Origin of the sequence: Pseudomonas sp. RGM 3321 (assembly GCF_022836805.1) — a bacterium.
In the GTDB taxonomy this organism is placed as follows: domain Bacteria; phylum Pseudomonadota; class Gammaproteobacteria; order Pseudomonadales; family Pseudomonadaceae; genus Aquipseudomonas.
Genome location: NZ_JALHBH010000111.1, coordinates 1 through 57,671 on the forward strand (window position 1 = coordinate 1; position 57,671 = coordinate 57,671).

At 59.3% G+C, this 57,671-nt stretch carries 45 protein-coding genes and 1 pseudogene (1 of these 46 running past the window's edge); 25 read left to right on the top strand and 21 right to left on the bottom strand.

Going from position 1 to position 57,671, the window contains the following annotated elements:
* Nucleotides 1-613: 613 nt before the first annotated feature.
* The 4 genes from mdoH to pip form a co-directional block, all read right to left on the bottom strand.
* The gene (gene mdoH, locus RGM3321_RS14830; protein ID WP_244393684.1) at nucleotides 614-3,196 is read right to left on the bottom strand and encodes a glucans biosynthesis glucosyltransferase MdoH; all 2,583 of its coding nucleotides are present in this window, start codon (nucleotides 3,194-3,196) and stop codon (nucleotides 614-616) included.
* Nucleotides 3,189-5,087, bottom strand: coding sequence for a glucan biosynthesis protein G (locus tag RGM3321_RS14835; protein ID WP_244393685.1), 1,899 nt, complete (start codon nucleotides 5,085-5,087; stop codon nucleotides 3,189-3,191). The genes mdoH and RGM3321_RS14835 overlap by 8 nt, the downstream gene beginning before the upstream one ends.
* Before the next feature lie 265 nt (nucleotides 5,088-5,352).
* Nucleotides 5,353-5,790, bottom strand: a complete 438-nt coding sequence (dtd, locus tag RGM3321_RS14840) for a D-aminoacyl-tRNA deacylase (protein ID WP_244393686.1) — start codon at nucleotides 5,788-5,790, stop codon at nucleotides 5,353-5,355.
* A gap of 39 nt (nucleotides 5,791-5,829) precedes the next feature.
* Nucleotides 5,830-6,801: a prolyl aminopeptidase gene (gene pip, locus RGM3321_RS14845; RefSeq protein ID WP_244393687.1), complete on the bottom strand. Its 972-nt coding sequence runs from the start codon at nucleotides 6,799-6,801 to the stop codon at nucleotides 5,830-5,832.
* 280 nt (nucleotides 6,802-7,081) lie between these two features.
* Between pip and RGM3321_RS14850 the strand changes: the two genes are divergently transcribed.
* From RGM3321_RS14850 to RGM3321_RS14875, 6 genes are all read left to right on the top strand, one after another.
* A complete protein-coding gene (locus tag RGM3321_RS14850) occupies nucleotides 7,082-9,532 on the top strand; it encodes a glycogen/starch/alpha-glucan phosphorylase (protein ID WP_122258860.1) in 2,451 nt (816 codons plus the stop codon).
* Between the two features lie 277 nt (nucleotides 9,533-9,809).
* Nucleotides 9,810-12,623: a DUF2339 domain-containing protein gene (locus RGM3321_RS14855; RefSeq protein WP_244393688.1), complete on the top strand. Its 2,814-nt coding sequence runs from the start codon at nucleotides 9,810-9,812 to the stop codon at nucleotides 12,621-12,623.
* 26 nt (nucleotides 12,624-12,649) lie between these two features.
* Complete coding sequence (locus tag RGM3321_RS14860) at nucleotides 12,650-13,999, top strand: DUF3999 domain-containing protein (protein WP_244393799.1); 1,350 nt, start codon at nucleotides 12,650-12,652, stop codon at nucleotides 13,997-13,999.
* A 134-nt stretch (nucleotides 14,000-14,133) separates the two neighbouring features.
* Nucleotides 14,134-15,144 carry a class 1 fructose-bisphosphatase gene (locus tag RGM3321_RS14865; protein WP_002551617.1) on the top strand — a complete coding sequence of 337 codons (1,011 nt, stop codon included), beginning with the start codon at nucleotides 14,134-14,136 and terminating at the stop codon, nucleotides 15,142-15,144.
* Nucleotides 15,145-15,383: 239 nt separating this feature from the next.
* Nucleotides 15,384-15,638, top strand: coding sequence for an outer membrane protein assembly factor BamE (gene bamE, locus RGM3321_RS14870; RefSeq protein WP_244393689.1), 255 nt, complete (start codon nucleotides 15,384-15,386; stop codon nucleotides 15,636-15,638).
* Between the two features lie 3 nt (nucleotides 15,639-15,641).
* Nucleotides 15,642-16,220, top strand: a complete 579-nt coding sequence (locus tag RGM3321_RS14875) for a lipocalin family protein (RefSeq protein ID WP_244393690.1) — start codon at nucleotides 15,642-15,644, stop codon at nucleotides 16,218-16,220.
* A gap of 180 nt (nucleotides 16,221-16,400) precedes the next feature.
* Here RGM3321_RS14875 and RGM3321_RS14880 read toward each other — a convergent pair whose 3' ends face one another.
* Nucleotides 16,401-17,765, bottom strand: coding sequence for a formimidoylglutamate deiminase (locus RGM3321_RS14880; protein WP_244393691.1), 1,365 nt, complete (start codon nucleotides 17,763-17,765; stop codon nucleotides 16,401-16,403).
* A 202-nt stretch (nucleotides 17,766-17,967) separates the two neighbouring features.
* Between RGM3321_RS14880 and hutC the strand changes: the two genes are divergently transcribed.
* From hutC to RGM3321_RS14910, 6 genes are all read left to right on the top strand, one after another.
* Nucleotides 17,968-18,678 (top strand): histidine utilization repressor, encoded by a 711-nt coding sequence (gene hutC, locus RGM3321_RS14885; RefSeq protein WP_244393800.1) that lies wholly within the window; start codon nucleotides 17,968-17,970, stop codon nucleotides 18,676-18,678.
* Nucleotides 18,675-19,271 carry a HutD family protein gene (locus tag RGM3321_RS14890; protein WP_244393692.1) on the top strand — a complete coding sequence of 199 codons (597 nt, stop codon included), beginning with the start codon at nucleotides 18,675-18,677 and terminating at the stop codon, nucleotides 19,269-19,271. Before hutC ends, RGM3321_RS14890 begins: the two co-directional genes overlap by 4 nt.
* Before the next feature lie 51 nt (nucleotides 19,272-19,322).
* The gene (nhaA, locus tag RGM3321_RS14895; protein ID WP_244393693.1) at nucleotides 19,323-20,498 is read left to right on the top strand and encodes a Na+/H+ antiporter NhaA; all 1,176 of its coding nucleotides are present in this window, start codon (nucleotides 19,323-19,325) and stop codon (nucleotides 20,496-20,498) included.
* A gap of 105 nt (nucleotides 20,499-20,603) precedes the next feature.
* On the top strand, nucleotides 20,604-21,137 hold the full coding sequence (locus RGM3321_RS14900; protein ID WP_005730965.1) for a DUF3455 domain-containing protein: 534 nt from the start codon (nucleotides 20,604-20,606) through the stop codon (nucleotides 21,135-21,137).
* Between the two features lie 104 nt (nucleotides 21,138-21,241).
* Entirely contained in the window at nucleotides 21,242-21,808 is a 567-nt protein-coding gene (locus RGM3321_RS14905) for a sigma-70 family RNA polymerase sigma factor (RefSeq protein WP_244393694.1), read from the top strand.
* Entirely contained in the window at nucleotides 21,805-22,512 is a 708-nt protein-coding gene (locus tag RGM3321_RS14910) for an anti-sigma factor (protein WP_244393695.1), read from the top strand. Before RGM3321_RS14905 ends, RGM3321_RS14910 begins: the two co-directional genes overlap by 4 nt.
* Before the next feature lie 13 nt (nucleotides 22,513-22,525).
* Here RGM3321_RS14910 and epsC read toward each other — a convergent pair whose 3' ends face one another.
* On the bottom strand, nucleotides 22,526-23,479 hold the full coding sequence (gene epsC, locus RGM3321_RS14915) for a serine O-acetyltransferase EpsC (protein ID WP_244393696.1): 954 nt from the start codon (nucleotides 23,477-23,479) through the stop codon (nucleotides 22,526-22,528).
* Between the two features lie 197 nt (nucleotides 23,480-23,676).
* Between epsC and RGM3321_RS14920 the strand changes: the two genes are divergently transcribed.
* From RGM3321_RS14920 to RGM3321_RS14975, 12 genes are all read left to right on the top strand, one after another.
* Nucleotides 23,677-24,675 (top strand): D-cysteine desulfhydrase, encoded by a 999-nt coding sequence (locus RGM3321_RS14920; protein ID WP_244393697.1) that lies wholly within the window; start codon nucleotides 23,677-23,679, stop codon nucleotides 24,673-24,675.
* Between the two features lie 218 nt (nucleotides 24,676-24,893).
* A complete protein-coding gene (tcyJ, locus tag RGM3321_RS14925; protein ID WP_244393698.1) occupies nucleotides 24,894-25,700 on the top strand; it encodes a cystine ABC transporter substrate-binding protein in 807 nt (268 codons plus the stop codon).
* Nucleotides 25,697-26,365 carry a cystine ABC transporter permease gene (gene tcyL / locus RGM3321_RS14930; protein ID WP_003341471.1) on the top strand — a complete coding sequence of 223 codons (669 nt, stop codon included), beginning with the start codon at nucleotides 25,697-25,699 and terminating at the stop codon, nucleotides 26,363-26,365. Before tcyJ ends, tcyL begins: the two co-directional genes overlap by 4 nt.
* Nucleotides 26,366-26,368: 3 nt before the next feature.
* On the top strand, nucleotides 26,369-27,112 hold the full coding sequence (gene tcyN, locus RGM3321_RS14935; RefSeq protein WP_244393699.1) for an L-cystine ABC transporter ATP-binding protein TcyN: 744 nt from the start codon (nucleotides 26,369-26,371) through the stop codon (nucleotides 27,110-27,112).
* A 576-nt stretch (nucleotides 27,113-27,688) separates the two neighbouring features.
* A complete protein-coding gene (locus RGM3321_RS14940; RefSeq protein ID WP_244393700.1) occupies nucleotides 27,689-28,435 on the top strand; it encodes a hypothetical protein in 747 nt (248 codons plus the stop codon).
* Between the two features lie 483 nt (nucleotides 28,436-28,918).
* Nucleotides 28,919-30,091, top strand: a complete 1,173-nt coding sequence (locus RGM3321_RS14945; protein ID WP_244393801.1) for an SfnB family sulfur acquisition oxidoreductase — start codon at nucleotides 28,919-28,921, stop codon at nucleotides 30,089-30,091.
* A 25-nt stretch (nucleotides 30,092-30,116) separates the two neighbouring features.
* On the top strand, nucleotides 30,117-31,322 hold the full coding sequence (locus RGM3321_RS14950) for an SfnB family sulfur acquisition oxidoreductase (RefSeq protein ID WP_244393701.1): 1,206 nt from the start codon (nucleotides 30,117-30,119) through the stop codon (nucleotides 31,320-31,322).
* A complete protein-coding gene (locus RGM3321_RS14955; RefSeq protein WP_244393702.1) occupies nucleotides 31,322-32,683 on the top strand; it encodes an LLM class flavin-dependent oxidoreductase in 1,362 nt (453 codons plus the stop codon). Before RGM3321_RS14950 ends, RGM3321_RS14955 begins: the two co-directional genes overlap by 1 nt.
* A 228-nt stretch (nucleotides 32,684-32,911) precedes the next feature.
* Nucleotides 32,912-33,700: a MetQ/NlpA family ABC transporter substrate-binding protein gene (locus RGM3321_RS14960; protein ID WP_004654148.1), complete on the top strand. Its 789-nt coding sequence runs from the start codon at nucleotides 32,912-32,914 to the stop codon at nucleotides 33,698-33,700.
* Nucleotides 33,697-34,827 carry a methionine ABC transporter ATP-binding protein gene (locus tag RGM3321_RS14965; protein ID WP_244393703.1) on the top strand — a complete coding sequence of 377 codons (1,131 nt, stop codon included), beginning with the start codon at nucleotides 33,697-33,699 and terminating at the stop codon, nucleotides 34,825-34,827. The genes RGM3321_RS14960 and RGM3321_RS14965 overlap by 4 nt, the downstream gene beginning before the upstream one ends.
* Nucleotides 34,817-35,461: a methionine ABC transporter permease gene (locus tag RGM3321_RS14970; protein ID WP_244393704.1), complete on the top strand. Its 645-nt coding sequence runs from the start codon at nucleotides 34,817-34,819 to the stop codon at nucleotides 35,459-35,461. Before RGM3321_RS14965 ends, RGM3321_RS14970 begins: the two co-directional genes overlap by 11 nt.
* A gap of 56 nt (nucleotides 35,462-35,517) precedes the next feature.
* Nucleotides 35,518-36,141, top strand: a complete 624-nt coding sequence (locus RGM3321_RS14975) for a class I SAM-dependent methyltransferase (protein ID WP_244393705.1) — start codon at nucleotides 35,518-35,520, stop codon at nucleotides 36,139-36,141.
* A gap of 244 nt (nucleotides 36,142-36,385) precedes the next feature.
* On the opposite strand, the gene RGM3321_RS14980 is transcribed toward RGM3321_RS14975, so the two are convergent.
* The 10 genes and pseudogenes from RGM3321_RS14980 to RGM3321_RS15025 form a co-directional block, all read right to left on the bottom strand.
* Nucleotides 36,386-39,487, bottom strand: coding sequence for an efflux RND transporter permease subunit (locus RGM3321_RS14980; protein ID WP_244393706.1), 3,102 nt, complete (start codon nucleotides 39,485-39,487; stop codon nucleotides 36,386-36,388).
* Nucleotides 39,484-40,572, bottom strand: a complete 1,089-nt coding sequence (locus RGM3321_RS14985) for an efflux RND transporter periplasmic adaptor subunit (RefSeq protein WP_244393707.1) — start codon at nucleotides 40,570-40,572, stop codon at nucleotides 39,484-39,486. Before RGM3321_RS14985 ends, RGM3321_RS14980 begins: the two co-directional genes overlap by 4 nt.
* On the bottom strand, nucleotides 40,569-41,687 hold the full coding sequence (locus RGM3321_RS14990; protein WP_244393708.1) for an efflux RND transporter periplasmic adaptor subunit: 1,119 nt from the start codon (nucleotides 41,685-41,687) through the stop codon (nucleotides 40,569-40,571). The genes RGM3321_RS14985 and RGM3321_RS14990 overlap by 4 nt, the downstream gene beginning before the upstream one ends.
* 681 nt (nucleotides 41,688-42,368) lie before the next feature.
* A pseudogene (locus tag RGM3321_RS14995) lies at nucleotides 42,369-43,109 on the bottom strand (RHS repeat-associated core domain-containing protein); the annotation flags it as partial.
* Between the two features lie 112 nt (nucleotides 43,110-43,221).
* On the bottom strand, nucleotides 43,222-44,220 hold the full coding sequence (locus tag RGM3321_RS15000) for an RHS repeat-associated core domain-containing protein (protein ID WP_244393709.1): 999 nt from the start codon (nucleotides 44,218-44,220) through the stop codon (nucleotides 43,222-43,224).
* 111 nt (nucleotides 44,221-44,331) lie between these two features.
* On the bottom strand, nucleotides 44,332-44,547 hold the full coding sequence (locus RGM3321_RS15005; protein WP_005747748.1) for a hypothetical protein: 216 nt from the start codon (nucleotides 44,545-44,547) through the stop codon (nucleotides 44,332-44,334).
* A 554-nt stretch (nucleotides 44,548-45,101) separates the two neighbouring features.
* Nucleotides 45,102-46,121 carry an ABC transporter substrate-binding protein gene (locus RGM3321_RS15010; RefSeq protein WP_244393710.1) on the bottom strand — a complete coding sequence of 340 codons (1,020 nt, stop codon included), beginning with the start codon at nucleotides 46,119-46,121 and terminating at the stop codon, nucleotides 45,102-45,104.
* Between the two features lie 37 nt (nucleotides 46,122-46,158).
* A complete protein-coding gene (locus tag RGM3321_RS15015; RefSeq protein ID WP_244393711.1) occupies nucleotides 46,159-47,025 on the bottom strand; it encodes an ABC transporter permease in 867 nt (288 codons plus the stop codon).
* Nucleotides 47,026-47,116: 91 nt separating this feature from the next.
* A complete protein-coding gene (locus RGM3321_RS15020) occupies nucleotides 47,117-47,998 on the bottom strand; it encodes an ABC transporter ATP-binding protein (RefSeq protein ID WP_244393712.1) in 882 nt (293 codons plus the stop codon).
* 16 nt (nucleotides 47,999-48,014) lie between these two features.
* Complete coding sequence (locus RGM3321_RS15025; RefSeq protein ID WP_244393713.1) at nucleotides 48,015-48,911, bottom strand: TauD/TfdA family dioxygenase; 897 nt, start codon at nucleotides 48,909-48,911, stop codon at nucleotides 48,015-48,017.
* A gap of 220 nt (nucleotides 48,912-49,131) precedes the next feature.
* Between RGM3321_RS15025 and RGM3321_RS15030 the strand changes: the two genes are divergently transcribed.
* Nucleotides 49,132-52,230, top strand: coding sequence for an autotransporter domain-containing protein (locus RGM3321_RS15030; protein ID WP_244393714.1), 3,099 nt, complete (start codon nucleotides 49,132-49,134; stop codon nucleotides 52,228-52,230).
* Nucleotides 52,231-52,379: 149 nt separating this feature from the next.
* Here the strand turns inward: RGM3321_RS15030 and RGM3321_RS15035 are convergent, their stop codons facing one another.
* The 5 genes in view from RGM3321_RS15035 to RGM3321_RS15055 are tightly spaced (at most 48 nt apart) and all read right to left on the bottom strand, a layout consistent with a single transcriptional unit that may run on beyond the window.
* On the bottom strand, nucleotides 52,380-53,606 hold the full coding sequence (locus RGM3321_RS15035; protein ID WP_244393715.1) for an MFS transporter: 1,227 nt from the start codon (nucleotides 53,604-53,606) through the stop codon (nucleotides 52,380-52,382).
* A gap of 48 nt (nucleotides 53,607-53,654) precedes the next feature.
* Nucleotides 53,655-54,041, bottom strand: a complete 387-nt coding sequence (locus RGM3321_RS15040) for an ectoine synthase (RefSeq protein WP_244393716.1) — start codon at nucleotides 54,039-54,041, stop codon at nucleotides 53,655-53,657.
* A gap of 36 nt (nucleotides 54,042-54,077) precedes the next feature.
* Entirely contained in the window at nucleotides 54,078-55,259 is a 1,182-nt protein-coding gene (locus RGM3321_RS15045) for an acyl-CoA dehydrogenase family protein (RefSeq protein WP_244393717.1), read from the bottom strand.
* Nucleotides 55,252-56,283, bottom strand: coding sequence for a class I SAM-dependent methyltransferase (locus RGM3321_RS15050; RefSeq protein WP_244393718.1), 1,032 nt, complete (start codon nucleotides 56,281-56,283; stop codon nucleotides 55,252-55,254). The genes RGM3321_RS15045 and RGM3321_RS15050 overlap by 8 nt, the downstream gene beginning before the upstream one ends.
* Nucleotides 56,284-56,299: 16 nt before the next feature.
* A protein-coding gene (locus RGM3321_RS15055) for a class I adenylate-forming enzyme family protein (protein WP_244393719.1) crosses the window boundary here: on the bottom strand, nucleotides 56,300-57,671 show its 3' portion. The gene runs 170 nt beyond the window's last position; only the last 1,372 of its 1,542 coding nucleotides appear in the window; the start codon falls outside the window, past its right edge — the gene reads right to left on this strand; the stop codon is at nucleotides 56,300-56,302.

Genomic DNA, 57,671 nt, shown 5'->3' on the forward strand with positions numbered 1-57,671 from the left:
CTACTCCCCGAGCAGAAGGCCGTTTTTGATTCTGCCCAATGGGCGTAGGAGCGGACTTGTCCGCGAAGGGGCCGTTAAGCTTTCCGAACATGCATCGCTTGAGCGACCGTCTTCGCGAACAAGTTCGCTCCTACTCCCCGGGCAGAAGGCCGTTTTTGATTCTGCCAACGGGCGTAGGAGCGGACTTGTCCGCGAAGGGGCCGTTAAGCTTTCCGAACATGCATCGCCTGAGCGACCGTCTTCGCGAACAAGTTCGCTCCTACTCCCCGAGCAGAAGGCCGTTTTTGATTCTGCCCAATGGGCGTAGGAGCGGACTTGTCCGCGAAGGGGCCGCCAAGCTTTCCGAACATGCATCGCCTGAGCGACCGTCTTCGCGAACAAGTTCGCTCCTACTCCCCGAGCAGAAGGCCGTTTTTGATTCTGCCCAATGGGCGTAGGAGCGGACTTGTCCGCGAAGGGGCCGCCAAGCTTTCCGAACATGCATCGCCTGAGCGACCGTCTTCGCGAACAAGTTCGTTCCTACTCCTCGCTTGCGTGGGTCTTTGCCATTAGACGCAATAAAAAAGCCCCTGACGCGGTAAGCGTCAGGGGCTCTTCTCGTAGCCGGGCGGTCTTAGACCGGGACCGGCTCCGACGCTTTACCTACAGGTTGCAAAGGCAGCAAGGGCGCATGTGGATCAGCTTCGATGGAAGATCTCCAGGCAGCCAGCCACTCTTCGTGACCTTCGCTCCAGACGCGCTCATGCAGGCGGCCAAGGGCGACCGGGTCACTCAGCAGCATCAGGCGTTCCTGATTGCCGAGTTTGGCCGGGCCTACCTTCAGAGCCTGATCAACACGCTCCATACGCACCACTTCGATTGGCTGTGCCTGACGGTGACGCGAGGTTGCCAGGGCGCAGGCCAGAGCATTCTGGCGAGGATCTACCACAGCCCGAATGAAGCCCTGTTTCAGGGCGTGCCAGCGGTTCTCGTAGGTGTACTGATCCGTCGAGATCAGCTCTTGCGGCGGCTCGAACTCTTCAGGAATCAGGAAGAACTTCTCGTCACGCGCCTTGACGCCCAGATTGGTACGGCTGGAAATCACCGACACCGGAATCGACAGCATCAACGACACCACGATCGGCGCAAGCCACCACAGGAAGCTCGGGTTCAACCAGAACACCAGCAAGGCCCAGCACGCGCCCAACAGGGTTTGCGGACCGTGGCGCTTCACCGCTTCGATCCACGGCGTGGAGTCGTCGTCGCGTTGCGGCGAGTTCCAGGTCGCGGCCCAGCCCAGGAAAGCGGCCAGTACGAAGCGGGTGTGGAACAGCATGCGCACCGGAGCCAGCAGCACCGAGAAGAGCATTTCCAGCAGCATCGAAATGGTGACCTTGAACTTGCCACCGAAGCCTTTCGCGCCCTTGGCCCAGATCAGAATGACGCTGAGCAGTTTGGGAAGGAACAGCAGAACAATGGTGGTCGAGAACAGCGCAACGGCTTTTTCCGGGTGCCATTGTGGCCACAGTGGATACAGCTGACGCGGTTCAAGGAAGTAGGTCGGCTCCATCAGCGTGTTCACCGCCAGCAAGGCCGTGGACAGCACGAGGAAGAAGAACCACAACGGTGCCGACAGGTAAGACATCACACCGGTCAGAAACACCGCACGGTGAACCGGGTGCATGCCCTTGACCAGGAACAGCCTGAAGTTCATCAGGTTGCCGTGGCACCAGCGACGGTCACGCTTGAGTTCGTCCAGCAGGTTAGGCGGCAATTCTTCATAACTGCCCGGCAGGTCATAAGCAATCCACACGCCCCAGCCGGCACGGCGCATCAGCGCAGCTTCGACGAAGTCGTGAGACAGGATCGCACCGGCGAAGGCACCTTTACCCGGCAGCGGCGCCAGGGCGCAATGCTCGATAAACGGCTTCATGCGGATGATCGCGTTGTGACCCCAATAGTGGGATTCACCCAGCTGCCAGAAGTGCAGACCGGCTGTGAACAGCGGACCGTAGACCCGGGTAGCGAATTGCTGCATGCGTGCATACAGCGTGTCCATGCCCGACGCACGTGGCGCGGTCTGGATGATACCGGCGTCTGGCGTGGCTTCCATCAGGCGAACCAGACTGGTCAGGCACTCACCGCTCATGACGCTGTCGGCATCAAGCACGACCATGTAACGGTATTCACCGCCCCAGCGACGGCAGAAGTCGTCCAGGTTGCCGCTTTTGCGTTTTACGCGGCGGCGACGACGACGATAGAAGATCTTGCCGAAACCTTTGGTCTCGCGACACACGTCCAGCCAGGCCTGTTGCTCGGCAACGGCGATGTCGGTTTCGTTGGTGTCACTGAGCACGAAGAAATCGAAACGATCCAGATCACCTGTTGCGGCGACCGACTCGAACGTAGCGCGCAGACCGGCGAAAACCCGAGGCACGTCCTCGTTGCAGATCGGCATGACCAGCGCAGTACGTGCGCCCTTTTCGATCGGCTCGTTGCCAGCACTAGCCCCCGAGATGCGGTATTTGTCGCGACCGGTGAGCAGCTCCAGGAAGCCCATCAACGCGGTCCAGAAACCGGCCGATACCCAGCAGAACAGAATCCCGAACAGCAACAGGATACTGGTCTGCAAGGCATAAGGCATGACCTGCAAGGCGGTCTGCACGAAGGTCTGACGGGTGATTTCGTCGAGCGAAACCAGCGACCAGCCCTGATACGGCAGGATGCCCTTCATGTACCAGCCAGCCACAATCGTCTGACCCAGCATAAGGATCAGCAGGATATAGCGACGGATCGAACCGACGGTACGCCAGCGCGCCTTGGGCAGATCACGAGGCAGATCGTCGTGCTCTGGCTTGGGCGGGTTGGTCTTGCCGGTCAGGCGACGCCAGCCGCGTACCAGAATGTTGGTGCGCCATGGCTCTGGCACGACCTTGGTCCGGCGAATCGGCGGTGTGGCCTTGAGGCACAGGCGACCGCTGGCATCGACGCCGAGCATCTCGGCATCCTCCAGCTGGTCTGCGGTGGTCAGCGTAAGGCGGCGCCCCACCGAAGCCTGAGCGGCCTCGGCAGGGTCATTGACCGGCTGCGCAGAGAGACGCTCATGCAAGTCGGCGAAGGTCTTGCAGCCGGCAAGTTCTGCCCGCTGCTCGTCGCTCATCGGTAAATGCGCCAGGTACTCGTTCAGAGACACTGGCACCGGTAGAGAATTACTCATCGCTCGGCAACTGATAGCTCCAGGTCTCGGTCATGACTTGCAACGTCTTGGCCGGTTCCGGATGGGTGGGTGCTGCCTCGGTTTCAGGCTGCTGAATTTCCTTACCGTCCTTGTCCTTGGCTACGTCAGCCTTGGATGCGTCGGCTTTGCCTGCATCGGCCTTGGCGACTTCGCCTTTGCCTTTGGCTGCGTCAGCCTTGCCAGCTTCAGGCTTGACGGTCTCGGGTTTGGCGATTTCTACCTGGTCGTTGGCAGATTCCTTGGCAACTGCAGGCTTGGCAGCTTCCTTGGCAGCAGCCTTCTTCTCTTCAGCTTTGTCTGCAACGAGCAGCGCAGGTTCCTTGCCCGGTTCGGCAGGGATTTCACGCAACAGGTAGGCGCGCATTTCGGTCGGCTTGCCGGAATCCTTGACCTTCACACGCAGGGTCAGGCGGTAGCCTTTGGTGACCGGGTTGTAGCGCAGGTTGTTTTCCACCAGCTCGACGTTGTCGTCAGTGGTCACCTGGCTGCGAATGGTCTTGTCTTCCGGCAATGCGGCCAGTACCGGGCCCACGAAGTCGACCAGGAAGGCAAGGCTGCCATCCGGCTGACGGATCAGGTTGGACTGACGCACATCACCGATGGAGCGTTGGGTCTGCTTGACCCAGCCCAGATCCGGTGAGTGGATCGAGTTTTCCTGCATGGTCCAGTGCAGACGGTAATCGAATGCCATTTCCTTGCCTGGCTCTGCGAGAGTCTCAGGTTTCCAGAAGGCTACGATGTTGTCGTTGGTCTCGTCGGCAGTCGGAATTTCGACCAGCTCGACGGTGCCCTTGCCCCAGTCACCCTTCGGCTCGATCCAGGCGCTTGGACGCTTGTCATAGCGGTCATCGAGGTCTTCGTACTGACTGAAGTCACGGCCACGTTGCAGCAGACCGAAACCACGCGGGTTTTCGACCGAGAAGCTGCTGATGGACAGATGTTTAGGGTTGTTCAGCGGACGCCACAGCCACTCACCGTTGGCAGCCTGAATCGACAGACCGCTGGAGTCGTGCAGCTCGCGACGGTAGTTAGGTACACGCGAAGGCTGGTTGGCACCGAACAGGAACATACTGGTCAATGGCGCAACACCGAGCTTGTTGACCTTGTCACGCAGGAACATGCGCGATTTAACGTCAACCAGGGTGTTGGTGCCAGGACGCAGGGTCAATTGATAAGCACCGGTGGCGCGCGGCGAGTCGAGCAGCGCGAAGATCACCAGATGATTGTCATCCGGGCCCGGCTTCTCGATCCAGAATTCCTTGAAGCGCGGGAACTCTTCACCAGACGGCGATGCAGTGTCGATTGCCATGCCGCGTGCGGACAGGCCATAGACCTGACCCTTGCCGATCACGCGGAAGTAGCTCGCGCCCAGCATGGTCATGATTTCGTCCTGCTTGTCATCCTTGTTGATCGGATACAGGACACGGAAACCGGCATAACCCAGTTTCTCGGTGGATTTGGGGTCGATCTTCAGATCGCCGAAATCAAAACGGCTAGGGTCGTACTTGATTTCGTCGACGCTGGTGGCGGTCACTTCGTTGATCTTGACCGGCGTGTCAAAGTGCATGCCCTGGTGGTAGAAAGACACTTTGAACGGAGTCTTTTCGCCCGCCCATTCGGCCTTGTCATCACGGAAGCGAATCTTCTGATAGTCGGCAAACTTCATATCGCGCAGTTCGTTCGGCAGATTGCTCCTTGGAGCCTCGAACTTCTGCCCGGCCATTTCTTTGGCTTTTGCCGCTACATCATCAAGATTGAACGCCCACAGCTGGCCTGCACTGAACAGGCATACAAGGGCCGAGCTTGCCAGAAGTGCACTACGCAACCGCTTGACAGGTGTCTTTGGAGCATCACAGGGACTAACAATCACGAGCAACCCTCGCCGAAAAACAGATGAAAAAACCAACGGCCAGCTATCAATGCCGGGTTGGCGAGCATTGTTCCGACTCCGAATGGGCTTAATGATTCCCCAACCCGGTGTCAGAACCGCTTTTGTCATACCAAATGGACCAACAGTGTCGATCCCCGTAACGCGCGATTATCCAGCAGCGCGCGCCACAACGCATCAGGTATGGCAAAGAAATTTATTTCCCACTCGACCGGAAAACTCAGGGGAGAAACGATGAAATCGTAGCTTATGTATCGAACAAAAATGTCACTGGGCCATCATTTATCAGATGTACCTGCATGTCCGCACCAAATTGGCCCGCAGCCACGGTGGTATGCGCGATTCTGGCCTGACTCAATAGATAGTCGAACAGCTCGGCACCCAGCGCTGGAGCAGCGGCTTTCGAGAACCCCGCACGCAGCCCGCTTTTGGTATCCGCGGCCAACGTGAACTGCGAAACCAGCAACAACCCGCCACCCACCTCGCGCAAGGATAGATTCATCTTGCCGTCGGCATCGCTGAACACTCGATAATTGAGCAGCTTGTGCAGCAACTTATCGGCACTGGTACGGGTGTCTTGAGGCTCTATACCCACCAGCACCAATATGCCCTGATCGATAGCACCCACAACCTCGGTGCCCACCTCGACGCGTGCGTTTCGCACGCGCTGCAACAAACCTTTCATAAATGCCTTTCCAGACTCAAAACCAATACCAGACTACTGTCATGCTTCTTCGGGCGGGAGGTCGAGCAGGTTGCGTGCAACTTCTGCAGCGGCACGCACCAGCGCATCGGCGATACCGGATTCCGACGCCGAATGGCCAGCCTCGCGAATGACCTGCAGTTCGCTGCCGGGCCAGTTCTGATGCAACTCCCAGGCATTATCCAGCGGGCAGATGACGTCATAACGACCGTGAACGATGATCGCCGGCAGGTGCGCGATCTTTGGCATGTCGCGGATCAACTGGTTTTCTTCAAGGAACGCCTTGTTCATGAAGTAATGGCATTCGATGCGCGCAATAGACAGCGCACGGTGCGGCTCGGCGAAGCGATCGACCACTTGCGGGTTGGGACGCAAGGTTGCGCAACGCCCTTCCCAGGTCGACCAGGCTTTGGCGGCGTGCATCTGGGCGATCTGGTCCGGACCAGTGAGCCGCTTGTGGAAGGCAGCCAGTATGTTGTCGCGCTCATCCAGCGGGATCGGCGCGACATAATCCTGCCAGTAATCAGGGAACAGACGACTGGCACCCGCTTGATAGAACCAGTCGATTTCCTGCTGACGGGCCAGGAATATGCCCCGCAGGATCAGCGCATGCACACGGTCGGGATGGGTCTGCGCGTAAGCCAGGGCCAGAGTCGAACCCCATGAGCCGCCAAACAGCACCCATTTGTCGATTCCGAGGTGCTCGCGAATCCGCTCCAGGTCTTCCACCAGTTTCCAGGTGGTGTTGCTCTCAAGGCTCGCATGCGGTGTGGAACGACCGCAGCCACGCTGATCAAACGTTACGATGCGGTACAGGTTAGGATCGAAGTAGCAGCGACTGTGCGCATCGCATCCGGAACCGGGGCCGCCATGAATGAACACCACTGGCAACCCTTCTGGCGAGCCACTTTCATCGACGTAAAGCACATGCGGTTGTTCCACGGCCAGATCGTGCCGGGCGTAGGGTTTGATCTGCGGGTACAAAGTCTGCATAAGTGCTCCATAAGTCCAGTTCAGAGGCTTCTATTATTCTGCCGTTGGGCATCATAAACCCGAAACGAAGAATCAGCATGCTGCACGTCATTGATCGGGATGGAACGATCAATGCAAGCGTTTTGCCAATTTGGTCAGCGCGCGAACCAGAGCCGTTGCACTGGGTCGAAGCGAGGGCGCTGCACTCAATTATTTCTACTATTTTCAGGAAATAACTGACGACACGCCTACAGTCTAAGAATCCCGTTTTCCATTCGTCAGACTACTTGAGGTTTTACCGATGTCTCAGGAACCACTTGTTCGTGACGCTGATGTGGCTGCTTTCCGCGCCGCTGTGCTCGCCAAACTCACCTATTCGGTGGGCAAGGACCCCGACCATGCGTTTGAGCATGACTGGTTTGAAGCTGTTGCCCTTGCCGCCCGCGACCACATGGTCGAACACTGGATGGACCACACGCGACAGATCTATCGCAAGGTCCAGAAGCGCGTTTACTACCTGTCTCTGGAATTCCTTATCGGCCGGCTGCTATACGACAGCCTGAGCAACCTCGGCCTGCTGGAAGTCGCTCGCGAAGCATTGACCGAGCTGGGTGTGGATATCGAACGTATCCGCTTGCTTGAACCGGATGCTGCGCTGGGCAACGGCGGCCTGGGCCGTCTGGCGGCGTGCTTCATGGAAAGCATGTCGACCCTGGGTATCGCCGGACACGGTTACGGCATTCGTTACGAGCACGGGCTGTTTCGTCAGGGCATCGTCGATGGCTGGCAGCAGGAACAGACCGAAAACTGGCTGGACTTCGGCAACCCTTGGGAATTCGAGCGTCCTGAGGTGGTGTACTCCATCGGCTTCAGCGGCAGCGTCGACACTGTGGTGACCGAAGCGGGCGACTCGCGTCAGGTATGGCGTCCGGGCGAAACCGTTCGGGCCATTGCTTATGACACGCCTGTAGTCGGCTGGCGTGGAAAAAGCGTCAACACCCTGCGCTTGTGGCGCGCCCGTGCGGTAGAAGACCTGCATCTGGAGCGCTTCAACGCAGGCGACCACTTTGGTGCCGTCGCGGAAGTGGTGCGCGCCGAAAGTATTTCCCGCGTGCTATACCCCAACGATGCAACCGAAGCGGGCCAGGAACTGCGCCTGCGCCAGGAATACTTCTTCGTTTCCGCATCGCTGCAGGATTTGCTGCGCCGCCATCTGAACCAGCACGCCACGCTGACCGATCTGCCAGACCATGCAGCGATTCAGATGAACGACACGCACCCGTCCATTGCGGTGGCCGAGCTGATGCGTCAGTTGATCGACAACCACAACATCCCGTGGGACACCGCCTGGAAAATCACCGTTGGCACCCTTGGCTACACCAACCATACGCTGCTGCCGGAAGCGCTGGAGACCTGGTCGGTCGGCCTGATGGAGCGGATGCTGCCGCGCCACATGCAGATCATCTACCTGATCAACGCGCAACACATCGACACGCTGCGCGCCAAAGGCGTCGACGACGTCAACGTGCTGCGTGCGGTGTCGCTGATCGAAGAAGACAACGGTCGCCGGGTACGCATGGGCAACCTGGCGTTCCTCGGCTCGCACAGCGTCAACGGTGTTTCGGCGCTGCATACGCAACTGATGCGCAAGACCGTGTTCGCCGAGCTGCACAAGATCTACCCGGAGCGGATCAACAACAAAACCAACGGCATCACCTTCCGCCGCTGGCTGTTCCAGGCCAACCCGAAGCTGACCGAAATGCTCGTCGAAGCGCTTGGTGAGGACGTTCTGGACAATGCCGAGACGCGCCTCAAAGAGCTTGAGCCGTTCGCCGAGAAGTCGTCGTTCCGCAAGCAGATGGCCGACCAACGCCTGCACAGCAAGCGCGCACTGGCAGCGATCATTCATGAGCGCCTGGGCATTGCGGTCAATCCTGCAGCGATGTTCGACGTTCAAGTCAAACGGATTCACGAATACAAGCGCCAGCTGCTGAACCTGTTCCATACCGTCGCGCTGTATCAGGCCATTCGTGCCGAGCCAGGCACAGACTGGGTTCCGCGGGTGAAGATCTTCGCCGGCAAGGCGGCGGCCAGTTATCACTCGGCCAAGCTGATCATCAAGCTGACCAACGATATCGCCCGGACCGTGAACAACGACCCGACAGTGCGTGGTCTGCTGAAAGTAGTGTTCATGCCCAACTACAACGTCAGTCTGGCGGAGAGCATCATTCCGGCGGCCGACCTGTCCGAGCAGATATCCACGGCAGGCCTGGAAGCTTCAGGGACCAGCAACATGAAGTTCGGCCTCAACGGCGCCCTGACCATCGGCACGCTGGACGGTGCCAACGTGGAAATGAGCGAGCAGGTCGGGCTCGAGCACATGTTCATCTTCGGCATGTCCTCGCAACAGGTCGAAGCCCGCAAGCGCGCAGGTGAATTCAACGCGCATGGCGACGTGGCGGCATCGGGGCGTTTGAACGATGTACTGCAAGCGATTCGTGGTGGCGTGTTCTCGCCGGATGATCCGAACCGTTACGTGGGACTGATCGATCAGCTGCTGGATTATGACCGCTTCCTGGTCTGTGCCGACTTCGATTCGTACTGGGCAGCACAGGCCAAAGTCGAGGAACGCTGGCACGATTCCAAGGAATGGTGGCGCTCGGCGGTGCTCAACACCGCACGCATGGGCTGGTTCTCTTCGGACCGGACTATTCGCGAGTACGCCGGCGACATCTGGAAGGCGCTGGACTGACTCGGAGCTGCTCGCGCACTCACTGGGCTCTCGTTACCACGCTCCGGCGTGGTAACGCAGTTCTGGACGCTCCGCATCCGATCTTGAATGCGCGGTGCGGCGCAGATCTGTGACGCGGAGCGTCACCCAAGGCATTCCCACGCCGGAGCGTGAGGAACGATAGGTGTCTGCGCTAATGAACGTACCCTTGCACTGCATAAAACATTACAAACGATGTCCGCCCGCCCCTATATACTGCGCTCGATGAACCTTCACACATCGAAAAGGATGTCGTCGCGTGCTTTGGATTTGTCTGGTGGTGGGCGGTGCAGCGCTGGGTTACGCGCTGAGCTATGACGAATGGGCAGGTTCGCTGATCGGTGCAGTCATGGGCTGGGCCGTCTGGGCGGGCATTCGCATGCGCCTGATTGGCAGGCAATCCGCCGACCAACTGCAACAACTGCTCGCAACCCGCCAATCCCTCGATGCCCTTGGGCAGCGCCTGAGCGCGCTCGAGCGTCAGTCCACATCCGGCGTGCCACCTGCGCAGGACGCCGCACCGCTTCCAGTGGATGCGATCATTATCGAGTCACCCACTGATGGCCCCGAGCTGATCTGGGACCTGCCAGACCAAGAGCCGCAGGCAACAGGGCCTGTCGAACCCGCCACCGAAATCCGTCAGCCTTCAAAGGCAGCACAGCCCAATCTGCTGGACAGCGCCATCAATCGCGCAAAAGACTGGCTGCTGGGCGGCAATACGGTACTGCGAGTGGGCGTAGTGGTGCTGTTTCTCGGGCTGGCCTTTCTGCTGCGCTACGCCACAGAAGGCATGGTCGTACCGATTGAAGCACGCTACGCCGCAGTCGCCGCCAGCGCGCTGGCCCTGCTCGGTCTGGGTTGGTGGCTGCGTTTGCGCAACGGCCCTTACGCGCTGATGCTGCAAGGCGCAGGCGTAGGCGTGTTGTACCTGACCGTCTTTTCGGCGATGAAATTGCACGCCCTGCTCGATCCGGCACCGGGCTTTGTGCTGCTGGTAGCAATCACCGCTTTCTCGGCCATTCTGGCGTTGACACAGAACGCTCTGGCCTTGGCCTGCGCCGGTGCGCTGGGTGGATTCGCAGCACCACTGCTCGCGTCGACCGGGCAAGGCAGCCACATCTCGCTGTTCAGTTACTTTGCCCTGCTCAACGCGGGCATCATTGCCATCGCTTGGTTCAAGGCCTGGCGTATTCTCAACCTGATCGGCTTTTTCGGCACTTTCGGCATCGGTTTCGCCTGGGGCCTGAAGGCTTACACCCCCGAGCTGTTCTGGAACACCGAGCCCTTTCTGACTCTGTTCTTTGTGATGTACCTGGCCATCGGCCTGCTGTTTGCGCGTCGCAAGCTGCTGGAACTCACTGACGCGCCACCGGATGCCAGTCGCGAAACACTGCTGCGCTGGTCGGCACGTCAGGGTGATTACGTCGACGGCACCCTGCTGTTTGGCACGCCAATCGTCGGGTTCGGCCTGCAATACGCGCTGGTCGAACACCTTGAGTTCGGTGCCGCGCTCAGCGCGCTCGCGCTGGGCCTGATCTATATGGGACTGGCACGCTGGCTGGCAGCACGTGCGACCGGCCGAACCGTTTTGTTGATGGAAACCTGCCTGGCGCTGGGCGTGGTGTTTGCCACCCTGGCCATCCCGCTGGGCCTCGGTTCGCAATGGACAACCAGTGCCTGGGCCGTGGAAGGCGCAGCGGTTTTCTGGCTGGGCCTGCGCCAGCATCGCAAACTGGCACAGGTTTTCGGCCTGGTGTTGCAGCTGGCCGCAAGTGCGATTCTGATCAGCAGCGGCACCGACATCTCGCGGCAAGCCTTTGCCAATGATTACTGGACACCGATGATCCTGGCCATCGCAGCAATGGTTAGTGCCTGGTGCGTGTTCCGCCTCAATTCCCTGACCCTCATCGATCAGCGCACCGCCCGAAGACTGCTGGTCATCTGGGGCACATTCTGGTGGTTGGTTTCGCTGGCCAGCGCGGCAGGCCTGCAAGCGTCAGCGCCGTATCAGGCCTGCGCGTTCCTGATCGCAGTGGCGCTCAGCGTGGCGCTCTGGGCCGCACTCGCCATCCGTTTGCGCTGGACCGATCTCGCCGCGCTGTGCAGCGCACTGACCCCGATCAGTACTGCATTGCTGCTGATCTCGATGGATTTGCGAAATAATCCGGCAGGCAACCTGGGCTGGCTGGCCTGGATGGCGGTATTCGCTGTACACCTGCTAAGTCTGCGTTACCTGGCGGGCCTGCAATCCGTCCTCGCGCAACGTATCGCTCACACTACGGGCTGCCTGTTGATCATCGTTGTACTGGCACTGGAACTGCGTTTCGGCCTGCTGCAGCTGTCCGAGTCTTACAACGCCTGGCGCTGGCTGGGCTGGGCGATTCTGCCTAGCCTGTTTCTGCTGGCGATGAGTTCAGAGCGTCAATGGCCATGGCCGGTGAAGGCTCGTCCCGAGGCCTACCATGTCGGGGCCGCGGCACCACTGGCGGCATTGATGCTGGCGTGGTTCTGGCTGGCGAACACGTTCAGCGAAGGTGCGGCAGACCCGTTGCCTTATATCCCGCTGCTCAACCCGCTGGAAATCGGCTTGCTGCTGGCTCTGGCCGGAGTATGCCTGTGGATGCGCAAGTACCTAACGCGCCCTCGCAATGCTGCCTTGCTGGTGGCAGGCGCTTCGCTGTTTGCACTCGTCACGGCAATGGTCATGCGTACAACCCATCATTGGGCTCAAGTACCGTGGCACACCGAAGCGCTGCTTGAGTCGATGCGCGTTCAGGCCGGGTTGTCGATAGTCTGGACGCTGATGGCGCTGGCCCTGATGATCGGCGGTCATATGCGCAGCAACCGCGAGCTCTGGCTGGGCGGCGCAGCATTGATCGGCGTGGTGGTGATCAAGCTGTTCTTCGTCGAGCTGAGCAACCGTGGCGGCATGGAGCGCATCGTCTCGTTCATCGGTGTTGGCATTCTGCTACTGGTGGTGGGATATTTCGCACCATTGCCGCCGAAACACTCTGCCAGAGAGGTCGGCGAAGAACCCGGCCCAGGCCCGACCGCCGCGCCGGATACGCTATGAGGAAAACGTTCTTGAGTCATCCCGCCATGAAGATCGCCGTGCTTGGCCTGGCCTTGTGCACGGCGATAACTGCCGTCGCCCAGGACAAACCGACGGACTTTGCCAGCCAGACCCCACTGAGCCTCAGCGGCGACGGGCCTTGGTATCGCATCGAGTTACCGCTTGCCGTGCAGTTGAATGCCCGGCAGACCGACCTGGGTGATCTGCGCGTGCTCAACGCCGAGGGCCAGCCGCAGGCCTATTCGATCACGCCGCGACAACCTGCACGCGAGCAGGAACCCACGCCAATCCCGGTCAAATGGTTTGCCCTGTACAGCACGCAGGAAGCAGGCGATGCCGCGCCGGTCATCCGTATCGAGCGCTCAAGCAACGGCAGCGTGATCGAGGTCCAGCCGCAAAGCGATATCGAGGCTGGCGAAGAAGTGCTGCGCGGCTGGTTGCTGGACACCAGCGCGATCAAGGCGCCACTGGAGCAACTGGTGATCGACTGGAGCACCGAGCGTGAAGGTTTCCAGAACTTCAGCATCGAAGCCAGTGATGACCTGCAGCACTGGCGCAACTGGGGCGACGGGCAGGTTGCCCGATTGTCATTTGCCGACGAAGTGATCGAGCAACGTGAAGTCGGCCTGCCCGGCCAGAGCGCCCGCTACCTGCGTCTGTTGTGGCGCGCCCCGCACAGCGCACCCCTGTTGATCTCCGCCCACCTGCTCAGCGCCAGCACTGAAAGCCCGACCCCGCCGCTGACCTGGTCGCCGCCGATCAAGGGCGTTGTCGAAAGCCCCAACGAATATGTCTGGCAACTGCCAACCGGCTTGCCGGTAGGGCGCGTCAAGGTCGACATCGCCCAGCCCAACAGCCTCGCACCGGCGACGCTTTACGGTCGGATGGACGCGAAACAGCCCTGGCAGCCGATCAGCAGTGGCCTGTTGTACCGGTTATCGCAGAACAACAGCGATGTCTTGCAGGACCAGCTGCAATTGTCCGGACGCATCGTTCAACAGCTAAAACTGGTGGTGGATGATCGCGGCGGCGGGCTGGGCAGTGAAGCGCCGCAGTTGAGTGTGGCCGTGCCTGCCACGGAAATAGTATTCCTGGCGCGCGGCGAAGGGCCCTTCACGCTGGCTATCGGCAACCCGAACGTCAAGGCGGCAAACCTGTCGCTGGCCACCCTGATCCCTGACTTGAGCCCGGAAAAACTGGCCTCGCTCGGTACAGCGAAACCCACTACGGCATCCGTTGCCAACATGGCAGCTGCGCCAATAGCAGTGCCGCAGAGCATGGACTTCAAACGTATCGGGCTTTGGGCCGTTCTGCTGCTCGGGGTAGTGTTTCTGGGCTGGATGGCATTCAGCACGCTGCGCGCATCAAAACGCTGAAACACACAGGCTGTCGGGTGCGCTTTGCCCGACATCTGAACTGAAACAGTCATAAGCCAGTCTGATAGCAGTATTACGTCGCCACTCGCGTTAAACTGCGCGGGTTTTCATACCCCCTATTTTCGGAGCTATCCATGTCCCGCGTTACACTAAGTCGTTACTTGATTGAGCAGACTCGCAGCAACAACACCCCTGCCGATCTGCGCTTCCTGATCGAAGTTGTGGCGCGCGCATGCAAGGAAATCAGCCACGCCGTCTCCAAAGGCGCGCTGGGCGGCGTACTTGGCAGCATGGGCACCGAAAACGTTCAGGGCGAAGTGCAGAAAAAGCTCGACGTGATCTCCAACGAGATCCTGCTCGAAGCCAACGAATGGGGCGGTCACCTGGCCGGCATGGCGTCCGAAGAAATGGACAACGCCTACCAGATCCCGGGCAAATACCCGAAGGGTGCCTACCTGCTGGTTTTCGACCCGCTGGACGGCTCGTCGAACATCGACATCAACGCACCGGTCGGCACCATCTTCTCGGTACTGCGCTGCCCGAACGAATACCTGAGCCAGAACGAAGCGCTGAATGAAAAGGCCTTCCTGCAGCCAGGCACCGAACAGGTCGCCGCCGGTTACGCCATCTACGGCCCGCAAACCATGCTGGTCCTGACCCTGGGTGATGGCGTGAAAGGCTTCACCCTGGACCGTGAAATGGGCAGCTTCGTGCTCACTCACGAAGACATCAAAATCCCGGAGTCCACCCAGGAATTCGCGATCAACATGTCCAACCAGCGCCACTGGGAAGCCCCGGTACAGCGCTACGTGAACGAGTTGCTGGCCGGTGCAGACGGCCCGTTGAAAAAGAACTACAACATGCGCTGGGTCGCTGCGATGGTTGCCGACGTGCACCGTATCCTGACCCGTGGCGGTCTGTTCATGTACCCGCGCGACAGCCGCGAGCCTTCCAAACCGGGCAAACTGCGTCTGATGTATGAAGCCAACCCGATGTCCTTCCTGGTCGAACAGGCTGGCGGCGCGTCCACCGACGGTCATCAGCGCATTCTCGACATTCAGCCGGAAGGCCTGCACCAGCGCGTAGCGGTGTACCTGGGTTCGAAAGAAGAAGTCGAGCGCGCTACCGCGTATCACAAAGAGTAAGAAGACTTGCTGTGCGCCAGTGGTGATTCGGCCCGTCTGAATCAGCACTGGCGACAGGCAAACGAACATTCGATGATGCGTTTGGCACAGGCCTGCGGGCCAACCATCTGATCTACGGCACAAATCCTTGCGCCGTCCGGGAACCAGATTCCCTTTTTCTCTTCTAAGCTTGCGGTACTGCGCCAGCCTGCCTCCGCTTGCACTGCGACGCGACCCCCTTCCGTTCAGGAGCTACACCCATGTCCTTGCGCACTGCCGCGTTACTCTCGTTCTGCGTATTTCTGGCTGCCTGCAGCAAGATCACCCAGGAAAACTACTCGAAAATTTCAGCTGGCATGCCCAAGGCTCAAGTCGAGTCCTTGCTCGGCAGCCCGACGGAATGTTCCGGCGCACTGGGCATGTCCAGTTGCACATGGGGCGATCAGAACACCTTCATCAGCGTGCAGTATGCGGCAGACAAGGTTGTGCTGTTTTCGGGTCAGGGTCTGAAATAACACATGATCAAGGTACTGGTACGTTTTGGAATTTGTGTCATGGCCAGCTTTCTGGCCATCGGTTTTGCCCACTCGGCTGACAACCTCGAACCAAGGACAGTCGACAGCGTCGACCTCAAGCAATATCAGGGCACCTGGTACGAGATCGCCCGCCTGCCAATGTTTTTCCAGCGCAAGTGCGCCCAGTCCGAGGCGCTTTACACGCTCAAGGACGACGGCAATATTGCGGTGACCAACCGTTGCCGCACTATCGAGGGCAAGTGGGAAGAAGCAAAGGGCACTGCCTCGCCGCAAGTACCGGGCAAGACCGACAAGCTATGGGTAGTGTTCGATAACTGGTTCTCGCGCCTGCTGCCGGGCGTTGCCAAGGGTGACTACTGGATTCTGGACGTCAGCGAAGGCTACCGGACCGCCGTAGTCGGCAACCCGGACCGCAAATACCTGTGGCTGCTGTCGCGCACACCGACCGTGTCTGCCTCGGTCAGGGAAGACATGCTCAGCAAAGCTCGACAGCAGGGCTACGACACGTCCCGCCTGATCTGGCGCGAAGATGATTCGAAGATCGGCAAGGGCGAGAAATAACCGAATCGGGATTCTGGCTAAGCCCGGTAGGAGCGAACTTGTTCGCGAAGACGGTCGTTCGAACGATAAATTTCAGAACGCTTTCCGGCCCCTTCGCGAACAAGTTCGCTCCCACAGCCTTCGGCCAGAATCAGAAGCGGACTCGTGGATAACGCCGAGTGCTCTGCGCCCTCCCTTGCATCAGCCCAGCAACGCCCTCAACACCTGCGCGAACTCACGGTTGCTTTGTTCTTCTGCAGCATGTCGCCCTTCGCGTATGACCCATCGCCCATTGACCGCCACGTCGCGGATCTGTCGATCGCTGCCGGCGAACAGCCAGCGGTTGAGGATGGCGTCGCCCGAGGCCGTGGCGATGTACGGGTCGTTGCCATCCAGCACCAGCCAGTCAGCGCGTTGCCCCACTTGCAGTGCACCAACCTGCTGCCCCAACGCCTGCGCGCCACCCGCGAGCGCGGCGTCGTACAAGGTGCGGCCGACCATCGGCTGATCATTGCGATACAGCCGGTTACGCCGCTGATCGCGTAGACGCTGGCCGTACTCCAGCCAGCGCAGCTCCTCGACCACACTGAGCGAAACGTGACTGTCCGAGCCAATTCCCCACCGGCCACCCTGAGCAATGTAGTCCACCGCCGGAAAGATACCGTCGCCCAGATTGGCCTCGGTGGTCAGGCATAACCCGGCCACCGCGCCGCTTTGCGCCATCAGTTGCACTTCATCCGCCTCGGCATGGGTCGCATGCACCAGGCACCAGCGGGTGTCCACAGGGGCATTTTCATACAGCCATTGCAGCGGACGCCGACCGCTCCAGCTCAGGCAGTCATCGACTTCCTTCTGCTGTTCCGCAATATGGATGTGCACAGGACACTGCTGGTCGCTGGCCGCAAGCACTTCACTGATCTGCGGTGGTGTCACCGCACGTAGCGAATGGAAGCACAGCCCCAACTGCTGCGCGGGCTGAGCCGCCAGAACCGGGCGTAGACGAGCCTGCAAATCCAGATAACTGTCGCTGCTGTGGATAAACCGGCGCTGCCCTTCGTTGGGTGCCTGCCCGCCAAACCCCGAGTGGCTGTAAAGCACCGGCAGCAGGGTCAGGCCGATGCCGACCGAACTTGCCGCCTGACTGATCTGCACGGCCAGTTCGGCAGGATCTGCATAGGGTTTGCCGTCCAGGTCCTGATGCACGTAATGAAATTCGGCAACCGAGGTGTAACCGCCCTTGAGCATTTCGATGTACAGCTGGCGAGCGATAACACCCAGTTGCTGCGGACTGATGCGCCCTACCAGCCGATACATGAGGTCGCGCCAGGTCCAGAAACTGTCGTTGGGGTTGCCCGCCACTTCTGCCAGCCCGGCCATTGCTCGCTGAAACGCATGGGAGTGCAGGTTCGGCATGCCAGGCAGCAACGGGCCACTGACGATTTCGGCACCCTGCCGATCCGCGTTGGCCTCGATGCGGGTCAAAACACCTTCCTGGCTGACCTCCAGACGCACATTGCTGGCCCAGCCGTTGGGGAGTAACGCGCGCTCGGCAAAGAAGGCTGACATTGACTTCACACCTCATCACTGTAATTTGTATATACATATACAGACGTTTAAGCGACCGGTAAACCTTCGGCATGCTTGCCGAGCAGCAGGTTAATGGTTAGCGTGGCGCTCTCAGGCGTCTGAATCATCGTCAAAACGCCATTTTGAAAACAAGGACTCACTCGTGTCGACTCCGCCCGCCGTTTCTTCTTTGGCAGCCCAGATGGGCGAAAGTCCCGCACCCTTGTACGCCCGCGTCAAACACATGATCGCCCTGCAGATCCAGAACGGCACCTGGCCGCCGCACCATCGCGTACCGTCGGAAAGCGAGCTGGTGACGCAACTGGGTTTCAGCCGCATGACCATAAACCGCGCCCTGCGTGAGCTGACCGCTGAAGGTTTGCTGGTGCGCATGCAGGGTGTTGGCACTTTTGTCGCAGAACCCAAAAGCCAGTCGGCGCTGTTCGAAGTGCATAACATTGCTGACGAGATCGCCGCGCGCGGTCATCGCCATACCTGCAAGGTCATAGTGCTAAAGGAAGAAGCCGCTGGCTCGGAGCGCGCCCTGGCGCTGGACATGCGCGAAGGCCAGCGGGTGTTCCATTCGCTGATCGTGCATTACGAGAACGACATTCCGGTGCAGATCGAAGACCGCTTCGTGAACGCTCAGGTCGCCCCGGACTACCTCAGGCAGGACTTCACCCTGCAGACGCCTTATGCCTATCTCTCGCAGGTTGCACCGCTCACCGAAGGCGAGCATGTGGTCGAGGCGATCCTCGCCGAAGCCGATGAATGCACGTTGTTGCAGATCGATGCCGGAGAGCCCTGCCTGCTGATTCGTCGCCGTACCTGGTCAGGCCGCCAGCCCGTCACCGCTGCGCGCCTGATCCACCCCGGCTCCCGCCATCGCCTGGAAGGACGCTTTACCAAATGAGCCAGACTCGCCTCCTGCGCGCCGTCGACTACCCGCGCATGCCGTGGAAAAACGGCGGCGGCTGCACTGAAGAAATCGCTCGCGATGCAGGCCAGGACCTCGACGGTTTCGGCTGGCGACTGTCGATTGCCGATATTGAAACCTCAGGCGGCTTCTCGGTGTTCGCCGGTTATCAGCGCATCATTACCGTCTTGCAGGGCGCAGGCATGACGCTGGACGTGGACGGCATTACCAGCCGCCCGCTGCTGCCATCGGACCCGTTCGCGTTCAGCGGCGACAGTGAAGTCAGTTGCACGCTGCTGGACGGGCCGATTCGCGACTTCAATCTGATCTATGCTCCTCACCGTTACACGGCACGCCTGCACTGGATAGATGTACGTCATCCGCAACGGCTGTTCAGTTCAGCCGGCACATTCGTGCTGTTCAGCATGGCCGAGCAGGTAGCGATCAGCGTGAACGGCCAGCAGTGGGAAATTCTCGGCAAACACGATTGCGTTCAAGTGGATAATTCTGGCGGCTTGCTGGAAGTCGAACTGCAATCACCTCGCGCCAGTCGTTGCTGCCTGATCGAACTCACCGCCACGGGCCTGTAGGCGTATTCCTGGCAGTTCATTACAAAAACAGCCTTGCACTCAAGGATGACCATGACTCAAATTTCCAACCGGGAAACGCCCAGAGGCGTTGCCGTCCTCGCCCGTTTCCTCGCCTCCGAATCAGCAGGCGGCATCATCTTGATGGCGGCGGCGCTGGCCGCCCTTATCGTCGCCAACTCCCCCCTCTCCGCCAGCTACTTCTCGATTCTGCACAGTGTCTGGCTGGGCCTGTCGGTGGAGCTGTGGATCAACGACGGGCTGATGGCCATCTTCTTTCTGATGGTCGGCCTGGAGATCAAGCGCGAAGTGCTGGCTGGCGGCCTGGCAACCTGGGGACAACGCGCCCTGCCCGGCTTTGCAGCGGCGGGCGGCATGCTAGTGCCTGCACTGATCTACATCGCGATCAACTGGGGCAACCCGCAAACCCTCAGCGGCTGGGCGATTCCGGCAGCCACTGACATCGCCTTCGCCCTCGGCGTGTTGTCGCTGCTGGGCAATCGGGTGCCGACTTCGCTGAAAGTCTTTCTGGCCGCGCTGGCGATTCTCGATGACTTGGGCGCTGTGACCATCATCGCGTTTTTCTACAGTTCAGGGCTTAACCTGCCGATGCTGGCCGCCGCATTCGTGGCTCTCGCCGTATTGATCGCGCTGAACCGCCTGAACGTCCGCCGCCTGCTGCCCTATTTGCTGCTCGGCGCGCTGCTATGGTTCTTCGTCCTGCAATCAGGCGTACACGCCACGCTGGCCGGTGTGGCGCTGGCGCTGTGCATCCCGATGGGCAAGCCCGAGGAGGAAGCACGCTCGCCGCTGCTGTTTCTTGAAGAAAAGATGCATTACTGGGTGGCGTTCGCCGTGGTGCCGATCTTCGGCTTTGCCAATGCGGGTGTATCGCTTTCCGGCATCACTCTGGCAAACCTGATCGACCCGGTGCCGCTGGGTGTCGCATTGGGCCTGTTCGTCGGCAAGCAGATCGGTGTGTTCCTTGCCGCAGTGCTGGCGATTCGTGCCGGGCTGGCGACATTGCCGGAAGGCAGCAACTGGGTGCAGTTGTACGGCGTCGCTATTCTGTGCGGCATCGGCTTTACCATGAGCCTGTTCATCGGCAACCTGGCGTTTCCTGGTTCGCAGCACCTGATCGATGAAGTAAAAGTCGGCGTGCTGATCGGCTCGGGCCTCGCGGCAATCGCCGGTATTTTGCTGCTGCGCAGCCGTTTCAGCCGGCACTGAAAAAATATTTTCAAATCACTGCATCCAGATGGGTTTCTCGCGGGTAGTACATTCAGCAGCCACTTCGAGTTGCTGAGCGCGGTTAAACCTTCTGGAGATTTCTGCATGAACGCAAAACGCTTGCTCTGCCTTGCTGGTAGCACCCTGGCTTTCACTTGCCTGTCATCCATTGCCATGGCTCAGACTGACCTGCCCGAAAGCGTCCGGGTACCGGCCGGCAACAAAGTCAGCATGACCACCACCGGGGTTGGCGAGATCACTTACGAGTGCCGCGCCAAGGCCAATATGCCCAATGAGATGGAGTGGGCATTCGTCGGTCCCAAGGCCGTGCTCAATGACAAGAGCGGCAAACAGGTCGGCACCTACTACGGCCCACCGGCCACCTGGGAAGCCAAAGACGGCTCGAAACTGACCGGCACTCAGGTTGCTGTGGCCCCGTCGAGTGCAGGCAACCTGCCATACCAACTGGTCAAAGCCAACCCGGCTGAAGGCAAGGGCGCAATGACGGGCGTGACCTACATTCAGCGCGTGGCCTTGAAAGGCGGCGTAGCCCCGGCCAAAGCCTGTGCAGAGAGCAACAAGGGCGCGAAGGAAGTGGTCAAGTATCAGGCTGATTACCTGTTCTGGACAGCAAGCTGATAGCCGTCATTCACCGGGTGACTGCGCAGCCAGTGGTCTATGCTGCTGCGCGGGGGCCTCGCGGTATTGGCGAGGCAGTCGTCTTGCATTGATGGCGGATCATCTTGTCCTTGCACGAATCTCTCTTTGATTACGAAGCGACGTTGCAGGCCTGCGCTCGCGGTGAAAAACAGGCCTTGCAGCGTCTCTATCAACAGGAAAGCGCCCGGTTGCTCGGCGTCGCTCAGCGACTGGTGCGTGACCGGGCGCTGGCTGAAGACATCGTGCATGACGCATTCCTGAAAATCTGGAGCCACGCGGCCAGCTTCGATGCTTCGCGTGGGTCGGCACGCGGCTGGGTGTTCAGCGTGACTCGGCACCTGGCGCTCAATACGCTGCGCAACACGGCACGCGAGGTGCGCGTCGAGGATGACGGAAGCGAAGATCATCATGAACAGGCGACGCTGGAAGGCTGGCAGGAAAACGGCGATGCCTTCGATTGGCGGGTCAATCCGGGGCGCATCACCTCATGCCTGGAGCAACTTGAACCGGTGCGCCGCAACTGTGTTTTTCACGCTTATGTAGACGGCTATTCGCATCAGGAAATCGCGCAGAAAATCGGCGCGCCATTAGGTACGGTCAAAGCCTGGATCAAGCGCAGCCTGACGGCTTTGCGGGAGTGCATGGGATGACCCGACCTTCAGACGACAACCTTCATGACCTGGCGGGCGAGTATGTGCTCGGCACCCTGTCGGCGCAGGAAAGGCTCGACGTACAGCGTCGCCTGCCCCACGAGCCTGATTTGCAGGCGGCCATCGATGCCTGGGAACAGCGACTGCTGCCTCTAACAGAATTGGCCGAACCGGTTACGCCATCGCCCGGCCTGTGGGATCGGATCGAGCGTAACGTGCTGGAGCTGGCAGCGCCCGCCAGAGCGCCGCACAGACAGCGGGTGCGCTGGTGGGACAATCTGTCGGTCTGGCGCGGGCTGGCGGGGGCCGGATTAGCGGCGTCGCTAGTGCTGGGCATGACGCTGCTGACACGCGCACCGGCGCAACCGTCTTATCTGGTGGTACTGGTCGGGCCGCAGGACAAGGCTCCCGGCTGGGTTGTGCAAGCCAGCAACTCGCAGGAAATCCAGCTTATTCCGCTTGGCGTATTCGAGGTTCCGAACGACAAGGCGCTGGAGTTCTGGACCAAGGGTGACGACTGGCAAGGCCCGGTCTCGCTCGGGCTGGTCAAGCCGGGTCAGAGCCTGCATGTTCCGCTGGACAAACTGCCGCCGCTGCAACCCAATCAGTTGTTTGAACTGACCCTGGAGAAATCCACCGGCTCGCCAATCGGCAAGCCCACCGGGCCGATCCAGTTCATCGGCCGGGCAGTGAAGGTGATCTGATAACGAAGCGATCTCACTTCTTGCTGCAATCATCCTGTTGCAGCAGGTTGGCCTGGGTCAGGTTGCAGTCTGCCGGTACGCTGCGCGTGAGCCAGACATTACCGCCGATGGTCGAACCCTTGCCAATGGTGATGCGCCCCAGAATGGTCGCACCCGCGTAGATCACCACGTCGTCTTCAACGATTGGATGCCGCGCATGGCCTTTCTGCAACTGGCCGTCCTCGTCCGACGGGAAGCGCTTGGCGCCCAGGGTCACGGCTTGATAGATCCGCACCCGCTCGCCGATGATCGCGGTTTCGCCAATTACCACGCCTGTTCCGTGATCGATAAAAAAGCTCGGGCCGATCTGCGCGCCCGGATGAATATCGATGCCGGTCGCCGAGTGGGCGATCTCCGAGCTGATGCGCGCCAGTAATGGCAGACCGGCGCGATACAAATGGTGCGCCAGACGATGGTGGATCACTGCCAGAATGCCGGGGTAGCACAGCAGCACTTCATCGACGCTGCGCGCGGCCGGGTCGCCGTGGTAGGCGGCCAGGACGTCGGTGTCCAGCAACAGACGAATACCCGGCAGGGCCATGGCGAAACCCTGAATCAGCTCGAGCGCTCGCGCATCGATGCTCTTCAGGTCACCGCCCTGCTGATGGGCGACGTAGCGCAGCTCAAGCCGGGCCTGGGCCAGCAGCGCATTGAGTGCCACGTCCAGCGTATGCCCCACGTAGAAATCTTCGCTTTCTTCACGCAGGTCCACCGGACCAAGCCGCATCGGGAACAACGCCCCGCTCAGCGCTTCAAGAATTTCCCCCATGGCTGCACGCGAAGGCAGTTCGCGCCCGCCGTGCTCGCCGCTTACGCGACGGTTGCGCGCTCGCCAGTCTTCACGCGCGCCGCGCAACTGGCTGACGATCCGCTGCAACTGCCAGTGGCTGGAACGGCCGTCGGCGGATGCTTCTGGAATATCGCTCACGCTTGACTCTCCTTGATGTGAAGGGTGGCGACCGACAGTGCTGGCCGCTGCTGTTGCCACTCTACGGCAAACATTCAGACGAAAAAAACAACAATTTCTGTAGGAATACGCCAGCAGTGCCGTGAGCACAGATAAGTTGCCGTGCGGGAAACGTCTGCCTATAGTCCGGTGACTCTTTACACGGCTTACCGACCACCATGATCAAAAATCAGCTTGCCCGTTTCAATCGCCTGGACTTGATCAGCGCGCCGACGGCTCTGGAAAAGCTTGAGCGCCTGTCGATCTGGGCAGATCGCGATATCTACATCAAGCGTGATGACACCACCACGCTGGCGCTGGGCGGCAACAAGGTCCGCAAACTCGAATACCTCGCCGCAGACGCGCTGGCCCAGAGTGCCGACACGCTGATCACTGCGGGCGCCATCCAGTCCAACCATGTTCGCCAGACCGCTGCTTTGGCGGCGCGTCTGGGCCTTGGCTGCGTGGCGCTTCTGGAAAACCCCATCGGCACTGAAGACCCGAGTTACCTGAAAAACGGCAATCGCCTGCTGCTGGAGCTGTTCGATGCAAAGGTCGAGCTGGTTGAAAACCTCGACAACGCCGACGAACAACTGCACGCGCTGGCTGCACGTCTGCGCTCCAGCGGCAAGAAGCCTTATCTGGTGCCCATCGGTGGCTCAAGCCCGGTCGGTGCGCTGGGTTATGTTCGCGCCGGGCTGGAACTGGCCGAACAGATCAAGCAGACCGGCATCGACTTTGCAGCGGTTGTTCTGGCCTCCGGCAGCGCGGGCACCCACAGCGGCCTGGCGTTGGCACTGGCTCACGAGTTACCGCAATTGCCGGTTATCGGCGTGACCGTGTCACGCAGTGAAGAAGCGCAATTGCCCAAAGTGCAGGGCCTGGCCGAGCGCACGGCAGAACTGCTGGATATCACCCTGCCGGAGCACTTCAAGGTTGAACTGTGGGATGAATATTTCGCTCCGCGTTACGGCGAACCGAACGCCGGTACGCTGGCAGCGATTAAGCTGGTGGCCAGCCACGAAGGGCTGTTGCTGGACCCGGTTTATACTGGCAAGGCCATGTCCGGCTTGCTGGATGGCATCGGTCGTCAGCGCTTCAACGACGGCCCGCTGATCTTTCTGCACACTGGCGGTGCTCCAGCGCTGTTTGCCTACCCGGATGCGTTTGATCAATAACTTTTCAGCCTGCGCAGCGTTTATGCCTTTTGGGAGGAAAAATAACTTTTTTTGTTATTTTTCCTCATAAGCAGATGGCTATATAGTCGCGCCCGGCAGGCAACAACTCTGACACAACACCTGACGTAACTGCCTGAAAAAAGCTGAATAATCAGCACGAAGTTGCTTGAGTCGGGTCAGAAAATGGCCAGACACTTCCATACCAACCAGGGGCTCGCATGAACATTTCCGCTATTCGTCGTACGTTTCTTTTTTCGGCAATGGGCTTGATGCTCAGTGCCGGTATTGCCGGGCAAGCCATGGCTGGCGAGCAACTGCAGAAAATCAAGGACAGCGGTACGCTCAATGTCGGCCTGGAAGGCACTTACCCACCGTTCAGCTTTGTGGATGAGAGCGGCAAGCTGACCGGCTTCGAAGTCGAGTTTTCCGAAGCGCTGGCCAAGGAACTGGGTGTCAAGGCCAAGATCCAGCCGTCGAAGTGGGATGGAATACTGGCCGCTCTGGATTCCAAGCGTCTGGACGTGGTGATCAACCAGGTCACCATCTCCGACGAGCGCAAGAAGAAGTACGACTTCTCCGAGCCCTACACCGTGTCCGGTATTCAGGCGCTGGTTCTGAAGAAGAACGAAGACAAGATCAAGACCGCCAGCGACCTGACCGGCAAGAAGGTCGGTGTGGGCCTGGGCACCAACTACGAAGAATGGCTCAAGGCGAACGTTCCGGGCGCAATCGTCAAAACCTATGAAGACGACCCGACCAAGATTCAGGACCTGAGCATAGGCCGTATCGACGCAATCCTGGTGGATCGACTGGCAGCACTGGAAATTGCCGCCAAGACCAAAAACACCAAGAGAGAACTTGCGCCTGCAGGCGACGCATTCTCCCGCCAGGAATCGGGCATTGCCCTGCGCAAAGGCGAGCCTGAATTGCTGGCGGCCATCGACAAGGCCATCGACAAGCTGCGTGCCGACGGTACGCTGAAGAAATTGTCGGAGAAGTACTTCAACGCTGACGTCACCCAATGATTGAAGAGAGCCTTCAGCTCGCGCTGGACTCCGCGCCCTTCCTGCTCAAGGGCGCGTACTACACGGTCTTCCTCAGTATTGGCGGGATGTTTTTCGGTTTGCTGCTGGGCTTCGGCCTGGCCTTGATGCGCCTCTCGCGCATCAAACCGGTGAACTGGATAGCACGCATCTACGTGTCGTTCTTTCGCGGCACGCCCTTGCTGGTGCAGCTGTTCGTGATTTATTACGGCCTGCCGGAGCTGGGTATCCAGCTCGAGCCACTGAGCGCTGCGCTGATCGGTTTTTCCCTGAACATGGCCGCCTACGCCTGCGAGATTCTGCGCGCGGCTATCAGCTCCGTGGAGCGTGGTCAGTGGGAGGCTGCCGCAAGCATCGGCATGACCCGCTGGCAGACCATGCGCCGGGCAATACTGCCGCAAGCAGCACGCACGGCCTTGCCGCCACTGGGCAACAGCTTTATTTCGCTGGTCAAGGACACCGCGCTGGCCGCCACCATTCAGGTGCCGGAGCTGTTCCGCCAGGCGCAGTTGATCACCGCTCGCACCTTTGAAATTTTCACCATGTACCTGGCCGCCGCACTGATCTACTGGATCCTTGCCACGGCGCTCTCGCACCTGCAAAACAAGCTGGAAGCCAGGGTCAACCGGCACGATCTGGAGACCTGACACATGATAGTCGTTGAAAAACTCACCAAGGCATTCAAGGGCAATCAGGTGCTCAAGGGTATTGATCTGCGTATAGAAGCCGGGGAAGTGGTGGCCATCATCGGCCCCAGCGGTTCGGGCAAGACCACCCTGCTGCGCTGCCTGAACCTGCTGGAGACGCCAGACAGCGGCAGGATCAAGGTCGGTGACATCGAGATTGATGGCACACGTTCCATGAACCAGCAACAGGGGTTGATTCTCCAGTTGCGCCAGCAGGTAGGGTTCGTGTTTCAGAACTTCAATCTGTTTCCGCATCGCACCGCGCTGGAGAATGTCATTGAAGGCCCGGTGGTGGTCAAGAAGGTCGCGCGGGAAGCCGCCGAGGCGCTGGGCAGGAAACTGCTTGCCAAGGTCGGCCTGACCGGCAAGGAAGACGCCTACCCGCGTCGTCTCTCGGGCGGCCAGCAGCAGCGCGTGGCGATTGCACGGGCGCTGGCGATGGAACCGCAAGTGATTCTGTTCGACGAGCCGACCTCGGCACTGGACCCGGAACTGGTTGGCGAGGTGCTGACCACTATTCGCGCCCTGGCCGAAGAAAACCGCACGATGGTAATTGTCACCCACGAGATGAGCTTTGCACGGGAGGTTGCCAACCGGGTGATCTTCATCGACAAGGGGGTAATTGTGGAGCAAGGCGAAGCCAAAGCACTGTTCGCCAACCCCAGGGAAGAGCGCACACGGCAGTTTCTTGAGCGCACTCGTCACTGATCATGCCGGCAGGTACCCGCAAAAAAGCAGCGTCCATCAACGGAGCTGCTTTTTTCTTACATTTCAGAAGGCGTTAATCGTTCAATATCCTTGCTCAATTCCTGCGTATTTTTCCGAAAAATCATCGAAATAATAAAATCAGCCTACGTCAGTTCTCATCCCTGATTCGTAGTCGGCCGGCCTGAGGCAGACGTATCTTGCCGAACACCCTCTTCTGAGCCGTTCCCTATCGGTTACTGCCTGTTGCCATGGGTACTTCGTGGTAGGACGGTTGTTTATCGCGAAGTAAACAGTTCCAAATAAACCGTGTAGGAAGTCTCCGGTTTTCAAGTAAAACACTAGTAAACGCTACCTGCATATTGACAAGCGCTCGCAAAGCCCATTAGCTCACACGCATCACTCAGTTAGTGAGGCACCCAAGTTTCAAGCCCCCATTTAATACCGTTTTTAATGTTTGCCATAAGTTGGATATTTAAGGTACTTATCCCACCGCTTTAACCGCATCTCTTATTACTTCAACATGACAACCCATGACGAATCTTTACTTGAACTATTGATTATCAGGAGCACCCGTACATGAGCCAAATTATTTGCAAACCGAACCCTATGGGCCTGTCAGCCCCGTCCATACCGCTGGCCAGTCGACATGGAATAGGCGTGAGAGGAGCCTCTCAACTGCTTGTTCATGTGGCCCCCTACGACAGCATGGACGAAGGCGACCTGATCGAACTGTTCTGGGACGGCTGTTACGTTGCGTCAAAAATATTGAAGGCCTCCGACGTCGGCAAACCTATTGTCCTACGTGTGCCGGAAAGCTTTCTACAGAACGGCAAGGCAAAAACTTACTACCGGGTCATGAAAATAGGCGGAGTTCCTGTGACCTCGCCCAGCCGCAAGCTGTGGGTGAAGCTGAACGCACCAGGCGGGCAATTGGTCAGCACCAATACGGAAGAAAACCAGGGGCTGGCACCGCTGTATGTCGTGCCGTCGGTGATACGCCGAGGACTGTCGCGCAGACACCTGGAAGGAGGTTTGCCCATGACTATCGAGCCGTACCTGAACATGGCTGTTCACGACGAGATCACCGTGCGCTGGGGCGATCTGCGTATGGACCTGCCGCCGCTTGTTGCCGAAGACGTCGGTGAGCCTGTCGACCTGGTCGTGCCGCCCTCGCTGATACTGGAAGGCGGAGAAGAACAACAACTGGAAGTGACTTACTGCGTTATTGATCGGGTGGGTAACAACTCGCTCTGGGCTCCGCCACGGGTAATAAGGGTTCAGCCACTGGGCCATTCAACTGATTATATACGGCAAATCGAATAATCGACGCTTCTTGAAAAACACCCATAAAATGGCCACCACGATGCTGGCAATTACCAACAAGGCAACGTGTTGGCAACTTATGTCCACTACTTGTTCTAAACCTCTGCCAAGCGTGCAAGAAAGTGTGAAAACGTTCAGGCGTCAGCGGTCTTCATCGGAGGGCATCAGTTGAGGCGCTGAGCGGACGCAGACGACCGACAATTACTGTCTATGCTTATTCCAAAAAGCACGTTTTAAAAATTTTTATACACGCTTAGGGTATATATACCGGACCACCGGACATCGTGATGTTTTCCAGCCGCACTTGATGCGGTCTACTGCTACGAGGTTCCGATGGTCCCTTTCACAACTACCCCTGTGGATAAACCCAGGGCTGTACCGACTGATGGTGAGCGACGCGAGTCTGATCCGGCGGCGGTAGCGGTCCACCACGTCGAGGCTTCACAAGAGCCTGACGTTGCTCCCCGTCTGCTCGCGGCCAAGGTGTTGCAAAACGATGCCGAGGCCATTGCAGCCGCCCATGAACTGGCCGCTGCCGCACAGATCAATGCCGCCAATCGCGACCGGCAACGCGCCTTGCCGTGGGCTGAAATCGAACAATTCACCCGTAGCGGACTGGGCAGCATATCCATCCCGCGCGCGTACGGCGGTCCGCAAGTATCGTTCGTCACGGTGGCCGAGGTGTTCAGGATCATTTCTGCTGCCGACCCCGCATTGGGACAAATTCCGCAAAACCAGTTTGGCATCCTGCACCTGCTGCAGGGCAGCGCCACCGAACAGCAGAAAAAAATACTGTTTCAGAGCGTGCTGGACGGCTGGCGCATCGGCAACGCCGGGCCGGAACGCGGCACCAAAAACACGCTGGAACTCAAGGCACGAATAACCGCTGACGGCGACCGCCTGACCATCACCGGGCAGAAGTTTTACTCCACCGGCGCATTGTTTGCGCATTGGGTCGCGGTCAAGGCGCTGGATGATCAGGGGCGGCAGATCATGGCCTTCGTCAAACGTGGCACACCGGGGCTGCGTATCGTCGATGACTGGTCGGGCTTTGGCCAGCGCACCACTGCGAGCGGCACAGTGCTGCTCGACAACGTTGCGGTCGACGCCGAGCAGGTGGTCGACAACTGGCGTCTGGCCCTGACGCCCAATATTCAGGGTGCGGTATCACAGTTGATTCAGGCTGCAATAGACGCGGGCATCGCTCGCGGTGCAATTGATGATGTGATTGCGTTCGTTCGCGAGAAATCCCGTCCCTGGATCGACGCCAACGTCGAGCGCGCCAGCGACGACCTCTACGTGATTGCCGACATCGGCAAGCTGAAACTTGAGCTGCACGCTGCGGAAGCGCTACTGCGCAAAGCGGGTCAGGAACTCGACGAAATCAACGCTGTGCCCATTGATGAACACTCGGCAGCCCGCGCCTCCATCGCCGTAGCGCGTGCCAAGGTACTGACCACCGAAATTTCGTTGCTGGCCAGCGAAAAGCTCTTCGAACTGGCGGGCAGCCGCGCGACCCTGGCCGAGTTCAATCTCGACCGCCACTGGCGTAACGCACGCGTCCATACCCTGCACGATCCGGTGCGCTGGAAATACCACGCAGTCGGCACCTGGCATTTGAACGGCACCCTGCCTGCTCGCCATTCCTGGATCTGAACCAGACCACTGGAGAACACCTTTCATGAGTTCCAACCTTCAGGCGCGCGACAACGCAGCGCTGATTACCAGTGACGTTCAGGCCCTGAAAACAGCCCGCGAACTGGCCCTGCACTTCAAGACCGACAGCGCGCTACGCGACCGCGAGCGTCGTCTGCCTCATGCCGAACTCGACTTGTTCAGCCAGTCCGGTCTGTGGGGCATCAGTGTTCCGAAAGCCTTTGGCGGCGCGGGTGTTTCAAACGTGACGCTGGCCAAGGTGATACAGCTGATTTCCGAAGCCGATGGCTCGCTGGGCCAGATTCCGCAAAACCATTTCTATGCCCTTGAAGTGCTGCGCGTGAACGGCAACCCGCAGCAACAAGCGCAGCTGTATGCCGAGGCGCTGGCTGGCGCGCGGTTCGGCAACGCACTGGCCGAACTGGGAACCAAAACGGCACATGACCGCACCACTCGCCTGACCCGTGACGGCGACGGTTATCGCATCAATGGCCGCAAGTTCTACGCGACCGGCGCGCTATATGCGCAACGTATTCCCACCTCGGTGATCGACGACGAGGGTGTACAGCAACTGGTTTTCGTCGAGCATGACAGCGAGGGCCTGACCGTCATCGACGACTGGAGCGGTTTCGGGCAACGCACCACGGGCAGCGGCTCGGTGGTGTTCGACAACGTGTACGTCCGCGCCAACGACGTCGTGCCGTTCCAGAGCGCTTTCCAGCGCCCCACCACGGTCGGGCCGCTGGCGCAGATTCTCCATGCCGCGATTGACACCGGCATCGCCCGCGCAGCCTTCGAGGACGCCCTGACCTTCGTACAGACGCGCACCCGGCCGTGGATTGATTCGGGTATCGAAAAGGCCGTGGACGACCCGCTGACGCTGCACAGCTTCGGCAGACTCGGTATTCGCCTGCACGCCGCCGAAGCACTGCTGGAAAGGGCCGGGGAGTTTCTCGACATTGCCCAGGCTGACAGCAATGCCCGCACCGTGGCCGCCGCCTCGATTGCAGTGGCCGAAGCCCGCGCCATCAGCACGGAGATTTCCCTGGCGGCTGGCAGCACGTTGTTCGAACTGGCGGGCAGTCAATCGACACTGGCTGAACACGGCCTGGACCGCCACTGGCGCAACGCGCGCGTTCATACGCTGCACGACCCGGTACGCTGGAAGTTTCACGCCATCGGCAATTACTACCTCAACGACACTAATCCTCCCCTGCGGGGGACGATCTGATGGCGCGTAAGAAGATCCTCCTCAATGCGTTCAACATGAACTGCATCGGCCATATCAATCATGGTCTGTGGACGCATCCGCGTGATACCTCAACGCAATTCAACAGCCTGGAATACTGGACAGACCTGGCGAAACTGCTGGAGCGCGGGCTGTTTGACGGTTTGTTCATCGCCGACATTGTGGGCGTGTACGACGTCTATCAGAACTCGGTGGACGTCACCCTCAAGGAGGCGATCCAGTTGCCGGTCAACGACCCACTGCTACTGGTCTCGGCGATGGCCGGGGTCACCAAAAATCTGGGCTTCGGCCTGACCGCCAACCTGACCTACGACGCGCCCTATCTGTTCGCCAGACGCATGTCGACACTCGATCACCTGAGCCGTGGCCGGGTGGGCTGGAACATCGTGACCGGGTACCTCGACAGCGCGGCGCGGGCGATGGGCCTGACCGAGCAGAACGAGCACGACCGCCGTTACGATCAGGCCGATGAATACCTGGAAGTGCTGTACAAACTCTGGGAAGGCAGTTGGGAAGACGATGCCGTCATCAATGACCGCGAGCAGCGCATCTATGCCCAGCCGGGCAAGGTGCACAAGGTAAGGCACCAAGGCGAGTTCTATCAGGTCGAGGGCTACCACCTGTGCGAGCCTTCACCGCAACGCACGCCGGTGCTGTTTCAGGCAGGCAGTTCGGAGCGCGGCCTGCAATTTGCCGGTCAGAACGCAGAATGCGTGTTCATCAGCGGCCAGAACAAGGCCGCGACCCGCGAGCAGGTCGACAAGGTGCGCGCCAGCGCAGTGAAGGCCGGGCGCAACCCGGAGGACATCAAGGTGTTCATGGGCCTTAACGTGATTGTTGCCGCCACCGAGGCGCTGGCTCGGGAGAAACACGCTGAGTACCGCCGCCATGCCAGCGCTGAAGCAGGCGTGGCGCACTTTGCGGCGTCGACCGGTATCGATTTTGCTGAATATGAACTGGACGAACCCATTCAGTACGTGAAGAGCAACGCCATTCAGTCCGCGACCAGAAACCTGAAAAACAACGACTGGACCCGCCAGAAACTGCTCGATCAGCACGCGTTGGGCGGCCGTTATATCACCTTGGTCGGCTCGCCTGAGCAGGTCGCCGATGAGCTCGAATCGTGGATTGCAGAAACCGGCCTGGATGGTTTCAACCTGACCCGCATCGTCACGCCGGAGAGTTACGAGGACTTCATCGACCTGGTGATCCCGGAGCTGCAACGCCGCGGGTCCTACAAGACCGCTTACGAAGACGGCAGCCTGCGCAAGAAGCTGTTTCCGCAAGGCACAGACCGTTTACCGCAACGGCATGCGGGGGCGGCACACCGACATATTCGATGAAGACATGCGCGCCCACGCTGAAGCGCTCAGCGTTATACACAGATTTTGTGGGAGCGGACTTGTCCGCGAAGACGGTGATTCAGACGATTTACTTTCGGAGAATATACCGGCCCTTTCGCGAACAAGTTCGCTCCCACGGCCTTCGGCCAGAATCAAAAACAGGTCTGTGTATAAGGATGAGCTCAGGGCGTGGGGACGAGACTTAGGGATTTTTAAAAGGACCGCATCATGAGCAAAACCCTCGCTGCACTGGCCCTCGGCCTGTTGACCCTGACCGCTTACGCTGACGATAAACCCTTGAAAGTCGGCACCACGGCAGCCTTCGCAATACCGCTGGAAGCCGCTGTCGAAGAGGCCGGCAAGCAGGGCCTGAAAGTCGAGCTGGTCGAATTCACCGACTGGATCGCGCCCAATGTCACCCTCGCCGCTGGCGATATCGATGTGAACTACTTTCAGCACATCCCGTTCCTGACCAATGCCAATGAAGCCGCCGGTTTCGGCCTGGTGCCCTACGCGCCGGGGATCATCAACAACGTGGGTCTGTACTCGAAAAAGTACAAAAGCTTCGATGAGCTGCCGACTGGTGCAACCGTGGCCATCGCCAATGACCCGATCAACAGTGGACGCGGCCTGCAACTGCTGGCCAAGGCCGGGCTGATCACCCTCAAGCAGGGCGTCGGCTACAAGGCGACCGAGGAAGACATCACCGCCAACCCGAAAAAGCTCAAGATCATTCAGGTTGAAGCCGTGCAGCTGGTGCGCGCCTACGATGACGCTGATCTGGTGCAGGGCTACCCTGCCTATATCCGTCTGGCCAAAACCTTTCCCGCCGACTCGGCCATCCTGTTCGATGGCCTGGACCACCCGGAATACGTCATTCAATTCGTGATCAAACCTGATCACAAGGACGACCCGCGTCTGGCTAAGTTCGTCGATATCTACCAGCACTCGCCCGTCGTCCGCGCTTCGCTGGACAAGGTCAACGGCAAGCTTTACCAGGCGGGATGGAAAGAATGACTGCGACCGCGCAACGCCAACGGCCACTCGACAATGCGGGCGCAAGCACACTGGCGCAACAGGCCGAGCTGCACCCGGAGCTGAATCGCGCGCATGTGCGCTTCATCAATCTGGGCAAGACCTATCACGGCAAGCAAGGCCCGGTGGAGGCGCTGGGCAATATCGACCTGGCGGTCCAGCGCGGCGAGATCTTCGGCATTATCGGCCGCAGCGGTGCAGGCAAATCCTCGTTGATCCGCACCATCAACCGCCTGGAACAACCGAGCAGCGGTCGCGTATTGATCGATCAGGTGGATCTCGGCGAGTTCGACGAAGACAAGCTGGTGGAGCTACGCCGACGCATCGGCATGATCTTCCAGCACTTCAACCTGATGTCGGCCAAGACTGTCTGGCAGAACGTCGAACTGCCGCTCAAGGTCGCAGGTGTGCCCAAGGAGCAACGCGCGCGCAAGGTCGCGCAGTTGCTGGAAATGGTGGGTTTGCAGGACAAGCACAAGGCGTATCCTGCGCAACTGTCCGGCGGGCAGAAACAGCGTGTCGGCATCGCCCGCGCGCTGGTACACGACCCGGCGATTCTGTTGTGCGACGAAGCCACTTCGGCACTGGACCCGGAAACCACCCAGTCGATCCTCGGCCTGCTGCGCGAGATCAACCAGCGCCTGGGCCTGACCATCGTGCTGATCACCCATGAAATGGCGGTGATCCGAGATATCTGCCACCGCGTGGTGGTGCTGGAACAGGGCCGAGTCGTCGAGCAGGGGCCGGTATGGCAGGTGTTTGGCGACCCGCAGCACGAAGTCAGCAAAACCCTGCTCGCGCCGCTGCAAACCGGGCTGCCGAAAGAGTGGGCCGAGCGCATGAGCGATCAGCCGCAACGACCCGATGCAGCCCTGCTGCTGGACGTGCATTTTACTGGCGTCAGTGACGAAGGGCCGGATCTGGCCGCGCTGTTTGCCGCGCTGGGCGGCAAGGTGCAATTGCTGCAGGGCGGCGTCGAGCGCATTCAGGAGCGGGCCATCGGCCACTTGATTCTGTCGGTGGCCGGCTCGCCACTCAGCCGGGACGAACTGCTGGCGCGCGCCCGCACACTGGCGCCACGCGCGGAGGTATTGGGTTATGTGGGTTGATCACTTGCTGCAAGGCACCCTCGACACGTTTCTGATGGTCGGTGTGTCGTCATTGATCGCGCTGCTGCTGGGCATTCCGCTGGCGGTGATTCTGGTCACCAGTTCAAAAGGCGGCATCTACGAAGCACCGGGGATCAACCGGGTGCTGGGTGGCTTCGTGAACCTGTTTCGCTCGATTCCGTTTCTGATCCTGATGGTCGCGCTGATCCCATTCACGCGGATGATCGTCGGTACCACGTATGGCGTATGGGCAGCCGTCGTGCCGCTGACCATTGCCGCCACGCCATTCTTTGCGCGGATCGCTGAAGTGAGCCTGCGCGAGGTCGATCATGGTTTGATCGAGGCCGCGCAAGCGATGGGCTGTCGGCGCTGGCATATCATCTGGCATGTGCTGCTGCCGGAAGCGCGTCCCGGTATCGTCGGCGGCTTTACGATCACGCTGGTGACCATGATCAACTCATCGGCCATGGCCGGTGCCATCGGCGCAGGCGGGCTGGGCGATATTGCCTATCGCTATGGCTATCAGCGCTTCGACACGCAGGTGATGCTGACGGTGATCGTCTTGCTGGTAGCGGTCGTAGCGCTGGTGCAACTGGGCGGGGACCGGCTGGCGCGCAGCTTCGACAGGCGCTGAGCAGCCGCAACGCAGCGAGGGTATATTGGCGGTCTTCCTTTACCGGACCGCCCTTGATGAAACTCGATCCACAAACCCTTGCGCAGATCACCGCCGCGACCCTCGGCAATTACAACAGCGTGGCCGACGACTTCCGCGAAGGCACACGCGACCACGACGTCAGCCAGAATATCGATGCCCTGTTGCGGCATATGGAAGGCCCGGCACCGTGGCAGATTCTTGATTTCGGCTGCGGGCCGGGGCGTGATTTGAAGACGTTCACAGCGATGGGTCATGTGGCGGTAGGGCTCGACGGCTCCGAACGTTTCGCCGAGATGGCCCGCACCGAGACCGGTTGCGAAGTGCTACAGCAGAACTTCCTCGAACTCGACCTGCCGCAAGGCCGCTTCGATGGCCTCTTCGCCAACGCAGTGCTGTTCCACGTCCCAAGGCAGGAATTGCCACGTGTACTGCGTCAGCTGCATGCCACGCTCAAACCGGGCGGCGTACTGTTCAGTTCCAACCCGCGTGGTGAGAATCAGGAAGGCTGGAACGGCGAACGTTATGGCGCGTATCACGACCTGCAAGCCTGGCGCGAATTGCTGACCGAAGCCGGCTTTATCGAACTGGAGCACTACTACCGCCCCGCCGGGTTGCCGAGGGAGCAGCAACCGTGGCTGGCGAGTGTCTGGCGGCGCTAGACTGCCTTTCGTGCTCCGTGTCATACACAAGTCTGTTTTTGACTCTGGCCGAAGGCCGTGGGAGCGAACTTGTTCGCGAAAGGGTTGGTATAGCCGCCGAAATTGCAGCGCCTAAAACATCGTCTTCGCGAACAAGTTCGCTCCCACGCCCTGCGGGCAGAAGCCTGAAAGCCCCATCTTGCGGGCGTTTCAGAGCTTGCATATAACGCTGAGCGTTGGAGAGTGCGTCTCGCTCCAACGCACATCAATGCGCAGGCTGCGCGTTTTCATCCTCGTTCTTGTCTTCGGCTTCCTGACGCTGTTCGTCGGTCGGTTCCTTGATGCGATACCAGGCCACGTACAGCGCTGGCAGGAATAGCAAGGTCAGCAGCGTGGCGATGATAATGCCGCCGATCATGGCGTAAGCCATCGGCCCCCAGAACACTTCGCGGGCAATGGGAATCATGCCCAGGCTGGCCGCTGCGGCGGTCAGCAGAATAGGACGACGACGATGCTCGGTGGCTTCGACCACGGCGTCCCACGGCAGGTAGCCGCTTTTTTCATAGGCATCGATCTGGGTCACCAGAATCACCGAGTTGCGGATGATGATGCCGATCAGCGCCAGCACCCCGAGAATCGCCACGAACCCCAACGGCGTTCCCGTCGGAATCAGCGCCAGCACCACGCCGATCAAGCCCAGAGGCGCGACACTGGCTACCAGAAACATCTTCTGAATGCTGTGCAGCTGGATCATCAGGAACGTCGCCATGAGGAACAGCATCAGAGGCGCAACGCTGGCAATCGGCCCCTGCGCCTTGCTGCTTTCTTCGACCGTGCCCCCCGTTGCAACCTTGTAACCAACCGGCAGGCCAGCGGCGAACTTGTCGATTTCCGGTTGCAGTTGCTTGACCAGATCGGTCGGCTGAATCGCGTCGCGTACCGCGCCTTTCACGGTGATGGTCGGCTGGCGATCGCGGCGCCAGACCAATGGCTGCTCCAGCTCGTAACCAACGGTAGCAAACGCCAGCAGCGGAATGGATGTTCCAGTCTGGGTCACGATTTGCAGGTTCTGCAGAGTTTCCGGTGTGCCGCGCTCTGCGTCTTCAGCACGTCCGATCACATTGATCAGATAGATATCATCACGCACCTGGGTCACGGTAGAACCGCTGACCACGCTGTTCATCAGCTTGGCGACGTCTTCCGACGACAGCCCCAACTGCCGGGCCTTGTCCTGATTGATATCGATGCGCAGCACCTTGCCCGGCTCGTTCCAGTCGTAGATCACTTCGCCCACATGCGGGTTGTGATCGAGCAGCTTAGCCAGCTCGATGGCGTGCTGGCGCACCTTGTCGATGTTCTCGCCGCTGACGCGATACTGCAACGGACGACCCACCGGCGGGCCCATTTCCAGCGCCTGCACATACGACCCGATGCCGACAAACTCGTCACGCAGGCGTTTTTGCAGACGGGCAGTCAACGCGCCACGCTCTTCCAGGCCTTTGCTGACAATGACCAGTTGGGCGTAGAACGGATTTTCCAGTTGCTGATCGAGTGGCAGGTAAAAACGTAACGCGCCCTGGCCGATATAAGTGCTCCAGCGCTCGATGTCCGGGTCGTCCTTGAGGCTCGCTTCAAAACGATCCACCACCTTGCGCGTTTCGTTGATCGAGGCGTTCTGCGGCAGGTTCAGGTCGACCAGAATTTCCGGGCGGTCCGAAGACGGGAAAAACTGGTTCTGCACGAACTGCATGGAGAACAGCGACGCGGCGAACAACCCTACCGTGATGGCAATCGCCAGCCAGCGATGACGCATGGCCCAGAGCATGCTGCCGTTGAATGCCCGGCCTATGCGGCCCGGCTCTTCGGATTTCGGCTTGATGTTGGCGCTCAGAATGTGCACGCCGATCACCGGTGCGAACAGAACGGCGACCAGCCACGACACCAGCATCGCCACGGCAATGACAGCAAACAGCGTGAATGTGTATTCCCCCGCAGAGCTGTTGTTCAGGCCGATCGGCACAAAGCCGGCCACGGTCACCAGCGTACCGGTGAGCATCGGGAACGCTGTCGAGGTGTAGGCGTACGTCGCGGCCTGCTCCTTGGATTCCCCCATTTCCAGCCGTGTGACCATCATTTCCACGGTAATCATGGCGTCATCCACCAAAAGGCCGAGGGCGATGATCAGCGCGCCGAGGGAAATCCGTTGCATGGTGATGCCGCTGTATTCCATGAACACGAACACCATCGCCAACACCAGCGGAATCGAACACGCGACCACCAACCCTGCGCGAAACCCGAGGCTGACGAAGCTGACCAACAGCACGATAATCACTGCCTCGAACAACGCGCTGGTGAAGCCGCCCACAGCCTTGTTCACCACCTCGGCCTGATCCGAGACCTTGTGCACGCCAATGCCGACTGGCAGCTCCGCTGTGGTAGCGTCCATACGTTCGTGCAGCGCCTTGCCGAACGACTGGATGTTGCCGCCCTTCTGCATCGCGATGGCCAGGCCGATCGCCGGTTTGCCATCGAAGCGGAACAGCGGCTTGGGCGGATCGGTGTACCCACGGGTTATGTCCGCGATGTCGCTCAGACGGTAAAAGCGGTCATTGATGCGTAGATTGACTGCAGCCAGATCCTTCTCGGACGCGAACTGGCCGGAGGTACGCACCGAGATCCGCTCCGGCCCGGCTTCGATCACCCCGGCAGGCGTCACCGCGTTCTGCGATTGCAGGCTTTGCACCACCTGGCTCTGGTCGATGCCCAATGCTGCGAGCTTGCGTGTCGAGAAGTTCAGGTACACCACTTCGTCCTGCTGACCGATCATCTCGACCTTGCCCAGCCCGGGCACTTCGCGGATGTCGGCGCGAACCTTCTCGACGTAGTCACGCAACTGACGCATCGAGAAACCGTCTGCGGTAAACGCATAGATCGAGCCATACACATCGCCGAACTCGTCGTTGAACGACGGGCCTTGCAGCCCCTGCGGAAACTGGCCACGGATGTCATCGACTTTCTTGCGCACCTGATACCAGATTTCCGGTATCGCCTTGGCGCTGGTGGTGTCACGCAGGTAAACGAAGACCGTGGATTCGCCCGGTCGGGTATAGCTCTTCACGTAGTCCAGCGAGTCCAGCTCTTCGAGCTTCTTCTCGATGCGGTCAGTGACCTGCTCCAGGGTCTCGTCCACCGTCGCGCCCGGCCAGCGGGTCTGGATAATCATGGTCTTGATGGTGAAGGACGGATCCTCCTCGCGGCCCAGCTTCATGTAGGAAAACACGCCCATCAGCAGCGCGACAAACATCAGATACCAGACAAACGATTGATGCTTGATGGCCCACTCAGACAGATTGAAATTACCTTTCATCGCGGGCTTTCCTCATCGACTTTGACTTTCTGGCCCGGCTTGAGGCTGTTGACGCCCGCGCTCACCACTTTTTCACCTGCCTTGACGCCATCGGCCAGCACGAAGCTGTTGCTGTCAAGGCTGACAATGTTCACAGCCCTCGGGTTCACCGTCTGGTTTTGCGGGTCGACGATCCATATCTGGCTTTTGCCATCGGCCTGCTGCAAGGCATTGATCGGCAAACGCATGCGCGGCGTGATGGTCGAGCTGAGCGTTACGCTGATGGCCGTGCCCAGCCGGAACGCCGCTGGCGTTTGCGCCAGCGTCAGACGTGCACGGCGGGTACGTGTGGTGCGGTCGGCCTGAGGTTCGATTTCACGAATGGTGGCGGTGGTGTTCACTTCCGGGTTCAGCTGACTGGCGACGGTGAATACCACGCCGGATGGCAGTTGGTCAGCCAGCGTATCAGGGAGGTCGATCACCGCTTCCTTGATGTCCGGCCGCGCCAGGGTCACGACTTCCTGCCCGGCTGTCACCACCTGTCCGGCTTCGACTTTCCATTCGGTGACTACAGCATCGTGATCACTGCGCAGCTCGCTGTAGCTCAATTGATCGCGGGCCTGTTGTGCAGCGGCTTTGGCCTGTTCCTGCGACGAGCTGGCGGTCTTCAGATCGGTCAGGGCGATGTCCAGTTGTGCCTGGGCACCGACGCCGCGATCAAACAGTTCCTGCTGGCGGCGGGCGTTGGCCTGAGCGTTGATCAACTGCGCCTGCACATTGGCCAGGTCGCCCTGCCGGGCACGCACTGTATTCTGCTGATCAGTCGGATCAAGGGTCGCGAGCAAATCGCCTTTCTTCACTTCAGCGCCTACGTCGACGTTGCGCCGGGCAATACGTCCCGCCACACGAAAACCCAGCACACTCTGGTAACGCGCCTGGATATTGCCGGCAAAACGCCCGAAATCCTGATTTGACTCAGGCCTGGCTTCGACGAACACGACAGGACGCACCGGCTCCACAGGGGCCTCGTCCTTGCCGCAGCCACTCAACAGAAAGCCACTGGACAGAAGGCCACCCAACAACAGGCATGACGACAAACGCTTCATGGCTGCACCTGCGCATTCTGCTGCTTGGGCTGTTCGGCAATCTCGACCTGCATGTCCGGGTGTAACAACTGTCCGCCTGCCACCACGACTTTCTCTCCACTTTTAAGCCCGTCGCCGATGATGACTTTGGCAGTCAGATAACGAGTAACCGTGACCTTGCGCAAATTGACTTTGCCCTGCTCGTCCACCACCCACACGGCAGGCTTGCCCAGCTGCTCGCCAAGGTCCTTGGTCAGCGCCGCCCAAGGCAGCTCGACACTGGCATTGGCCGGTGCGCTCAGCGCCACGCTGACTACCGAGCCCAGGTCCATGCCTTCAGGCAGCGGGTCGAGCGCGATCTTGACCTGCAAAGTGCCGGTTTGCGCGGACACCGCCGGGGTCACTTCGCGTACTTTGCCGCTGACCTTGATAGTCGGGTTATCGAGCAACGTGACCTGCACGGCCTGATCGGTTGGCGGCTTGACGAACAGCGACTCGTAGACATTGAACACCGCATCGCGATCACCGTCGCGCGCCAGATCGAAAATCGGCATGGTGGCCTGCACCACCTGACCGACTTCAGCCTGACGCGCGGTGATAACACCCGGCGCATCAGCGACCAGTGCGGTATACCCCAGTTGCTCACGGGCATTGGCCAATTGCGCCTGCGCCGCCTTCAACGAGCTTTCACTGCCGCGCAAGGCGGCCTGGGCCGAGTCATATTCACTGCGACTGGTATAGCCCTTGGGCAGCAATTTTTGCTGACGAACGAACGCAGCGCGAGCCTGATTCACGCGGGCCTGCTCGGCGGCCACAGCCGCAGCGGCCGAGTCGACATTGATCTGCAGATCCTTGGGGTCGAGCCGCGCCAGCACTTGCCGGGCAGTGACCCGGTCGCCAACATCCACGTTACGCTGAATGATCTTGCCATTGACCCGGAAAGACAGGCGGGTCTGCACCCGCGCCTGAACATCACCGGTCAGGGCGACACTGGCGGCGAAGTCGGCACTTTTTACAGTCTGCACGTAAACCCTGGGCAGTTCGGGCGCCGCCGGTTTTTCCTCGCCACAACCGGCCAGCGCCGCTAATGCAGCAGCCAGACTGAACGTAACCAGTCTTGAAATACGAACGGGCATGCAGACTCCTTGTACAACTGCCGGATGCGGGCGTGATCAGGGCGAGAGAATAGCGTGACTATGCGACTGTGTGCGAGAGGGAGGGTTCATTGGGGCGCTATTTGCAGGGATTTGAATGGGCGGACCTGTCCTCAAACAAAGAAGACAGGGTATACAAAAGCTGATTCAAAAATTGCTAGAATCGGGGCCAGCAACATCGCCGTGAGGGTAGACTTGCCCACGAAGGCTGACCGACAAACGACGCATTGCCGGGAACCTGCCCCCTTACTCTCGGCTGGCGCACGATGCCGATAAAGCAAACAGCCAAGCTTTATTTTGTATGCAAGCACACCCAGCCTTCAGGAAGCACCTGCAAAAGAAGCTAAGAATCTCTTATGGAGGAGCGAATGGTGGCCAAGGGGTTGCGTGGTCCACCCTGTCTTGGAAATACGCCAGAATACTTATCCACCTTAAATCGTTCCCTGAAAGTTTCATACGGAGTGCTGGGCGTCAAACTCTCTGCCCCTCCCAAATTTCTACCCCGATCATAGCCTTGTTTGTATGCCCTGAGAGTCTTGTGTTCGCTGTCAACAGTTTGGCGTCTCAGCTCGAACAGATAGTCGTCTGCCCTCTGAGTCAAGCTTCTTATCAGGCGTTTATCCACTGCGAGTTCTGTTAAAGCTTTGTTATATTTTTTTCAAGATTATCAAGTTTACTTAATGCCGCCTTCCGGCCAGCAGCCTTCATTACAACTGAACTCAGAGCAAAACCAACGCCCACAACAGCTAACGCGATGCCCACTCCCATAGACACCTCACTGAACGTTGGATTAGATTCTTTTACGCGAGTAGACAAATAAATTGACAAACCTCCAGCGAGAAATGACAAAGCCGCCAAAATCCCAGTTAATCCAGTTACTAAAGACGAAAAATGCCCGGTCGGGTCTATGTATTTGATCGGATTGTTTAGCCCATACGCATACGCATTCAACCCACCCTCACCAAACGGGCTCAAACTGTCCGGGCTGTTAAAGCGCATCAACACAGGGTTGTAGGCACGATAGCCATTGCCGAGCAGGTAGTGGCCGGTTACCGGATCAGGCCGCTCGCCGTTGAAACCGGGTAGCTCTGCAATAGCCTGCTCGGCTTGATGGTGTCCGAATGGCGTATAGACGATATCAATCTGTCTCCCGTCTTCGCTCGCGTGCAGAACGCTGTTGTGCAGGTCGCTGGCGATCATCGTCGTCACGACCTCTTCGCCCTCGCGACTCTGCTGCGCCAGTAGCTGGCCGCCCGCACGGATACAGGTTCGTTGCCTGTCGCCCTGCAACTCAGACATCAGTTGCTCGCCGTTATAGAACCGGTTGGAAACGGCCTGAGCCAGCGGGGTCAATGTGGAGACACGGTCCAGCGGGTCGTAGGTGTACTTGCAGAGGATGGCCATTATCGTTCCCTGATGATGATAAAGTCAGGGCTTTAGCGTGACCCAGGTCGGGATACCGGTCTACTGGTAGAAATGCCAGCGACCGGGTTTATGCAGAGAACGAAGAGGATGTTCAAAGTTGGGTTTCTTCAACATATGAATCACCACCCCGAATGCTTGAACGCGGGGATTCAGTGACCTTAGAATCAGGTAAGGCGCTCGGCGCCAACTTCGCAGCTTTTTTTGCAGCTCGCCCTGCAAGCCTGGAACGATTATACGTCCAGCCACGCAACCCGACGACAGGGATAATAATAACTATAGCAACGCTTCTCAGCGTGCGAACCGCCAGCGAATCACTCTCAAACTTTCCTGCAATATAAGATGCGCTCCATGTCGCACCGGCAATAAGCGCCCCGACACCAATGGCTCCTGAGACTTTTTCCGCCGTGTTCGCCGGTCTTCTGAGCGCGGGAGTCATGGTGACAACATTATCGATAGCGTTTACTTCGGGCATTACCTTCACTCCCTTTATCACAGCCTTTATAGAAGAACGGGCCATCAGAAGGCCAATAACGCCGGTAAAAAGGGCTGCGCCAAGGTAGATGGACGTCTGCACATCATCAATGAGTCCATGCCCCGTAGGATCTGACCGATTGACCGGGTCCCCCGCACAATATCCATATGCATTGATTCCGCCCTTGCCAAACGGACTCAGGCTGTCAGGACTGTTGAAGCGCATCAAAACGGGGTTGTATGCGCGATAACCATTGCCCAGCAGATAATGACCGGTCAACGGGTCGGGTCGCTCACCGTTGAAGCCTGGCAGCTGGTTCAATGCTTGCCGATGCCCATAGGGGGTGTAGGCGATAGCGTCAGGCAAGCCGGCCGACACGGTGTGGAGCACGCTGTGCTCTTGGTCCGAGCCGATCAACAACGTGGCGAGCGCTGACTGCATGGCCAGCAACTGACGGTCGCGATGCAGGAATCGAAGGTGTTCTGCCCCCTGAATCTCGCTGACCAGGGTATCGGACTCATAAAACGAGCGGGCAGTGGTCCCTCCCGCAGGCGTGCGAGCCGCGAGCCGGTCGAGCGCGTCGTAGCGGTAACGGCACAGGGTAGCTTGCTGGCGCATGGCGGGTAACCGGAGTGGTCTTGATCAGCGAGGCAGGCCTCTTCAGGCACACAATGCATTGCCGGGACCGCAGCGGCTACTCGTAGAACTGCTAGGTTGCGTCAGGGGCTGTCAGTGGCTCTGAACACATTCCAGCGAGCGCTCCAGCTCGGCCTTGGCCATGTTGATCAGATGCACCACCGAGAACGCCAGATCACGTTTCAGGCCCTCGAGGTTGTCACCGGTTTCAGAAGCGGTGGCAGAGGCACAGCGCAGTATTTCGCTGACCTGTATCAGAGAGTCTTCCAGAGAGTTGGGGAGCGGCGGGGACGGGGTTGAGTTGATCATCGCTTATTCCTTTAGCTGACAAGACCACCAGATGCCTGCTGCTAAACAAACAAGGGTGGCGACTTTGACGCGGGTTAGCAGACCGGTGTGGAACAAGCGCAAGCAACCGGCGCACCCGAAGGTGCCCCACGCAAAGCCGCCATAAACGGCACTTGCGCCACTTGTAATCCACAAACAGGCTGCTAAACCCGGTCGCTGACTCTCAGCGACCGACGCAGCCTAGTGTGCAGATGTGGCAGGCGCAAGGGCCCGGGATTTTCTAGGAAAGGTCATACGCAGGAAAGAGAAAAGACTGAAGGAAAGGTCCTGCAGGACAGGTTTTTCGTGAGCAGAAGTAACCTGATTCTTTCAGAAGAGGACGCAGAGCGTCCAGAACGGCATTCCTACGCGGAGCGTTGGAACGATAAGTGATCTCCCGGACAACCTACCGTTCGTGAAGCTCCGCGTCGCCAAGAGGACGCGGAGCGCCGCACGATAGTTGAGATTATCGTTCCGCACGCTCCAGCGTGGGAATGCCCTTCATGACGCTCCGCGTCATCTTCAAACCGCGCCGATCAGCTGCCCTCGGTGCCGTGCGCTTCTTCGAAGAAGTAGTCCTTCCAGCTCGCCGCCTTGTTTTTCAGCACGCCCAGTTCATGCAGCTTTTCGGCGTAGATGAAGGTTCGCTGCGGGGTGACGGTGAAATCGATTTCCGGGTCAGCGACGATTTTCTCTACCAGCAGCAACGGCAGTTTCGATTGCTCGACGCGGATGTAGGTCTGCGCGGCAGCGGGCTTGTCGGCCTTGATGATCTTCTCGGCTTCGGCCAGCGCGTCGTAGAACGCCTTGTAGGTCTTGGGGTTTTCGTCGTGGAATTTCTCGGTGGTGTAGAGCACGTTGAACGTCGCCTGACCGCCCAGCACGTCATAGGAACTGAGCACTTTGTGGACGTTGGGGTTTTCCAGCGCCTGGTACTGGAACGGCGGGCTGGAGAAATGCGAGTTGATTTCCGAGCCGCCCGCCAGCAGCGCTGCGGTGGCATCCGGGTGCGCCAGGCTCACCGAGATGTTGTCGAATTTCTTGTAGTTGTCGTTACCGAACACCTTGGCGGTCTCGATCTGCAAGGTACGCGACTGAAAGCCCACACCAGCAGCCGGTACAGCGATGCGGTCCTTGTCGGTGAAGTCCTTGATGGTTTTCACGTCGGGATTGTTAGTCAGCAGGTAGTTGGGCATGGAACCCAGCGAAGCAATGGCCTTGACGTTCTGCTTGCCTTTGGTGCGATCCCAGACGGTCAGCATCGGCGGCACTCCTGCCGACACCACGTCCAGCGCACCGGCCAGCAGCGCTTCGTTCATCGCGGTGGCGCCGGAGATGCTGTTCCAGTCGACCTTGATGTCCAGCCCCTGTTCCTTGCCGTGTTTCTCGATCAGCTTCTGATCGCGTACCACGTCGAGGATCAAGTAGCCGATACCGAATTGCTGAGCGATGCTGATCTTGCCTTCCGCCTGCGCGCCGCTGCTGAGCAGCGCACCAAACAAGCCGAGGGTCGCCGCCAACACAGTCAGTGCCGGGCGTTGAAATGTAGTTTTCATGTGGTTCCCACCCTTGTTATTCAAAAAAGACGGCGCTTCAACGCTGCATACCCCAGCGCTTGACGGTCAGGCGCTCGATGTTGGCGAACAGCAGGTTCTCGACCAGCAGGCCGATGAGAATGACTGCCGCCAGACCTGCAAAAACCTTGTCGGTATACAGCTCGTTACGATTCTGGAAGATGTACCAGCCCAACCCGCCCTTGCCGGACGACGCACCAAACACCAGCTCGGCGGCGATCAGCGTGCGCCAGGCGAAAGCCCAGCCGATTTTCAAGCCGGCGAGGATCGATGGCAGCGCAGCGGGAATCAGGATGTGCCAGACAAAGCGCAAGCCTTTGAGGCCATAGTTGCGCCCGGCCATGCGCTGGGTTTCCGAGACGCCCAGAAAACCTGCGTAGGTATTGAGCGCCAGCGCCCACAGCACCGAATGCACCAGCACGAAGATCAGACTGTTCTGCCCCAGCCCGAACCACAGCAACGCCAGCGGCAGCAGGGCAATGGCCGGCAGCGGGTTGAACATGGCGGTCAGCGTGCCGAGCAGGTCGCGGCCCAGTTGGGTAGACACCGCCAGCGTGGTCAGGGCGAACGCCAGCACGATGCCGATCAGGTAGCCCTGAATCAGTACGGTCAGGGAAATCCAGACCTTGCCCGGCAGCTCGCCGGAAATCAGCCCGTCATAAAAGGCAGCTGCCGTTTGCAGAAAGCTCGGCAACAGCAGGTCGTTGTTCTGCAGGCGAGCGGCAAGCTCCCAGATGACCGCCAGGGCGATCATAATCACGCCTTTGCGTACCCAGCTCAGTTGCCAGATGCGCTGCGCCAGCGGTAGGTCTCGGGCCAGGTCTTCCTGAGTGAAAGGCTCCAGCGTGATTTCATACTCTTCGCGAGCGGGAGGTGCGAGGCTCATGGTTCGGGTTTCCCGGTAATCGTGTAGATAGGACGCGGAGCGTCCTGAAAGGCGTTACCACGCGGAGCATGGGAACGATCAAAGCAGTCACTCAGTAAGCGATCCGGATGTCCTGAAAGTTCAGCTCTTGCTCTACCGTCCCGGCATCGCCCTCATCAAACAACAGGCGATGAATGCGCTGCGCGGTTTGCTGGAAACCAACGCCGCCGAGGCTTTTCAGGTCGTATTGGTGGCTGTTGATTTCCGCCCGTACACGGCCCGGATGCGGGGACAGCAGCAGGATGCGGTTGCCCACCACCAGCGCTTCTTCAATGGAATGCGTAACGAACAGCAGCGTGAAACGCACCTCGTCCCACAGCTCCAGCAGTTCTTCCTGCATCTTGCGCCGGGTCAGTGCATCAAGCGCGGCGAACGGCTCGTCCATCAAGAGAATTTTCGGCTGCATGGCCAGGGCTCGGGCAATCGCCACGCGGGCTTTCATGCCACCGGACAAGGTGTGCGGGTAGGCATCGGCAAACGCGCTGAGGCCGACTTTTTCCAGGTAATAACGAGCACGCTCCAGCGCCTCGGGACGCTTCAAGGTGCGTGACGCCAGCAGCGGAAACATGACGTTCTCGATCACGGTTTTCCACGGCGGCAACTGGTCGAATTCCTGAAACACCACAATACGGTCCGGACCGGGCTCGGTGACCTGGTGGCCCGCCAGATGAATCTCGCCTTCGCTGGGCTGAATGAACCCGGCCACCGCCTTGAGCAAGGTCGACTTGCCGCAGCCCGACGGGCCAAGCAAGACGAAACGATCAGCCGGGTCGACCTCGAAACTGACTTGATGCGTCGCCCGTACCACGCGCTCTGGCGTGCGGTATTCAAGGCTTACACCGCGGACTTGCAACAAGGCTTCAGTGGTGTGCTGAACAGTCGGTTGCGGTTGGGCGCTCGTGCTGGCCGTGTGGCCTTGCGCGACAGCATTCATGAACGGCTCTCCTGAATCAAAATGGCGCGGTGCCTTGAATGGTCGTGCGATGCAGTTTGCGTCGCATATGGGCCGGGCAGCCGGCAGCCAGGTGAATCAGGGAACGGTTGTCCCAGAACACCATGTCGTTGGCTTGCCATTGGTGCCGGTAGATATGCTCGGGCTTCACGCTGTGGGCGTAAATCTCGTTGAGAATCTGGCGGCTCTCGTCTTCCGGCAGGTCAAGAATCCGGGTGGTGAAACCTTCGCTGACAAACAACGCCTTGCGCCCGTTTTCAGGGTGAGTGCGAACAACCGGGTGGCTGACTTCCACCACCTGCGCCAGTTGCTCGGCGGTCAGGGTCGGACGCCAGTTGGCGGCGTTATGGCCCTCGGCGTAGCGTGCGGTGTAACTGTGCACCGCTGAACGCCCCTCGACGGCATCGCGCAGGTGTTGCGGCAAGGTGTCCCACGCCTGATGCATGTCGGCGAACAGCGTGTCGCCACCTTCGCTCGGCAACTCTTGTGCGTAAAGCATTGAACCCAGGCTTGGCAGCTCTTTGTAAGACAGGTCCGAATGCCAGTATTTACCGGCATCGCCCAGCCCAACAGGCTTCTCGTTCTCGACAATGTTGGAGACGATCAGGATTTCCGGATGGTTGGCCAGCAGAAACTGCTTGAGCACGTGGATCTGCAACACCCCAAAACGACGGCTGAAATCGACCTGCTGCTGCGGCGTGATTTGCTGATCGCGGAACACCACGACGTGGTGATCCAGATGCGCCTGATGCACTCGCGCAAAATCTGCGTCGTTCAACGGCCTGGACAGATCCAGCCCGACGATTTCAGCGCCCACCTTTCCGGTGAATGGACGCACGTCGAACGATTGCGAAGCAGATTGAGCGGACGATGAAGCGAGGGAGGCTGCTGGCATGAGAACTCCGACTCCAGAACAGTGTGACTGAAAGGCGGAACTGTATAGATATAAGAAAGAGAATTTAAATACCGTTGAGGAATATCGATAGTTCTGAATGCCTCCTGAGGATTTTTTTCAGCGTAATCACCCACATAAATGTGTCACGGCAGATACATCCAAGTGTAAGAACGCCTTGCTAGGGTCGGCGCCTTATCCAGATTGAGTACAGGCGCTCGCCATGCGATGCAATAAACCGGTTGCCCACGTAATGATGTCGTCGTTGATACTTTCACTGCTTGCGGTATCGGTACAGGCAGCGAGCCGTGCAAATGACGACCGGATCAACGGGGTCGATCTGCTTTCCGGGTTCAACACGTTGTGGACGACCGGCGCGACCTGGGATACCGGCACACCGACCGCGCTAGGGCAGAGCCTGCTCCGACGCAACCTGCAAATTGTCGTCGACCGTGCCAACTCGCGCACGCTTGCCCAGGAAACCGCCGCCTACGTCGATGACCGCCGCGATCAGAGCTACAGCGCCATCAGCGGTCTGGGCTCATTGAGTGATGCCTATAAAGCAGGCGCGGGTGCCTTCACCACCATCACGCAATTTGACGACAGCAACAAAACCGTCAAGTACGACGACAAGGGCAATGGCGCAGGCAGTTCGTCTTCAGCGCTGGGCAAAGTGGTCGATCTGGTCGGCGCCGTGCGCAATGACGCCTCCACGACCCCGGCCAAGTCCCACTATCTGTATCCCCGGCCATGGCGGCAGAGCCTGGACGGACAGAGCCTGGCATTCGTTGTTGCGCCGTCTCTGCGCCCGGCCGAAAGCACCACGCCGGCCAGTGACTCGGGCTTCCCCAGCGGCCATACCAACGCCGCCTACCTGTCTGCCTATGCCTTGGCCTACGCGATCCCCGAGCGGTTCAGCGAGTTGATGCTGCGTGCTTCGGAGATTGGCGACAACCGCATCGAAGCAGGCATGCACTCGCCCTTCGACGTGATCGGCGGGCGAATCACGGCGACCTATTTCGCCATCGACAACCTGTCCAATTCAGCCAACGCACAGCTGCGCGCCGACGCCCGCGCTCAGGCACTGACTTACTTCACGGCGCAATGCGGTGGCAACATCAACAACTGCATGGCGAGTATCGACCCGGCCACTGACCGCACTTCACAGCACGCACAAGACAAAGCGCTGTATACCTCGCGCATGACCTACGGTTTCGATCCGGTTGGCCCCACCAACCTGGCTCCGGTAGTGCCTACCAACGCAGAAGTGCTGCTGGAAACCCGCTTTCCGTACCTCGACGCCAGCCAACGCCGCGAGGTTCTGGGGACCACTGAAATATCTTCGGGCTACGCGGTAATCGACCAGTCAGGTGGCTACGGTCGCTTGAACCTGTATGCCGCAGGCGATGGCTACGGCGCGTTCAATTCCAACGTCACCGTCAACATGAACGCCAGCCTCGGCGGCTATAACGCCATCGACGCCTGGCGCAACGACATCAGCGGCAGTGGCGCACTGATCAAGAACGGCACCGGCAACCTGATACTGACAGGCAATAACACCTACTCGGGCGGCACCGTGATCAACGGCGGCACCCTGACCGGTCATGCACAGGCCTTTGGCAGCGGCACGATCACCGATAACGCAACGCTGGTGGTCGATCAGTCCACCAACGACACCCTCGCCAACACCATGACGGGCAATGGCGCGTTGATCAAACGCGGCGTCGGTTCACTGAACCTGACCGGCAACAGCAGTCTGTCCGGCGCGACGACCGTGCAGGCTGGTCGCCTGGCAGTGAATGGCAACCTCGGCAACTCCATCGTCAGCGTGCAGCAAGGCGCGACGCTGGGTGGCAACGGCAACGTTGGCGGCATCAACGTCGCTCAGGGCGGCGTGGTGGCACCGGGCAATTCGGTCGGGCAACTGAACGTCAACGGTGACGTCAATCTGGCTCAGGGCTCGGTTTACCAAGTGGAGTCGGACGCCAATGGCAGTGCCGACCGCATCGTCGCCAGCGGCCGCGCGACGATCAATAACAGCACGCTGTCATTGGTTGAAGGCGGCAACTGGGTAGCAGCAAGCCGCTACTCGATTATCTCCGCAGCCGGTGGCATCAGCGGTGCATTTGCCGCCGTGCAAACCAACTTCGCGTTCCTTACCCCGACGCTGAACTACACCGCGACCGATATCGGGCTGACGCTGAATCGTAACGCACAAACCTTCGCCAGCCTGGCGACCACGCGCAACGCCAGTGCCGTTGCTCAGGGGCTCGACAGCGCGGGGGCAGGCAATGCACTGTGGCGACAGGTGGTGCAGGACGACGCAGCAACCGCACAGGCGACCTTCAAGGCGTTGTCCAACGAGCTGCACGCATCGACTCAATCTGCACTGATCGAAGACAGCCGACTGGTGCGCAATGCCATGAATGCTCGCATGCAACAAGCGCAATCCGCACAGGCATTCGGCAGCACCACGCAAACCCTGGCTGGGGATGCCTCGCGCGGCGTGGTGTGGACCCAGGCCATCGGCGCGACCGGCCAGACCGACAGCAGCCGCGACGCCTCGGGCCTCGAAACCCGCACCAGCGGCCTGTTGTTCGGTGCCGACGTATCGCTCGACGACACCTGGCGTGTGGGTGCATTGGCCGGCTTCAGCAACAGCAGCTTCGACCTGCGCCACGCGTCCGGCTCGACCGACAGCGACAACTACCACTTGGGTGTCTACGGCGGCGCGAAATGGGGCCAACTGGGCCTGCGCCTCGGCGCGGTACGCACCTGGCATGAGCTGACCGCCAAGCGCACGCTGGACCTGCCGGGCTCGTCCGAGCACTTCAAGGAAGACTACAAGGCAGCGACCAATCAGGTCTTCGGCGAACTGGGCTACACCCTGGAAATGGGCAACGCACAGCTTGAACCCTTCGCCAACCTGGCACACGTACGCCTGGACACCGACGCCTTCGACGAGAACAGCAACGCCATCAGCCTGCAGAACAAGTCCCAGGACAACCACATCACCTTCAGCACCCTGGGCCTGCGTGCAGCGACCCGCCTGAGCGCTGGCAGCGTCGTGATCAAACCCAACGCCACACTGGGCTGGCGTCGCGCCTACGGCGACGTCACCCCGGAAAGCCGCTCGGCCTTCAGCGGCGGTGACACCTTCGAACTCTCCGGCGCCCCCATCGCCCGCAGCGCAGCCGTGCTCGGCGCAGGTGTCGACCTGGGGTTGAGCGATACGCTGAGCGTGGGCCTGAGTTACGACGGTCAGGTAAGCAATGATGCATCGGATCAGTCGTTGAATGCCCGGGTGACATTGGCGTTTTAAAGGCAGGTAATGGTGCTGCTCTCTGTAGGTTCAGAGGGCAGCATGCGGGACTCATGCCCCAAGCGGCTTGCGTGTTTCGCTAGTGTTAATGCCTTTCCTCAAAAGCCCTGACTCCATCCAGATTCAGCGAAACGGATTCAGCCCCATTTTCATTTCCCGGCCTCCCGATTCGCCTCAACAATCGAGGCAGAGAACGGGCCGCGGGCTTTTGCAAACCACCACATCGCACCTGCCCCGAGAAGGGAAGTCAGCACGGCCAGAATCAGGATGACTTGCCGGGTGCCCAAGGGTGCGGCCAGCAAGGCCACCAGTAATCCTGCCAAGGGCTGGGACATGTTATTAAGCAGCGTGATCACGCCCACCGTCTTGCCGAAGTCCTGGGGCGGTATCACCCGCTGCCGGATGGTGCGCATGTAGACGTTGAACATCTTGTCGAAGCCGACGATCAACAAAAAACCCAGCGCATAGCCCATCAGGTTCGGGCTCAGGGCGCTGATAAATGCCCCGATCGCGATCATTGAATACCCGATACCGCCCAGCACCCGCAAAGGCAGCACCACACGGGCCAGGAAGAACAGGATCACGATAGTGGTCACTGCCCCCGCCGCCTGCAGCCCTGCGTAGTTATCTTTGCCTGCGCTGTACTCGCCGATGACCATGGCTGCCGAGGTCGCCAGCGTGACGCCGACGATCAGGTTGACGCCCACCGCCAGCGTGATGATCTTTTTCAATTCGGCCAGGCCACGGATATGCCCGAACGCAATCCGCAAGGGCTGCAGCCAGATGTCTTGATGCTGCTCGAACACTTCCAGCTTAAAACGGCCAAGACGTTGCCACGCCAACATGCAGAGGTCTGCCAGCAGGAATAGTCCGGCGATCCAGAGCACTACCCAGTGCCAGGCCCACACTTCAAGCATCAGTGCCGCCACCAGCGGCCCGAGGACCAGCCCTGACTGGTCGGCGATCTGGGAGTAGGACAACGTTTTGGTGTAGCTGTAGTGCTGAAAGATATGCGGCATGAGCACTTCGCGCGCCATGATGCCTTGCGTGGTCAGCACCCCGCACAATGCCGAGAGCACCACGAGCCATCCAATGCCACCAAAGAGTGCGTAGAGCACCATCGCCAGCACGCAGAGCAATGCCCGGTAGACCTGGCTGATATGCAGAATTCTGATAGGCGAATACTTGTCGCACAGCGCGCCGCACAACGGAAACGCGAGAAACCTCGGTAACGATTCGACGAAAAACGCCAGCCCCGCCCATGAAGCGCTGTTGGTGGTCTGGAACACCACCAGCGGCACTATGAACAACAGGATCTGATCCGCCATCCTGGACAGGAAAAGCGAGATGAAGAAAGCGAGGTAATCCTTACGCATGGAGAACTCCTGTCAGTAAGCGGCGTAGCACAGCGGCTAGAAGATACATCAGTAGGCGGATCCCTTACCGTCGTTGAGATTATGTCGCTCGTCACCACGCAGTGGCGGATTAAAGACGCTGACCAGTATCAAGTCTTGTTCCTTGCCGCCGCGCAGAAAGTGCCGATCATGCTGATCAAGCACATACACATCCCCAGGCCGGATTGGAAACACATTGCCTTGCATGTCTTCGACTTCGCCTTCTCCTCCAATGCAATAACACGCCTCCAGATGATTTCGATAATGCAAGAGCGATTCTGTGCCCGCCCGGACAATCGTGTGGCACAACGTAAAGCCCATGGCGTCTTGCTCTGTCAGCAGACGGTGACTGGTTCCAGCACCCCATTCGACGAAGTAAGGGGTTTTCTCGACATCGGTTTTATTGCGAACAAACATGTGAAACCTCTCTGAAATAGCCGATTGGAAAGCAAATCAGGTCTTTTGGGCGTTGACAGTGACAGGTCGCAGAATGTCATCGCCACAGGCCTGCATCGTTTCGTTCCAGGCCACGTCACGGTGCGCGGCCATTGCCTGGATATCACGCCAGTGACGCTGCAGCGGGTTACTTGTTACAAGCGAGGACGCACCGAGCCGTTCCACTAAACGGCGTACAGCCTGCACGCACTGTTGCGCCAGATAGGCGCGGTCGCGTTTGAGCTTCAACAATTGATCCGCGTCCAGCGCCTGGTCATTGATACCCGCCTCATGCAACCGGGTGATCAACGAGTCATACATCAGCTCAGCGCTGTATAGCTGCGCAGCCGAGTGGGCAGCCTGTTCGGCGATCCTGGGATCACTAACCGTTGGTGAACTGTTGAAAGCAGCTACAAACGCTGCAAGGGCACCCTCTGCACAGCCCAGTAGCGGGCCAATTATCGAGGTGGTCAGATAGGGCACGAGGGGCAACTTGTCGATGTAGTCGCACGCCAACGCTAGCGGGTCCTGCGCAAACACTTTATGCAGCGCGAAGACGCGATCATGCGGCACCAACAACCGATGAAGCCGCACGTCGTGGGAGCCTGTTGCCGCCATACCCCAGCTATCCCAAGTGTGAAGCCTCTCAACGTCATTAGCAGCAATCAGCACCATGAAACGCGGCGTATAGGCGGCTTCCGGGTGGTTGGCGCAGGGGGCGTTGAGCATCAACCAGGTAGCATCCTCAATGCCTGAACTGAAGCGCCACCGGCCTTCCACCCGAACACCTTCAAGCTCAAAGGACAGCAGGCTGTCGGTACTGGTGGAAGCCGAGGCGAAGAGCTGTCGTGGGCCATGGCTGTAAAGCTGATCTACGCAGGCGGGGGGCAGTCGCCGTGCGATTGAGCCATGACCACCCACTAGCGCCAGCATCCAGCCTGTCGAGGCACACGCCCGAGCGGCAATCCGCGCGCTTTCTACCAGCGTGGGCCAGTGACCGGTACTTGTGACAGGCGCCCGTGGCGACACCAGATCCAGCCAGCCTCCGGCAAACAGTTCGTCGAATGTGTTGCTGCTCAGCCGGCGAGTTTTTTCGGCCGCAACCGCCCGCTCTCGCCACAAAGGCAGGTGCTCGACTGCCCGCTGACACATCGAGAACGATGCGTTGCGCTGGAACGTTTGCTCGGCAGGATCAAGCATCACCAAACTCCACGAAACCGTTTTGCAAAGGAGCTATGGCGCCAAGACGCGAACGTTCAAAGCAAAGGTCCGCTGGCTGTATTGTCGGGCCCAGCAGCTCCAGGAACTGTTCGATCTGTCCCGGATCGTCCGAGGCAACGAACTCACAGAAGTTACTACTGCTCCAAAGCAGGTGCACACAGTTGAAGCGAGCGGACAGGGCGCTCACCAATTCCTCCAGTGTGACCTGGCCATTTTGCATTTGCTCGAGCATCTGCTGGCGCTTCCAGCGGATTTCCTCTTCGCTGAAATAGCGGGTCTTGAACTGCTCATCCTTGATCCGCTCGCGCAGCAGATATTCTTCCGGATCGGGGTGGTTGAGCTTCTCCAGAAAAAACACCAGACCGCCCGGTTTTAGAAATTGTTTTATATGGTTGATTTGGCCAATGCGGTCACGGCTATAGAACTGGAACGCGGCCATCTCATAAATGAAGTCGAATCCCTCCCTGAAACGATCATATTCGGGGGTCCGCAACAGAGTTCTTGTTACCTTGAACACCGACTGCGCAAAGAATAGCGACAGCGCCGGGTTGCCATGTTGATTGAAGGCTATCTGATTGGCCCCGTTCGGAGAGGACGTAAAGCTTTGAATCAGGCCGTGCGAATGGCCAGCCAGCGCGCGGCCGTTACTTCCATCAAAGGCGTCCACTTCAAACAGGCTGAAGGTTTGACCTGTTTCGCTGCTATTGAGCTGAGCAAAGCGGGTTAACGCAACGCCGACCCTGGCCAGTTCCTCGAGAATGTAGGGCACGCTGGCCAGAAAATGGGAGAATAATGGTCCGGCGCCTGTGATGAGTCGATCGTGGTAATCAAGGACTTGCGGGTCCTGGATCTCGCTCAGTAGATGACTGTCCAGGGACTGCAAGGGCACTTGAGTGGCACCTGTTGCCAGACTGTGGAAGTGTCCTGCGAGTTTCAGCATCGCACTCTGTTGCAAGTCTCGGTCGAGGGACGTGTCGTCCTTCGGCTGGAGTGACGTCTTCATGGCATAGCTCCTACTATCAGATCAGTCCTTTGGCGGAAAACTTGCCGGAATCGGTTTTTGGCAGGACCTCAAGGAACACGCACTGGGTCGGCACCATGTGCCAATCCAGATGCGCCTTGCAGTAGTCGATCAGCGCCTGGCCGCTTGTCTGGCGGTGATCGATATCGAGCACGATGCAAGCCTTGGGCACATGCCCGGCCGACTCGTCAGCGACCGGCACCACCAGCACCTCGGCAACCGCCGGGTGCGAGGCCAGGCACTGCTCGATCTCCCGCGGGTTGACGTTCCAGATATTGCGCGCAAATACGTCGTCCTTGCGGGCAACATAGTAGAGATAGCCCTCTGCGTCCTGCTTGAACAGATCGCCCGTGCGATACAGCCGCGAGTGACCGAAAGTATCGTAAACAAAGGCTCTGGCATTCGCTTCAGGCATGTTCCAGTACTCAAGCATCAGGTAGTCGCTTGCCACCAGTAACTCGCCAACCTGCCCAGGCTGGTCGATAACCCGGTCTTGCTCGTCCAGCAAGTACAGACTGACACCGGGCAGAGGTTTGCCTACAGACGTTGGCCGGCGATCAATTTCTTCGGGGGGCAGGTAGCTCACGCGCTTGCATTCAGTGAGTCCGTAGTTGGAGAAAATCTGCACCTGAGGCAACGCTTGGCGAATGCGCTGAATGTGGCGACTATAAAGGGCCTGTCCGCTGCTGGAGATATAACGCAAGCCTGGTACCCGCGCCTGCCACTCCGGCCCAGCACTGGCCAGCAGGAAAAACACCGGTGGAAAGACATGCATTGCGGTAACCGCCTCGCGTTCGACCACCGCGAGTACTTCTTCTGCGCTACCTGCAGGCCGACTCTCAATGACGCTGGTGGCCCCTGCGTACAGCGGCATCATCACGTTATAAACGCCGTAATCCGATGCCAGTGTCGAGTAACTGAGAATACGGTCGTCGGCATCGTTACCCAGGTACGCGGTGACCCGACTGCTGGCTGCCAGCATGATACGGTGATTGACGAGTACACCTTTAGGATTGAAGGTCGATCCTGAGGTATAAAATATCGATGTGGGACGTTCAGCGTCATCGGCCAATGATGAGGCTGCGGCACTCGCTTCATCGCGGTACCGTGCCACAGCATCGGCAAGCTGAATAACGCGAGGTATCAATGTTGAAAGGGGGACGGTGAGCAAAACAAACTCGAGACCAGCCTCATCAATCAAGCCGGGCAGATCATCAGCGCAGTCAGTGATCAGCACCCGGACCCCCGAATGCTTGAGCTGATGAACCAGCTTGGCACGACTGAGGGTGTGATGAGTCGCAGCGGTGATCACTCCAGCTTGCAGCAGGCCCAGATAGCTCGCGATCAGGTCGATGGAAATTGGCGCGTAT

Bases quoted from the DNA above. Each gene is read 5' to 3' on its own strand.
- RGM3321_RS15000 (WP_244393709.1), bottom strand. From the start codon at position 44,220: ATGCGCCAGCAAGCTACCCTGTGCCGTTACCGCTACGACGCGCTCGAC.
- RGM3321_RS14970 (WP_244393704.1), top strand. From the start codon at position 34,817: ATGTGGGTTGATCACTTGCTGCAAGGCACCCTCGACACGTTTCTGATG.
- RGM3321_RS15020 (WP_244393712.1), bottom strand. From the start codon at position 47,998: ATGAATGCTGTCGCGCAAGGCCACACGGCCAGCACGAGCGCCCAACCG.
- RGM3321_RS15035 (WP_244393715.1), bottom strand. From the start codon at position 53,606: ATGCGTAAGGATTACCTCGCTTTCTTCATCTCGCTTTTCCTGTCCAGG.
- hutC (WP_244393800.1), top strand. From the start codon at position 17,968: ATGGGCGAAAGTCCCGCACCCTTGTACGCCCGCGTCAAACACATGATC.
- RGM3321_RS14865 (WP_002551617.1), top strand. From the start codon at position 14,134: ATGTCCCGCGTTACACTAAGTCGTTACTTGATTGAGCAGACTCGCAGC.
- RGM3321_RS15040 (WP_244393716.1), bottom strand. From the start codon at position 54,041: ATGTTTGTTCGCAATAAAACCGATGTCGAGAAAACCCCTTACTTCGTC.
- pip (WP_244393687.1), bottom strand. From the start codon at position 6,801: ATGCAGACTTTGTACCCGCAGATCAAACCCTACGCCCGGCACGATCTG.
- RGM3321_RS15045 (WP_244393717.1), bottom strand. From the start codon at position 55,259: ATGCTTGATCCTGCCGAGCAAACGTTCCAGCGCAACGCATCGTTCTCG.
- tcyJ (WP_244393698.1), top strand. From the start codon at position 24,894: ATGAACATTTCCGCTATTCGTCGTACGTTTCTTTTTTCGGCAATGGGC.
- RGM3321_RS14955 (WP_244393702.1), top strand. From the start codon at position 31,322: ATGGCGCGTAAGAAGATCCTCCTCAATGCGTTCAACATGAACTGCATC.
- RGM3321_RS14910 (WP_244393695.1), top strand. From the start codon at position 21,805: ATGACCCGACCTTCAGACGACAACCTTCATGACCTGGCGGGCGAGTAT.
- RGM3321_RS15030 (WP_244393714.1), top strand. From the start codon at position 49,132: ATGCGATGCAATAAACCGGTTGCCCACGTAATGATGTCGTCGTTGATA.
- RGM3321_RS15050 (WP_244393718.1), bottom strand. From the start codon at position 56,283: ATGAAGACGTCACTCCAGCCGAAGGACGACACGTCCCTCGACCGAGAC.
- RGM3321_RS14875 (WP_244393690.1), top strand. From the start codon at position 15,642: ATGATCAAGGTACTGGTACGTTTTGGAATTTGTGTCATGGCCAGCTTT.
- RGM3321_RS14860 (WP_244393799.1), top strand. From the start codon at position 12,650: ATGAAGATCGCCGTGCTTGGCCTGGCCTTGTGCACGGCGATAACTGCC.
- RGM3321_RS14960 (WP_004654148.1), top strand. From the start codon at position 32,912: ATGAGCAAAACCCTCGCTGCACTGGCCCTCGGCCTGTTGACCCTGACC.
- RGM3321_RS14975 (WP_244393705.1), top strand. From the start codon at position 35,518: ATGAAACTCGATCCACAAACCCTTGCGCAGATCACCGCCGCGACCCTC.
- mdoH (WP_244393684.1), bottom strand. From the start codon at position 3,196: ATGAGTAATTCTCTACCGGTGCCAGTGTCTCTGAACGAGTACCTGGCG.
- RGM3321_RS14950 (WP_244393701.1), top strand. From the start codon at position 30,117: ATGAGTTCCAACCTTCAGGCGCGCGACAACGCAGCGCTGATTACCAGT.
- RGM3321_RS15025 (WP_244393713.1), bottom strand. From the start codon at position 48,911: ATGCCAGCAGCCTCCCTCGCTTCATCGTCCGCTCAATCTGCTTCGCAA.
- RGM3321_RS14990 (WP_244393708.1), bottom strand. From the start codon at position 41,687: ATGCCCGTTCGTATTTCAAGACTGGTTACGTTCAGTCTGGCTGCTGCA.
- bamE (WP_244393689.1), top strand. From the start codon at position 15,384: ATGTCCTTGCGCACTGCCGCGTTACTCTCGTTCTGCGTATTTCTGGCT.
- dtd (WP_244393686.1), bottom strand. From the start codon at position 5,790: ATGAAAGGTTTGTTGCAGCGCGTGCGAAACGCACGCGTCGAGGTGGGC.
- RGM3321_RS14880 (WP_244393691.1), bottom strand. From the start codon at position 17,765: ATGTCAGCCTTCTTTGCCGAGCGCGCGTTACTCCCCAACGGCTGGGCC.
- RGM3321_RS14985 (WP_244393707.1), bottom strand. From the start codon at position 40,572: ATGAAGCGTTTGTCGTCATGCCTGTTGTTGGGTGGCCTTCTGTCCAGT.
- RGM3321_RS14940 (WP_244393700.1), top strand. From the start codon at position 27,689: ATGAGCCAAATTATTTGCAAACCGAACCCTATGGGCCTGTCAGCCCCG.
- nhaA (WP_244393693.1), top strand. From the start codon at position 19,323: ATGACTCAAATTTCCAACCGGGAAACGCCCAGAGGCGTTGCCGTCCTC.
- RGM3321_RS14920 (WP_244393697.1), top strand. From the start codon at position 23,677: ATGATCAAAAATCAGCTTGCCCGTTTCAATCGCCTGGACTTGATCAGC.
- RGM3321_RS14965 (WP_244393703.1), top strand. From the start codon at position 33,697: ATGACTGCGACCGCGCAACGCCAACGGCCACTCGACAATGCGGGCGCA.
- RGM3321_RS14980 (WP_244393706.1), bottom strand. From the start codon at position 39,487: ATGAAAGGTAATTTCAATCTGTCTGAGTGGGCCATCAAGCATCAATCG.
- RGM3321_RS14900 (WP_005730965.1), top strand. From the start codon at position 20,604: ATGAACGCAAAACGCTTGCTCTGCCTTGCTGGTAGCACCCTGGCTTTC.
- RGM3321_RS14850 (WP_122258860.1), top strand. From the start codon at position 7,082: ATGTCTCAGGAACCACTTGTTCGTGACGCTGATGTGGCTGCTTTCCGC.
- RGM3321_RS15010 (WP_244393710.1), bottom strand. From the start codon at position 46,121: ATGAAAACTACATTTCAACGCCCGGCACTGACTGTGTTGGCGGCGACC.
- RGM3321_RS15015 (WP_244393711.1), bottom strand. From the start codon at position 47,025: ATGAGCCTCGCACCTCCCGCTCGCGAAGAGTATGAAATCACGCTGGAG.
- tcyN (WP_244393699.1), top strand. From the start codon at position 26,369: ATGATAGTCGTTGAAAAACTCACCAAGGCATTCAAGGGCAATCAGGTG.
- RGM3321_RS15005 (WP_005747748.1), bottom strand. From the start codon at position 44,547: ATGATCAACTCAACCCCGTCCCCGCCGCTCCCCAACTCTCTGGAAGAC.
- RGM3321_RS14890 (WP_244393692.1), top strand. From the start codon at position 18,675: ATGAGCCAGACTCGCCTCCTGCGCGCCGTCGACTACCCGCGCATGCCG.
- tcyL (WP_003341471.1), top strand. From the start codon at position 25,697: ATGATTGAAGAGAGCCTTCAGCTCGCGCTGGACTCCGCGCCCTTCCTG.